This window comes from Selenomonadales bacterium (assembly GCA_018335585.1).
Classification (GTDB): domain Bacteria; phylum Bacillota; class UBA994; order UBA994; family UBA994; genus UBA994.
In genome coordinates this window covers 57672-115342 of record JAGXRZ010000053.1, presented here as the reverse complement: position 1 = coordinate 115342, position 57671 = coordinate 57672, and the positions used below count along the sequence as shown (strand labels likewise).

Sequence of the window (57671 nt, the reverse complement as noted above, 5' to 3'; positions counted from 1 at the left end):
TGATAAGTGCGACGTTGCCGGAGGTGGAGCGCATTGCTCGCAGCAAACGTGCCCTAAGCGTGGGAGAATAATCTACGCGTGAACGCGCTACCACCGACCACTGAAGCCTGCCCGCTTCGACCGAAAAATTGGCTAACACCGCATCAACTCCATCAGCCGCAGTGCCACTCATTAGACTGAGTACGTGAAGTGGGAGCCATTCCATTTAAGAGCCCTCCTAGTCGCCGCATGCTAGTCTTTGACTCTATCATAACAAAATTAAGAAGGAGCGTGTCTATTGTGAAAATGAGGCTGCTGGCCACCACTCTCATCCTCGCCTTGGTAGCGACGATGACGGCTGTCGACTTCACTGCACAGGCAACAACCCCCTGGCGCGTGCTCATCAACAATGCGCCACTGCAATTCGATGTCCCCCCCGTTATTGAGCAAGGCCGCGCACTTGTGCCGATGCGGGCCATCTTCGAGGCGCTAGGGGCGACGGTACACTGGGACGAGGCTACCCGCACAGTTACCGCCTATCGCCGCGAGTCAGCGATTGTGCTAGTCATCGGCAGCCGTACGGCTTGGGTCAACGGGCCCTCGCGCACACTAGATGTCGCCCCGGGAATCGTGAACGGGCGCACCTTAGTACCACTGCGGTTTGTCGCAGAAGCGCTCGGGGCCGAAGTTACTTGGGACGGCCGGGTTACGATTGGCATAAACCACACTCCCTACATCACACCACCGCTAGGCGGTACGATTACTTTTGGTGCTACAGCCGACCCAATCATCCTAAACCCCATTATGTCGACCGACACAGGCTCAGCCTTTATCCACGGCCGCACTAACTGGGGCCTCGTGCGCATGAACGTCGAGAGCTTGCCGATGAACGCCATTGCCGACCGTTGGCAATGGGACCAGGCGACCCTTACGTGGCGCTTTTGGCTTAACCCGCGTGCTAGGTGGCAGGATGACGTGCCTGTCACCGCTCGTGATGTCAAGTTCACTTTTGACACCATCGCCCATGCCGATTACGACGGCCCACGCCGCGCCGTGGTGCAGCATGTGCAGGAAATCGTGGTGGTGAACGACCACACCGTCGATTTCCGCATGCGGCAAGTTGACGCGAGCTTCCTCTTCCGCATTGGCTTGGGGCTATTGCCTCACCATCTGCTAGGCAACGTTCCGGTACGCGAACTGCGCGGCCATGCCTTTAGCCGCAGTCCCATCGGCAACGGCCCGTACCGTTTTGTGCGTTGGGTTACCGGCCAGTTCGTGGAGTTAGTTCGCAATCCGCAGTTTTTCCAGAACCCGCGCCCCTACATTGAACGAGTGGTGGTTCGCACTTTCCAGGATGACGCCGTGCGCCAAGCCGCCTGGGAAGTCGGTGACATCGACTTTTTGGCTTCGATTTCGCCGGACGCCATCGAGCTCGTCAAGCGCAACCACTCTCACCGCGCGCAGTTCAGAGAGATAATGGTACATGGTTTTGACTCGATTACCGTCAATCTCGAACACCCGATCCTAAGAGACCGTGCGGTACGTCAGGCGCTAGTTACGGCCATCGACCGGCAGGCTATGGTCAATACAGTGCTAAACGGGTTCGGGCGCGTTCTGCACAGCGCACAAGTTTCTACTTCATGGGCACATGGCGCTACAGGGCTAGACCCATACACGCACAGCGTAGTAAGAGCGCGGCAAATGCTTGATGCCGCCGGCTGGCGAGTCCCAGCGGGAAGTCGGGACGGCGTCCGCATGAAAGATGGCCAGCGCCTGAGCTTTGGCATACTGGTGCAGTCTGGTCACGTTTCGCGCATGGATGTGATGACCATGCTCATCAGCTACTGGAGGCTGGTTGGTGTCGAGGCCATCGGGGAGACGATTGAATGGGCGGTACTAGGCGAACGTTCGCGACGCACGCAGTTCGACATGATGATCACCGGCTGGGCTCCCGGGCCGGACCCAGACGTCTTCCGCTTCTTCCACTCTTCCCAAGCTGAGCGTAATGCGGCCGGCCATGTGCCGGGCTTTAACCGCGGCTTGTTCCGCAATGCCGAAGTAGACAGGCTGTCCGAAGCCGCTTTGGCCACGGTCGACGTAGCGGAACGCCGGCGCATCTACCATGAGCTCGATGTGATTCTCAATCGAGAAGTGCCCTGGATTTGGCTGTTCCAGCGCAGTGCCGTTTCCGCCGTGTCGAACAGGATAGGCGGAGTGGTGTGGTCGCCCATTGGCGCCGAGGAGCTCGATGCTTGGTTTATTCGCCCCTAGTGGTCTCCACTGTCGTCCATGTACAAGGCAGCTCCGCTAGTAACGAAGACACTTATCTGCTAGTAGAGCAGCAAGGGCTTTACGCTGTAGTAGATGGCGCCACCTCACTTGTCCCTTACTGCGGACCTAATGGCGAAAGCGGCGGCTTAGCTGCCGCTCGCCTAGTCACCGAAGTCCTAGGACACTATGCTGGGCAGGGGGCTAATGACCCCCTGCCTCTTGTAGCCGTGCTGAAGCTCGCGAACGACGAGTTGCGAACCGCTATGACCGCGGCTGGCATAGATGTATCGCGTCCTGAGGAGCGGTGGGGAGCCTGTGTCGCGGCGGTGCGATTGCATGCGGACTACCTAGAGGTGGCACAGATTGGCGACGCAGTGTTAGCACTGGTGCAGGCCGATGGCAGCGTGACCCTCGCGACCCCAAACCAGCTGGTAGGCGTCAGCCGCATCACGCGGGAGCGATGCCGCGAAGCTAACGAGCGCGTGTTTTCATGTGCTAATGAACGCCATGCCTTCATTCGCGAGGGGCTCTTAGCAAACAGGCAGCTAGCAAACACCCAAGGTGGCTACGGCGTACTGAACGGGCAACCGGAAGCAGAGAGTTTCATTTGCTCTCGGCGCATACGCAGGGAAAGTGTTCAGGCCCTGCTCTTAATGACTGACGGCCTAGCTTTCCCGGGAACCGAACATGAGGATGGGCTAGGGATACCTGAGGTAATTGCTCATGTGCAGCTCATGGGGCTAGCCAGCTACGCACAATGGCTACTAGAGCAAGAGCAAGAAGACCGTGCATGTCTGCGCTTCCCGCGAGCTAAAGTCAGCGACGACAAGACAGGCATCTGGCTGTCGTTTGTGGCCCCTAATGTGTGCCGCTAGGCTAGCCACCCGCTGCCCCCCGAAATCTGGGTCTTGGACAAGGCAGTAGTTGTCATTGTCATGTGTTGATGCCCATGCTACAATATACAAGATAATCCCAACACGCCAAGGAGGGGAACATCATGAGGCAGGTTATTGTATACCCGGGGGAAGATGGCTGGTGGGTGGTGGAGTGCCCCAGCCTGCCCGGCTGCGTCAGTCAGGGGGAGACAAAGGAAAAGGCCATTCTTAATATTAGAGAGGCCATCCAGGGATACGTTACGGCTTTAGAGGAGGACGGATTGCCTGTCCCAGAAGAGCGTTTTGAGGCCATCGTGGTGGCCGTATGAGCAAGTTGAGTTTGTAGAGTTGCTCTAGGCCTACCTGCCATGCTCGCACGTAGATTCACCCATACTCCTGGGACCGTATCGGTTTACGGGCACCATTGCCTTAGCGGGCGACGCCGGTGAAATCGCAGCAAACCCGGCTGTGCAGAGCGCTTACCTGGGAGGGCACTGACGGCACCGTCCTTATCGCAAAAAAACAGCCGCTCGTAGCGGCTGTTTTGCTTTGACCGTATGCGCGGCACATGTCTACTGCAGAGCGGATACCTCATAGCGACCGTTAATTTTGGCGACCCATTTGGAGTGACAGCAGTCGCAGCACAACGTCACTTCCCTCCCGCTGCCGCCTTCCGTGACAAACACCACCTGAAACAGCAGTGAGCGACCATTGCCTAGAACCAAGCGCGGTTTGTCGGGCCGCAGAAACTTTAGCTCGCGCTCGGCCGCAGCAGAGGCCAGCACTTCTTTGCAGACGCACATAGATATCCGTAACTCCTTTTAGCCGGTCAGTCCGAGGCAACCGGCAACTAAAAAGAGTCTATCACGCGCCGCATCTAAAGAAAAACCCAGCCCATTCCCGCTTAAGCTCGCCACACGCTGTTTATGGCCTATATTTCGCATGGATATCGTCCATGCTCAGCGCTGCCAAGCCGCGCCTTAGTTTGCTCAGCACGACAGCGCCGATAATGCAATAATTAGCAGATTAATCATGTAAATTTACTCATTCGTGCCTGTTTGCGTGCCTACTACGTGCCTACTTAGTTGAATGCCCCGCCTTCAGCTCTATCAGCAGGTCGCGCAGCATAGCCGCATGCTCGAAGTTAAGCTCCTTAGCCGCCTGCTTCATTTCGCGCTGGATTCTACCGATGACGTCAACGCGCTCTTTGTGCGTCATCGCGCCGAGATTTCCGGCCGAGAGCTTAGCCGAGATGGCCGGGGCTGCACCAATGGTAGCCTCTATAATATCGTGCACTCGCTTCTTGACCGTATGCGGTGTGATGCCGTGGGCCTCGTTATAGGCCTGTTGCTTCACGCGCCTGCGGTTAGTTTCGTCTATGGCCCGCTGCATAGAGTCGGTCACTTTGTCGGCATACATCAACACCTTGCCGCGCTCATTGCGCGCTGCCCTGCCTATAGTCTGGATAAGCGAAGACGTGGAGCGGAGAAAACCTTCTTTATCAGCGTCTAGAATGGCCACCAGCGACACCTCGGGCAAGTCAAGGCCCTCGCGCAGGAGGTTTATGCCGACTAACACGTCAAACTCGCCTAGACGCAAGTCGCGGATGATGGCCATGCGCTCGAGCGTCTCCACATCCGAGTGCAAATACCTCACCCTTATGCCCATTTCCTTGAAGTAATCCGTGAGATCCTCTGCCATGCGCTTAGTTAGCGTGGTGACAAGCACTCGGTCGCTAGCCGCTACGCGCTCTCTAATCTCACCGTATAAGTCATCGATCTGACCGTGCGTCCGCCGCACCAAAATCTGTGGGTCAAGCAGCCCTGTGGGGCGAATTACCTGCTCGACTACCTGCGAGCTCTGCGACACCTCGTAATCGGCAGGCGTAGCCGAAACATAGAGCAACTGCGGCACGCGTTTTTTAAACTCGGCAAACGTCAAGGGACGATTGTCCATAGCCGAAGGCAAACGGAAACCGTGTTCGACTAGTGTCTCCTTGCGCGAACGGTCGCCCGCGTACATGCCGCGCACTTGCGGGATGGTGACGTGGGACTCGTCGACCACCAGTAGAAAGTCCGCGGGGAAGTAATCCAGTAGCGTAAAGGGAGGCGTACCCGCTGCCCTACCTTCAAGGTGCCGCGAGTAGTTCTCTATGCCGGAGCAAAAACCAACCTCTCGCATCATCTCAAGGTCATAGCGGCAACGCTGTTCTAGGCGCTGCGCCTCCAACAGCTTGTCCCGCGCGCGAAGTTCGGTTAACCGCTCTGTTAACTCAGCCTCTATGCGCTCGATGGCCGCATACAGCTTGTCCCGGCTGGTAACAAAGTGGGACGCCGGGAAAATAGCTGCGTGATGCCGCCTGCCCTTCACTTCGCCTGTCAGCGTGTCAATTTCGGTGATGCGCTCGATTTCGTCTCCAAAAAACTCTATTCTGAGCGCTCTGTCCATTTCGGATACCGGAATAATCTCTAGGCTATCCCCACGCACGCGAAAGGTACCGCGTTCAAAGGCTATGTCGTTGCGCGCGTACTGCATCTGCACGAGGCGGCGCAGGATATCGTCTCGCTCTCGCCGCATGCCCACCCGCAGGGAAAGCGAGTTTTCCGCGTATTCCGCCGGGTTGCCGAGGCCGTAGATGCACGATACGCTGGCGACGATGATGACGTCCCGCCGTTCGAGCAGGGCGGTAGTCGCGGAGTGGCGCAGTTTGTCTATCTCCTCGTTGATTTGGGCATCCTTTTCAATGTATGTGTCGGTGCGCGGGATGTACGCTTCCGGCTGGTAGTAGTCGTAGTAGCTTACAAAGTACTCTACGGCGTTTTCAGGGAAGAACTGCCGAAACTCCCCACACAGCTGGGCCGCTAGGGTTTTGTTGTGCGCAAGCACGAGCGTTGGCTTCTTCACCTCGGCGATGACGTTGGCCACGGTAAATGTCTTGCCGGAGCCGGTTACACCTAGTAGCGTCTGTTCCCTGTCTCCTGCCGTAATGCCGGCACTCAAAGCGGCAATGGCCTCCGGCTGATCGCCGGTGGGGCGAAAATCAGAATGTAGCTTAAACATCGCTACCTACCCCACAGCCGCGCCAAGTAGTCTAACGGACTCGCAAAACGCGTCTCCAAGTACGCCTCTGTTTCCACCGTAGGCACAGGAATAAGACCGCTCTCCTTAAAGCCAATCCCGGCTGGCAAGTAGCGCGCTCCGCGTGTAGTCTCAATGCGCAACACGCGGTCGCTCGATTTCTGCAACAGGTCGAGCTGCCCAGGCGTGGCTATAGGCGTGCCGTCAGCCGTGAGGATAACGTCGCCCTGACTAAAACCGGCTCGCGCGGCAGGCGAACTCGGCAGCACGTCAAGGATCTGCAGGCCGGCGGCTGTGCCGCCGTACAGTGGCTTCCCCCGCATCTCTCGCCGATTTGTCGTCCACACTAACAGCTCGTGCCCGAGCGGCGCAAAAATAGCGCCTACATAAAGGAATAACGCCATGCGCGTTGACAGCCACGCCAGGAGAAAGAGAATCAAGCTAAAGAGAGCCAGCTTCCCTGCCGATTGTCGAGCGCGCTGTTTAGGTGAAGTAGTAATCGCGAGTTCTCCGTAGCCAAGGCCGGCTACCACCGGAATCATCCACAAGCCAAATTCGGCCCCGATGCCAGCAGGCATAATGAGCGGCCACCAGTCAGGCATAGGAATCGTTTCTACCCCCGGCGGCACGGCACCGGGAATCACGGCGAGGGCAAGTAAAGGCACCGGCCAGAACTTCTGCAGGCTGAAGCCGCCCACAATCTCCCCCAGCGAGTTCTTAACGCTGACAGGTACTGCGCCAATGTGACCGCTTAGAACCATTAGCACGCTCTCCACGGCGTGTAGCAGCGCAACTAAGGCCAGTAGCGCGGGGATGTCAAGCTCCGGCCAACCGAGGAGCAGCGAACTTAGAGCCACAATCCCTCCGGCGTAGGCAAAGCACATTAGCCTCTGCGAGACAAAGGCCAAGGCTAACGCTACCATCCAGACATAGAGCATCCAGCCTCCCGACAGTGCTACACCGACTCCTAAAAGCAGTAGGCTGCCGAGCAAACCACCTACCACACCGTAGACCAAAGACAGCAGAAGCAACTTCCATACCGGCAGTCGCGGGCGTCCCCAGAGCTTGCGCTCAAGCTGTGCGGAGCGCATGTACTGGGAGACTATCAGCGCGAGAACGACGTAGAAGAGCGGTGTAACTAGAAACTGCGGCAAGGCACGCAAGTAAGCTAACCCTAAGGCGTCGAGCGGCAACAAAAATGAGACACCTCCCGTCTAGCCTATTATACCACTAGTGCGGAATAGACCGCATGTGTATAGGAAGGCTTTTACATGAGGTGCCGCCAAGAAGAGTTTCCAGGAAGAACCGTCCCTTTTGTTCTAGGGACGTACGTGGTCGCTTGGGTTTAGGCGCGTACCGGCTTGGTTGCGCACCTCAAAGTGCAGGTGCGGTCCGGTGCTGTGCCCGGTGCTGCCTACACGCGCTATTACTTGGCCCTTGGTCACCTTGTCCCCTTCCTCCACCAACAAGGTGCTGGCATGGGCATAGAGGGTGGAAAAGTTGCCGTGACTGATGATAACCGTCCTGCCGTAACCGCCAAGCCAATCCGCCCACAGCACCGTGCCCCCGTCAGAAGCCACGATGTTGCGTCCGCTAGGAGCCCCGATGTCAATGCCGCTGTGAAACTCCCGCGTGCGGAAGATAGGGTGTACTCGCCAGCCAAAGGGTGAGGTAATGCGGGTATTGCCCGGGACAGGCCAAGTAAAGGTGCCTGTGCCTACGCCGCGGTTACGCGCCTCTAACTCTCGGATGACGCGGTCTAGTTCTTCCGCTAGACGGTTGAGCTCGTTGTAAGCGCGAATCGCCGCCTGCTTGTCCTGGTTTAGGCTGTTAAGAATAGCGGTGCGACTTGCGGCGCGGCTTTGCAGGCTAGTCTGTTGTACTTGTTTTTCGGAGCGCAGCGAAGCAATTTCCGCGCGCCGCTCCTCGGCCTCTTCGCGGCGCTCGGCGACGATGGTACGTTCCTCTTGCACTGCGTGGTAAATTGCGATATCCTGATTTATCACCATCCGCAACAGGCTAAAGCGGCTAATAAAGTCGGCGAAACTGCGGGCTTGGAACAGCACCTCCAGGTAGCTCACGGCGCCGCGTTCATGCAAGGCTCGCAGGCGCAGGCCAAGCTGTGCGTTACGCGTCGCTAAACGCCGCGATGCGTCGTCTAGCTCCCGCGTCAGTCGCCGCAGCTCGCTCTCGGCGGTGCGCAACCTGCTCTCAAGCGTGCGTATCTCCGCCGTAGTGCGGTCGATATTTCGCTCGATGGTCTGCAGTTCCCCGAGCACGCTCCTTGCCTGCCGGTCGGCTGCCGCGGCGCGCCGTTCGGCTTCCTGCATGCGCTGTTGCACTTGACGGCGTTCGCGCTGCCTAGCCTCGAGGTCTGTAGTTGCTTCCACGCCCAGCGGTAGAAGTAATAAGCCAACCGCTAACGCCGCCAGAATTCGCTTTAACATCTTCCCGCCTCCTACACGTCTAAATAACGTCGCACGGACATCCCGCTGCCGGCTACACCGATGAGCGCGCCAAGCCCAACCAGCGCTAACGCTAAGCGCTGCAAAAGCGGCCAGGGAGCGACAAAGGGCCAAAAGGGAATGGCGGCGGCTAACGACCGCACCGCAAAGTAATACCCCCACGCCAGCACCGAGGAAGCCAATATGGCGCCGATTATCCCAAGTGCTAACCCCTCGATAACAAAGGGCCAGCGGACGAACCAGGCTGTTGCGCCGACGTAACGCATGATGCTGATTTCCCTGCGCCGCGCAAACACGGTAATTCTGATGGTGTTAGCGATAATAAACGTGGCCGCGAGCGCTAACCCCGCCATCAGTCCTATCCCTACCAGGCGCACGGCGCGGGTAATAGAGAGAAGCTGCTCTACGATTTCGCGTCCGTAAACTACTTCCTCGACGCCGCGCACCTCTGCTACGGCCTTGGCAATATCCGCTATGCGGAAGGCAGAATCCGCGCGCACCTCAAAGGCTTCGCGCAGCGGGTTATCTTCCTCCCACCCGGCGAGAAAGTTGCGGTCTTCGCCATACCACTCCAGTAAGCGCTGCCAAGCTTCCTCCCGCGAGACGAAGGTAACCGCGGCTACGCCCGGTATGGCTTTAAGCTCGTTTTCCAGCCTAGCTCGTTCCTGACTGCTAAGGTCGGCTAGGTAAGCGGTAAGCTCGACTTGTTCTTCAACTTGCGCAGCCATGGCGCCGATGTTTACCGCGAGCAGCATAAAAACACCAAGCACCAAAAGAGCGACGGCTACAGTGCCGATGGAGGCAAGCGTCATCCAGCTGTTGCGAATCAGGCTACTGCCCGCAGACTGAAAGAAATAGCCGAAGGTGCGAGGTTTAACCATGGTAGACACCGCGCTCCTCGTCGCGCACGACGCTTCCGCCTTCTAGGGCCACAACTCGTTTGCGCAAAGAGTCGACAATTTGCTTCGCGTGCGTTACCATTAGCATAGTTGTACCAGCGGCGTTTATCTCAAGGAGCAGTTTGACAATACCCCAGGCAGTCTCGGGGTCCAAATTCCCTGTGGGTTCGTCGGCGATAACGAAGGCCGGCTGGTTTGCTATTGCGCGCGCAAGGGCTACCCGCTGTTGTTCTCCGCCCGAGAGCTTGCCGGGCAACTGCTTGGCTTTGTGTGAGAGCCCAACGAGTTCTAGAACCTTGGCGACGCGCCTGTGGATCAGCCGCGGGGAGGCTTCGACGACTAACATGGCGAAGGCGACGTTTTCTTCCACCGTCCAATTCGGCATAAGGCGAAAGTCCTGAAAAACAACCCCTATCGACCGCCGCAGATACGGGATTTCGCTCGCTCGCAGCTTGGTTATGTCGCGGCCATTTAAGATAATCTGACCCTGCGTCGGCTTTTCTTCCCGCAACAGGAGCTTTGTCAACGTCGTCTTGCCGGCACCGCTCTGTCCGACGACGAACACAAACTCACCCTGGGCAACGCTCAGAGTGACGTCGTTAAGCGCGACCGGACCGTTGGGATAGGCCTTAGTGACTTTGCGAAGTTCGAGCATTCTCTCTTTCCTTTCGTGTGAACGAGCTCTACTGTGACGCTTTCGACAAATCTCCCCTCAATTCCTGTTTTTTCGTGCTGTAATTTAACGGCAATTTCCGAGAAAGGTTGATTCAACTGTGTCTGATAAGCTACTTTTAATTCCCCTTGGAGGCATGGGCGAGATAGGCAAAAACATGTACGTCTATCAGTACGGCGACGAGATTGTGGTTATCGACGCCGGCCTCAAATTCCCCGAAGACGAAATGTTTGGTGTCGACTATGTTATCCCTAATATCACTTACCTCTTGGAGAACCAAGCTAAAGTAAAGGCTATCTTTCTCACGCACGGGCATGAGGACCACATCGGTGCCTTGCCTTATGTCTTAAAGCAGCTGCCGGTGCCTGTGTATGGCACGCGCCTTACGATTGGCTTGCTGAAAATTAAACTCGACGAGCACAACATTGACGCTGTGCTGCGCGAAGTGCATGCCGGTGAGGACGTGCGCATCGGCGGCTTCCAGATTACCTGCTTCCATGTCAACCACAGCATTCCGGACAGCCTCGGGCTCGCCATAAAAACGCCGGTAGGAACAATCCTCCATACCGGCGACTTTAAGCTTGACCAAACTCCCGTGGACGGCAAAGTTACCGACTACTTTACGCTGACGCGGCTCGGCAACGAAGGTGTGCTTGGCATGCTGTCCGATTCCACTAACGCTCATCGCCCGGGCTACACTAAGTCGGAGCGAGACGTGGGCAAAGTCTTCGAAGACATTTTCGCCAAGGCTAAAGGCAGAATCATTGTGGCTACCTTCGCTAGCAACATTCACCGCGTGCAGCAGGTATTCGATACAGCCGTGCGCTATCGGCGCAAGGTAGCCGTAGTCGGGCGCAGCATGATTAGCAACGTAGAAACAGCAACGGAGCTAGGGTATCTTAGCTACCCCGACTCCGCTTACATTGAGATTGAAGAACTCGAGAGTTTAGCTGCCGACCGCACCGTAATCGTCTCCACCGGCAGCCAAGGGGAGCCTTTGTCGGGGCTTACCCGTATGGCCAGCGGCTCGCATCCGCGCATTAACATTGTGCCGGGAGACACGGTGATATTTTCGTCTACACCGGTGCCCGGCAACGAAAAGCTGGTAAGCAAAGTAATCGACAGCTTGTCTAAGGCAGGGGCGCGCGTTATCTATCAAGGCATCGCCGACGTGCATGTCTCCGGGCATGCCAGCCGCGAAGAACTAAAAATCCTCATTAACATGACCCGTCCCAAGTTTATGGTGCCTTGCCACGGCGAATATCGGCATCAGGCTGCCTTTAGCGACTTGGCCCAGCTTATGGGTTACGACCCTTCTGCCGTCCTAAGTGTCGAAAATGGTCAAGTGGTGGAGTTTACCAAGGACTCGGCGCGGGTAGTCGGCAGCGTCCCGGCAGGGTCGGTGCTGGTAGACGGCATAGGCGTAGGCGATGTCGGCAACGTCGTGCTGCGTGACCGCCAGCAGCTAGCCGCGGACGGCGTAATGGTTGTGGCGGCGACAGTCGACCGCAGCGCGCGCAAGGTTATCGCCGGGCCGGATATTATCTCGCGCGGGTTCGTCTATGTGAAGGAGTCGGAGGGCCTGCTTAGTCAAGCCGAGCTCAACGTCAGCGTCGCCCTGCACAAAGCGCTGCAGGAGCATACAGATTGGGTCGCGCTGCGCTCGGCCATCCGCGAGCCGCTGGCGAATTTTCTGTACGAAAAAACCCGGCGTCGTCCGATGATTCTGCCGGTACTATTAGAAGCAAACAGGAATTAACGTACGCTTGCCTAGCGAGACAGTGCTCTCTCTATGCGTGCGGCGATATGCTCGGCCGTTAGTTCGTAAGCGGCAAGAAGCTCCTGCGGTTCGCCGGATTGGCCGAAGCGGTCTTTCACACCTACCATGACTAGCGGCGGGCGGGACTTGGCGGCGGCTAGCGACTCTGCGCAGGCGCTCCCTAGTCCCCCGGCTACCAGGTGTTCTTCTACCGTAACGATAAGTTCACTATTTTGGGCCACTGACGCGAGCGTAGCTGTGTCTAGTGGCTTTATGCTGCTCATATTGACGACTTGGCAATTTATGCCGCGCTGCTTAAGGAGCAGAGCCGCTTGCAGCGACGCCTCCACCATTACCCCGCAGGCAATAATGGCTACCGGGGCAGCGTCACCTAGAACGCAGGCCTTCCCCGGTGTAAAGACATAGCCTGCGGGCACAACGCGCGGCACGGGTTGGCGTCCTAAGCGCACATACACCGGCCCGGCGGTAACTTCGGCAGCTGCTAAAATCATCTGGTAGGCTTCTTCGCCATCCGCCGGCACCCATACCTGCATTCCCGGCAGGACGCGCATCAGCGCAATGTCTTCTATTGACTGGTGTGAACCGCCGTCGGGCCCTACGGTGAGTCCGGCGTGAGTGGCAGCAATGACTACCGGGAGGCTCGCGTAAGTGACGCTGTTGCGTACTTGGTCGTAGGCGCGACCGGTGGCAAATATAGCGAAGGTGCTGGCAAAGGGCTTAAGCCCAGCCAAAGCCAAACCGCAGGCCGTGCCCATGAGGTCGGCCTCGGCGATGCCTACGTTAAAAAAGCGGTCTGGGTACTTCGCCGCGAAACTAGCCGTCTTGGTAGACTTGGAGAGGTCGGCATCAAGCACCACTACATCGGGGCGGGTTTCTCCAAGGGTTATGAGGGCGCGTCCGTACGCATCCCGCGTCGCTTCCGGTTTAGCCGACATCTGTGGCACCTCCGCTTGTACGTATATACTGCTCTGCCTGCTCCATCGTCGGCGCTTTACCGTGCCAGTCGGCTACGCCTTCCATGTAGTCTACGCCTTTGCCCTTGATTGTGCGGGCAATGACGACGAGCGGGCAGTTGTCGCGCTCGGCATGGAAGCCGCGGTAAAGGTCGGTAAACGAATGGCCGTCGACGGTAACTGTCTGCCAGCCGAAGCTTTGCCACTTATCCGCAAGCGGCTCTACTCGCTTTACGGCTGAGGTATGGCCGTCGATTTGCAGCCCGTTGTAATCGACGATGGCCGTTAGATTGCTGAGTCGATAGTGCGCGGCAGTCATGGCGGCCTCCCACACTTGGCCTTCCTGTAGCTCTCCGTCGCCTAGTACAACATACACCTTGTTTGTCAGTCCCTGCAGCCGTAGCCCTAAGGCTAAGCCGTTCGCTATCGATAGGCCCTGGCCGAGCGAGCCGGTGGACATTTCTACACCGGGGAGCTTGCGCATATCGGGGTGTCCCTGCAGGCGTGAGCCTAGCTTCCGGAGCGTTAGCGTTTCTTCCTCGCTGATGTAGCCGCGGCAGGCTAAGGCCGCATAAAGTACCGGCGCGGCATGGCCTTTGCTTAAGATGATGCGGTCGCGCTCCGGCCAATGCGGGTCGGTGGGGTGGAGTTTGGCTTGGAAAAAGTATAGGTAACTCATGATTTCGGCCAAAGACAACGAGCCGCCGGGGTGGCCTGAGCCGGCGCTGGCGGTGCTCAGCATAATTAGCCTGCGCATAAGCTGCGCTTTTTCGCGCAGAAGAACCGTGTTCACGCGATCACTCCTCTAAACAAAACCTTCAGGACGAACAACGGCAGGGCAAAAATGCGCCTCAGTCGTTTGGGCTCTTTATAGACCCGATAGGCCCATTCCAGGCCGCTTCGCTGCATCCAGCGCGGCGCGCGCACCGCCCTGCCTGCGAGTATATCAAAACTGCCCCCTACCTGCATAGCCGGACAGGGGAGCTGGGCTTTGTAGTTGTAGATCCAGTGCTCGCCCCGCAGGCCTAGTGCTACGAACAGGAAGTCTGGGCGTGCGGACTTAAGCGCAGAAATGACGGCTTCGCTCTCGTTATCGGCGAAGTAGCCGTGGTGAGTGCCGGCCACCGTCAGACTAGGATAAAGTTCTTTTAGGCGTGCGGCCGCGGCCTCCGCGACGCTAGGCTCCCCGCCCAGAAGATAGACAGAGAGGGCACGCGCGGCGGCGCTTTGGCACAGGGCGTGCAAAAGGTCATAGCCGCTCACTCGTTCCGGCAGTTCTTGCCGCGTTAAGCGCGCGGCTAACACCACCCCCATGCCGTCGGCTATTACCAGCTCGGCCTGGTGGACTACCTCGCCTAGCGCTTGGTCTGTTGCGGCCGCATAAAGAATTTCGGCGTTAGCCGTCACAATCTGGCCGCGGCGGTGCGCTATCAGGTTCTCTACCTGTGTTACCGCCGCTGTCAGTGTGAGTGGCGCTATCTTAAAGCCTAGCACATCAACGCCTGAGTTCATCGCGTTCACCCCTCCAGCACGACAGTGCCAAATCTACCGCCAGCGCCGCCCTAGCGCTCATCTGCCTGAGTGCCGCGTCCGTCGCGGCAGTGGGCGCCCAGCCTAGAGCCGCAAGCGCATCGATTGCCGTTACCAGCATGTCGTCTCGGAAACTGTCCCCCCACGGCAGGACATCGTTCTCTCGCCCTAAGCCGCGAAAGAACGCTCGCACCTTTGGGTCGTAGGCTAGCCCCACGACGGGTGTGCCGACACCTGCCGCCAATATCGCGCCGTGTAGGCGCATGGCGATTACAATTCGCGCGGCCGCTAAGCTCGCGCGGAGCTCCTCTAGGGAGTTATAGCTTATTACCGTGCCTTGGCAGCGGCGGGCGAAATCTTCGGCTAGGGGGATATCGTCGGGAAGATGCATGGGGAGGAAGGCATAGCGCAGCCCATGTTGCGCGGCGACGCGATTTAAGGCTTGGGACAGCGCTTGTTCTTGTGCCGCACGCCCGCGGCTTTTGCGCAGCGCCACGACCGCTAGGTTAGGCTGTTTGGGCACTAGCAGCGGTGGCAGAGCGAGGGCTGGGTCGGCTACTAAGTGTGGGCGGGCGTAGCGGACAAGCCTTTGCGAGTCTACGTCGCGCGTAGTGACAAGGTCAGCGGCGAGCGGCACTAGCACACGCACCATGGCCTGCGATAGGGGGCTACGCAGCGGACCGATGCCTTGGGCGTGAAACACCACCGTGCAACCCTTCGCTTTGGCGGCTACAGCGCGCGCTAACCAAAAAGGGACTATGCGCGGCTCGCCGTCTTGCAGTAAGCTTCCACCGCCGAGAAGCAGCAGGTCGCCCCGTCTAAGCACTGCGGCAAACGATTTAATCCCGGCAAGTCCGGGCAGTACAGGGTAGGCTGCTACGCCGTGTACGCGCTCAGTTTCACCGGGGTTCCACGAAAACACGCCGATATCCGTAACGCCGCGCTGTCTAAGTAGATAAAGCGTCCCCGCGAGGATGGCTTCGTCTCCGGCGTTGCCCGCTCCGACAAAACCCATTATGTAAACTCTACTCACATGCCATGCACCCGCATTAAGTCTTCCATCTCCCTGACTTTTGCTTCCCAGGTATGCTGCGCTGCGACTGCCTGGCGCTTGGCCGCGAGCGTCGGTTCTTCTGTTAGGGCAGCACGCGCTCTGCGTATCAGCTCTTCTGCTGTCGAGAATGGGTAGACTAGGCCCTCCCAACGCGTCAGCTCAGGCAAAGAAGTAACCAGCACCGGCTTCCCGGCGGCAAAGTACTCGTACAGCTTGATAGGATTTACACTTTGTGTCACCGGCGTGTCTTTGAACGGGATCAGCGCCACATCAAAGTCGGCAAGGTAGCGCGGCAATTCTCTGTAAGGGGTCAAGCCGCGGTGGTGCACGTTAGGTGGAAGCTTAGGCCACGGGAGACCTAGTTCGATGGGGCCAATCAGCAAAAAGCTTAGGTCGGGCGCAAGTAATGCCGCCTCGCACACTAAAGAGACGTCAACCCAGGGTCCGAGGCCGCCGTAGAAGCCAATCACCGGGCCTGCCAATCCGCTTGCGCCGGTTTTGCCCTTCGCAGCCGTGGCAAAGTGCGCGACTGCCGCTCCGTTTCCGACATACCGCGTATCAGGCCGCACCCTCTGACAGTGCTTAACCAAAGCGTCAGCGGAAGCATATACGCAGCGCGCGCGCCGCAAGAGGTCCTGCTCCATCGCCAGCACAGTCTCACGCCGCCACAGGGGCGACAGCTCGGCAAAGGCGGCGTGGTCATCCACACAGTCGTAGGCAAGCGGCCACGGTGCGGGGAAGTCCGCCGTGCCGGGCAGGTGTGTCAACACTGCGGTAGGACGCCACCCAAGTTCACGCAGCGCTCGCCGGAGGAACCGTGCGAGATAGGCTTGGTTCAGCTTGTTCACGGCGCGGGCGGCGTACCCTCCCGGCAACGCTAGCGGCGGGGTAACTACGGCTAAGGCATCCTCGGTAAAGCGCGGCGAACTGCCAAACGGATGCTTGGCCAACTCCCGCCGCTTTAGCGGAGCAAGCAAACTCGCGCTCGGCTCTACAAAGAGGACGCGCGCCCCATTAGCGACAAAGCCGCGCGCAAGCTGCTGCGGGCGTGCAAATACGCCGTCCCAAGGCACGGCACTAAACAGCACGATGGTGCGAACTGGCAGCTTAGGCAAGGCGGCACCTCCTGTGAGCATTGAGCTATGAGCTGAAAACAAAAGGGACGGTTCTTTTTGTTTCATGTAGTTACACGACGCCCCGCGCTCCGCCGTTCTACTAAGCACGAAGCACGAAGCACGGAGCACGGGGTCTACTCTGCCAACATCCAGCAGCTAGGAGCTAGCAACCCTCATCCTGCCCGTGAAGCAAAAAGCTCCGTCCCTTTTGCTTCAGCTGCGCGTAGACGGCGGCAGTTTTTGCGGCCATGACGTGGGCGGTGGCGTGGGCGCTGAACCAGGCATGTCCTGCCTCTACGCGCAAGGCGGAGGCCTCGCTATTGAGTAGGGAGAGGACTATTGCGTCAGCGAGTTTGTCTGGGTCACGCGGTGGGACGAGAAGACCGGTGGTCTGCGGCACGATTATCTCCGGGATGCCGCCGACGGCCGTAGCGACGATGGGCACCTTGGCTGCAAGTGCTTCCAGGAGAACGATCGGCAGGCCCTCCATATCGGAAGAAAGGACGAATACATCTGCCCCGGCCATAATTGCTCTAGCATTGCGCCGATAGCCCGCAAAGACTACCGCGCGGGAGATGTTAAGCTCTGCCGCCATGTGCTTAAGTTCCGCTTCTAGTGGTCCATCGCCGACTATAACAAGCTTGCACTCCGGCACACGCGCCAGTACGCTCTGCATGGACCTGAGCAAGATATCAAAGCGTTTGACGGGCACCAATCGCCCCACGGCGCAAAGCACGGGACCGGGTGTAAGCCCGAACACATCCTGTAGTTTGAGCGGCAATACCGATACGTCAGGTATGCCATTGTGCACTACGCTGATGCGCTCTCCCGCTATCCCCTGCCTAATCAGGGTGGTGCGTAGCTCGTGCGAGACCGCAATAAAGTGGTCAGCTAAAGGCCGCGTAAGTTTGTCGACAGAGGAAAACCACAGGTTAGGCAAGAGCGCCGCGTAGTCTAGATCAATGTGGCTATGCACCGTGGTGACCACGAGCGGGATACCGGCTAGCCGCGCGGCCAAACGCCCATAGAAGTTTGCCCGGCCGCCGTGCGTGTGTACTATATCTGGTTTGAGCGTGAGGAGCAGGCGGCGGAGGCGCCTAAGCAGAGTCAACGACATCATGTGCTTAACGCCAAGGCAATGGACCGACACGCGGAGCGCGGCTGCCTCCTCTGCCAACAAACCGTCAGAGAAGACCGCAAGCTCTGCTTCGGTGCCGTGTTTACAGAGCTCCGGCAACAGAGCAAGCAGGTGGCTTTTGCCCCCACCTGTATCCCCGCCGCCGTTAATATGCAACACCTTCATCGCTTGCCCGCCCTCCACGCACCCGCAACATAGGCCTCATATCCCTTCCACAGCAGGGCTACTCCACCTAGGGCCATTAGTCCAAGTAGTGTGCCCAGCCACAACCCGTGAAAAACGCGCAACAGAGAGATGGCCAGCGGCGTGCGCAGGTGCATAAAGCTATTGACAATGGAGACTTGTGCAATTACGGAAGCCACTAGGCCTCCCTCCATAATCAGGCGAGGCAGGCGTTGGCGATAGTACAAAACCACCAGCAGCACCGGGTGCACTAGCATTTCTTTAAAGCGCGGGCGTGCCACCAAGACTTCATCTAGCCAGAAGCGCAAGTTTAGCTCAAACTGCCCTATGGCGTGCGCGTGGCCGGAGCGACGCAGGTAGATGTAGAAGACCACCCCGAGGAAGAGCACTGCGGCTAAAGACTTCCACAGGCCAAAGCGGCGAATCTCGGCCAGTATTTCCTGCGGCAGTTGACGGAGGCGCGGCAACCACAGCATAGCGGCAAAAAGCACTATCGGCAGCGAGTATTGCACCTTCACGCCGCGAAAATAATGGAACTCCTTGATAAACTCCCAGTCGCTGAGGTAGCTGGCCACCAGCAAGGCTAGAAGCGTGGTCGTTAAGTTAATCAGGAAGAAGCCTTGCCACGGGCACTTCCAATCGCGAAAGAATGCCAGTGCGGCAAAACTTGCGGCTACCGCACCGATAAGCCCAAGCCCAAGCCTTACCCAAAGCGCCCACGGCGTAAAAAGGCCAATCTGCAAAAGCGCGACACCAACAAGCCCGAGATTTGCCAAGACGCGCGGGATTTTGGCCTTTAGTGCCAACAGATAGCACAACAACCCAATTCCAAGACCTACTCCGGCCTGCAGCAAAGGATGCGGGAAAAATCTGCGGAACCCCGTGGCCGAGCCTAGCGTTAAGCCTAGGCGCTCTACGGCCGCGACCAAGTAGCGTGTGTAGTGGGTGTTGTAGGCGATGTCCGGTTCGCGGAAGAACGGCCGCATGTAGATGGCGCGGACGTTATAGTCGGTAATCGAGTTTATCCACCGCGCCGTCATGTTTTCCGGCGTGACGGCCGGGTTGTTAGTCTCGGCGCGCGAAATGCGGTAGGCACGCACAATGGGCGTGGTTGGGGTGAGAACGTCTTCTACACCCTCAAGCGGCACATAGCTCCTAAGTGTGTCGGCGCGCTGCAACCAATAGAAAGTAAGCCCACGCCGTGCTATTACTTCGCTGAGCAAGTCGCTACCCGCAAGGTTTTCGGCAATGCGGTTGCCGGTAAACATTACGCCGGCAAATTCGCCGGTATCAAGAAAAGCTGCGAACTCGGCGGCGGTGCTGCCCGAAAAAGGAGAGAACACGGGCAGGAAAGTAAGACCGGCCGCACGGACCGCAGCCATCAAGTCTTTGGGGAAGCCAAGTGAGGCGCGGCGCAGGCGCTCGTAGGGGACTTCTGTGTATATCACATGGCCAAACACAGTCGTCTCCAGCCTATCGCCTGACAAGCGCTCGACCAAGGCGATAAGGGGGGCGACCAGCTCGGGGCGCTTCACGTGGAGCAGAGTTTGGGTGGGATTAGGCCACCTAAGCCCTAACTCATCGGCAGCGGCGCGGGCTTCGGCCCCGGCCGCGTGAATGTCAATGTCGCCTAGCGGCACCATATCCCGCAGAGCCACGACGTGGCTCGCCACCCCGTAGAGGCCAGCTGCCTTGAGCTCGTGCAGGTAAGCCTGCAGGTCGAGGCCTGTCAGACGGGAGCGGAACAAGAGCTCGGTGCCGTCCATAAACAGCGCCACTTGCCGATTTTCGCTTTCGACTTGGTGTCGCTCCACAAGGATTAGCCCCGTGGCCACTATGGCAAGGAGCGCGATTAGGCTCACGACTTTCCGCAAAAAAGTACACCACCTAGTCTAGTTTGGGGGGCTGTCCAGCTACCAGACCCAAAAGGGACGGTAGGGTGTGCGAAAACCTGGCGAACCCTTGCTGATAGAAACCAGCAGGCGACAAAGGTGTTGTAGGGACGTGCGTTTCGCACGTCCGCGGACGTGCCATAGGCACGTCCCTACACAAAATCAAGGCTTTTCGCACCGTCTGACGGTTCTTCCTGTAAACCAGCCAGCAGCTAGGAGCTAGGAACCCTCCCGGCACTCACCTGTTTGTGAAGCAAAAAGCTCCGTCCCTTTTGCTTCGCCTTTTGCTTCAGTCGAGCACGCGGGCGCGGACGATAAGTCTGCCGGGTTCCATTTTAACATCTATGAGCTCAAGCGGCATAGGCGCGGCTTTAAGGTCGATGTAGAACTGAGCGTCCTGCAGCAAAGCCTGCACAAGTGCGGCGGGAAGCTCAACGCCTTGCACCTCTGCGCGTTCCGGCACAAAAGCGATTTTCTCTTTCCCTAGGGCCTGGAACTTGCCGTGCACGCGCACGTCAAGGTCGAATGCCTGTAGGGGAATCTTGCCGATAACTACCGCGTTGCCGGCGTTAATCTGCACGCGCCAGTCCTTGAGTGCGGGCATTTTCTCCCGCAGGAAGCTGCTTAATTCGCCTTCTGCCACGGTTACCTGCACGGTAAGGCGCCCTTGATTGACAAACCTGAGCTCACGCCGCGCCAAGAGCTCGCGCAGGTTTACCGTGACCTGCTCTGCCGCTAAGGTGTACTCCTCGACGGTTAAGCCGCCAAGGTTGACGCCGCGGGCTACTACGCTAAGCTCTTCGAAATGGCCAAGCAATAGCCGCAGCGAAGGATATGCGTCTAACTTAATCTCTACATCGGTGCCTAAAGTGCGCCGCAACCCTAGCTCCAACCCGCGCGCAATCAGGCGCGGTGCCGACACCTCCGCCAGCACCAACAGAATCAGCAGTACAGACAATACTATAGCGACTTTTTTCACGCGACTCCCCCCTGACTTTAGGTTCATTGCGTGAATATTCCACAGAGAGCGGGGAATCCCTTTATTATTCCTTGACGCTGCGGTTGCGCTCGGCCTGCCAACGCAGGAAGCTCGCAATAAACATGTCGAGCGCGCCGTCCATCACCGCGCCGACGTTACCGGTCTCGGTGTTAGTGCGATGGTCTTTCACCATATTATAGGGGTGAAAGACGTAGCTCCTGATTTGGTTGCCCCAGGCAATTTCGCCGGCGTCGCCGCGCAGGCGGTCGATTTCTTGCTGCTGGGCACGCAACTTCAGCTCCACAAGCTTGCTTCTTAGCATCCTCATGGCCGTAGACTTATTGTTAAGCTGCGAGCGCTCGTTCTGGCACTGCACCACAATCCCGGTCGGCACGTGGGTAATGCGCACGGCCGAATCGGTCTTGTTGACGTTTTGCCCGCCGGCGCCGCTGGCGCGGTAAGTGTCGACGCGCAGGTCTTCTAAGTCGATTTCCACCTCGGTGTCCTCCGGTATCTCCGGCAAGACCGAGACCGAGGCAAAAGAAGTGTGGCGGCGGTTGGCGGCATCAAAAGGAGATAGCCGCACTAAGCGGTGTACGCCGCGTTCGGCCTGCAGGTATCCATACGCCATGTCGCCCTTTACCAAGAGGGACACGCTCTTTAAGCCCGCTTCTTCCCCCGCAAGATAGTCGAGCACTTCCACGTTGAACCCGGCGCGCTCGCAGTAGCGTATATACATGCGCATGAGCATAGCCGCCCAATCCTGCGAGTCGACACCGCCTGCGCCGGGGTGAAGCTCTAGGATGGCGTTATGGCTGTCGTAGGGGCCCGCGAGGAGAAGGCTGAGTTCAAGCTGCGAGGCACGCTCTAAAGCTTGCGGCAGGCGCCGCGCTGCCTCGTTTAGTGCCTCCTCGTCACTTAACTCCTCGGCCAAAGCAATGAGCTCGGTTAAATCATCCGCTTCGCGCGCGAGTGCCGCGTAGTTATCGACCTCGCCGCGCAAGGACGACAGGCGCGAGAGTACGGCTTGCGCTGCGCTCTGCGACTGCCAAAAATCCGGCGCGAGCATTTGTGCTTCTAGTGCTGCTATGCGCTCCTGCTTTACTTCGAGGTCAAAGAGACCCCCGGAGTTCTTGGCATTTAACTTGGAGTCGTTCCGCTAGTTGCCGCAGTTCCACAGTATTTAACACGCGTGCTCCTCCTTGTGGCTAGGCGTCGCGGCCGCAGCACTTCTTGTATTTCTTTCCGCTCCCGCAGGGACAAGGGTCGTTGCGGCCGATAGCCCCCGACTCGGCCGCTTTACCGCTAGGCCGCTGCGCAGGCTGAACCCTTACGGCGGGTGCCGGACGCGGTTCGGACACTACCTGCACACGGAAAAGGTAACGCACTACGTCCGCTTTTATCTCTTCAATCATTTGCGTAAACATGTCGAAAGCTTCTAGCTTGTATTCGACCAAGGGGTCTTTTTGCCCGTAGGCCCGCAGGCCAATCCCCTGCCGCAACTCGTCCATGTTATCGAGGTGGGACATCCATTTAGTGTCGACCATGCGCAGGATGATCACGCGCTTTAAGTCATGCCAAATGTCGAGCCCCACATGCTCTGCTCGCGCCGCGAGCGCGCCGCGCGCAAGTTCCTTAAGCTCTTCGGCTAAGCCCTGCTTGGTAAACTGTCGCCACGTCTCTGCGTCGACGTTCGGCAAGGGCACTATCTCCAGGAGAGCGGCCTTAAGCCCAGCTACGTCCCACTCTTCGGGATACGTCTTATCCGGGATATAGCCGTCTACGGTGCGCTCCACGATTTCATCCAGCATACCCTCCGCTACGCCCGTCAACTCACCGGTGAGTGCTTCGCGGCGCTGGCGGTAGATTACTTCGCGCTGCTTGTTTAAGACGTCGTCGTATTCGAGCACGTGCTTGCGCAAATCGAAGTTGCGCCCCTCGACGCGCTTTTGCGCCCGTTCGATAGCCCCGCTAAGCATGCCGTGCTCAAGCGGCATGTCTTCTTCGACGCGCAGCTTATCCATAAGTGTGGATATCATTTCGCCGCCAAAGAGGCGCATGAGGTCGTCTCCTAGCGAGAGGTAGAACTGCGAGCTGCCGATGTCGCCTTGGCGGCCGGAGCGGCCGCGCAGCTGGTTGTCTATGCGACGCGACTCATGGCGCTCCGTGCCGATGACGTGCAAGCCACCTGCGGCCAGTACTTTGGCGTTTTCCGCCTCGGTTATTTGGCGCCACTTCGCGAGCTCCGCCCGGTAGCGCTCTTTAAGAGCTAAAGCTTCGTCGTCGTGGCGCAAGCTGAGCGCAAACAGCTCCTCAGGCTGTACTCCCTCGGTCACTAAAGCGTGGCGGGCCAAAAACTCGGCGTTGCCGCCCAGCAGAATGTCGGTACCGCGTCCGGCCATGTTCGTGGCAATGGTGACGGCGCGGTAGCGCCCAGCCTGGGCTACTATTTCGGCCTCGCGCGCGTGGTGCTTGGCGTTAAGTACCTGGTGCGGTATGCCCCGCTTCTTGAGGAGGCCGCTTAAGTGCTCGGACTTTTCGATGGACACGGTGCCGACGAGCATCGGCTGACCGGTGGCGTGGCGCTTGGCGATATCTTCGACGACGGCAGCGTATTTGGCTCGCTCCGTCTTAAAGATGACGTCGGCCAGGTCTTGGCGAACCATGGGCCGGTGAGTCGGTAGCACCACGACGTCCATTTTGTAGATATGGCGAAACTCTTCTTCCTCGGTTACGGCGGTACCGGTCATGCCGGCTAGCTTTTCGTACATGCGAAAGTAGTTCTGGAAGGTGATACTCGCGAGCGTCTGGCTCTCTTTTTCGATTTTGACGCCTTCCTTGGCCTCAATGGCCTGGTGTAGTCCCGCACTGTAACGTCGCCCGTGCATCAGGCGGCCCGTAAACTCGTCGACGATAATAATCTCGCCGTTTTGGTTGACGTAGTCGCGGTCTAGCTTCATTAAGGCCTTCGCGCGGATAGCCTGGTTTAAGTGGTGTTGCAACGTAAGATTGGTGTTGTCGTAGAGGTTCTCTACCCCTAGGGCTCGCTCGGCCTTGTGCACGCCGACTTCGGTGGCGGCGACGGTCTTTAGCTTTTCGTCGACGGTGTAGTCTACGTCCGGGCGAAAGGAGGCCACGAGTTTGGCAAAGCGGTAGTAAAGGTCGGTAGAGTCCTCGGATTGACCGGAGATAATAAGGGGCGTGCGCGCCTCGTCAATGAGAATGCTGTCTACTTCGTCCACGATGGCGTAGAAGAGCTTGCGCTGCACCATTTGGCTTGGCTCGGCGACCATGTTGTCGCGCAGGTAGTCGAAGCCAAACTCGTTGTTGGTGCCATAGGTAATATCGGCCGCATAGGCGGAGCGCCGCTCGGCAAAGGAAAGACCGTGGACAATCAGACCTACTTCCAAGCCTAAAAAGCGGTAGATTTGGCCCATCCACTCGCTGTGAAAGCGGGCGAGGTAGTCGTTTACCGTTACAACGTGTACGCCGTGCCCGGGGAGGGCGTTGAGGTAAGCGGCGAGCGTAGCCACGAGGGTTTTGCCTTCGCCTGTCTTCATTTCGGCGATGCGCCCGCTGTGGAGCACCATGCCGCCAAGGAGTTGCACGTCAAAATGGCGCTGCCCGATAGTGCGCTTGCTGGCTTCACGCACGGCAGCGAACGCATCCGGGAGCAAGTCGTTGAGTGTGCTGCCGTTAGCTAAGCGCTCGCGCAGGCGCGCCGTCGTGCCGCGCAAGGCTTCGTCGCTTAGTTTGACATACTCGGGTTCGAGAATGTTAATGCTGTCTACTATCTGTTGCAGGCGCTTAATCTCGCGCGCGTTCGAATCAAATAGGTCCTTAATAAGCTTGAGCACTAAAGGCCCCCCTTTAACAAAAGAAGCTTTCACTAGGAAAGCTCGGCTGACAGGTATTATTCTATCACTCGTTCTGCAGGCTCGCAAGTACGCTGGCTTTAGCGGCCGCTACCTCCTGCACTGCGGCTGCCACTTCGCCCCGCTCGCGCATCAGTTCCTCCATGGCCCGCACTACCTGTGGGTCAAACTGGGTGCCGCTACAGCGCCTTAGTTCCTCTAGCGCCGCATGCACCGGCCGCGCGGTAGTGTAGGTGCGCACGGAGGTAATGGCGTCAAAGCAGTCGGCTACGGCAATAATGCGCGCGCCCTCCGGAATATCCTCGCCCTGCAGGCCGTTTGGGTAACCCTTACCGTTATAGTGCTCGTGGTGATGGCGCACGTAGTTGGCGATGACGCGCAAAGGGGTGCTTCTGCCGATAATATCCGCGCCCAAACTGGCGTGGTTGTTAACGGTTAGCTTCTCGTCATCGTTGTAACGGCCAGGCTTATTTAGGAGTTGGTCTTTAATACCTATCTTGCCAATGTCGTGCAACAAGGCCATAAAAGTGAGTTGCTCGAGGCGCTCTTGCTGCCACCCTAGCTTCCTGCCTAGTTCGCGCGCGTAAAAGGAAACGCGCGCGGAGTGGCCGCCGGTGTAGGTGTCCTTTGCATCAATAGCGTCGGCTAGCGCTTGCACCGTCTCGATATAGCCGCGGCGCGTATCGCGGTAAAGCTGCAGAGACATGCGGGCTAGTAGCAGGGGCAAGAGAAAGAGCACTACCGCGATATAGCCAGCGCTAGTGTAGAGCAACGCAATTAGTGCAGCTAACGGTGCTGTGGCAAAATACGTTGGCAATGCCCAGCCAATTAACGGGCGATAAATTTCTAAGAGACTGCGACCTCTCTGAATGGCCACTGCGGTAAGCGGGAGCACAGCATTAACTACGAAATAGACAAGGAATGCTAACACCATGCTAGCAATGCTCTCGGCCGTTAGGAGTACTGCTCCCCCAGCCCAACTCCTCTGCCATACCCAACCCGCTGCAGCCCCTGCTAACCCCGCCTGTGCCGCATTAAAGGCATTACGATAGAGAGGCTTGCCGCCTCTGAGGCTATGCCAGTTGAGGCTTCCCAGAACTCCTACCCAAAGGCCAACCAATGGACCATAGGCCAAGGCGGCGGCCAAGGTTGGTACAAACCCAACTGACACCGTCACGCTAGCAAAGGGTGCCTTGATCGCTAAGGCCTCAAAGAGAATAGCCATGGCAGCATAGACAGCAATGGCCCGAACGCTGGAGAGATCTGTGGGCAGGCCTAGGGATACCAAGGCAACGAGAGCGAGCGCAATTACCGCATAGACATATAGGCGCAACTTAAGCGACATACGTGCTGTACCGCCTTTCAAAAACAGGGGGGCAGAAGCCTACCACATGAAATTAGAACCACCGCTAAGTAAACGAGCGACAATGCGCATAACCTTTTTCACAACCAAGACCTCCTTGCGTGCTGACTCTGTCCCACTCCGCTAAAATCCGGACAGGCCACCGCTCCGCTTGTAGATTGATTGTGTTTCGCCCCCCCAAAACGAAAACCTGTGAAAAACTTATGTACCGAAGTAGCGCTGGCAGCGGCGGTTGACGCCGTCGAGCGTCGCTTTGACGACTGCCTCTTTGGCGTCGCTCCGCACAAAGGCGGAGCCGACTAGCGTCTCCTCGCCGGTGCCGCTTACCACGGAAACACCTACTACCACAACCTCGCCACGCGCAAAGGGAAACTGCGTGACGTCCTCGACCACAAAGCCTACCATGTTGCCCAAAAGCTCGCGCAGCGCGCCTACGGTGGCGTTTGCGACAAGGCGCAGCTGGTTTTGCAGCGAATTGGGCCCGGAGGCCGTATGCTCAGCTTGTTTGTCCCCGAGTGTCAGGGTGACCCCTACTTCGGCCGCGCCGCGGTTAAGCTTGTAGCTTATGCCGCGCAGGCTAATGCGCTTGACCTCGGCCTCGGGGCGCTCGGCAAATTGCACGACGCTAATGCGCTTGTGATCCACGTTAATACCCATGCGCACAAGCAGTAAAGTCTCGGTGTCACGCACGATGAGGCGCGGATTACGGCTCTGGTCGCTGAGAATATGCAGTTCGGTAATCTCACCGTTTGGGTCTAGCACAGCCCGCGCTGAGTCTACCCCCTGCAGGGAACACACCAGTTCCTCAATTGCTAAACTCCGCTCTTTACTCATCGCACACCTCTTTCAAGACAGACTTCTAATTGTATTCGCCTTTGCACGCAGGACTCCTTGTGGACTTAAGAATTTTCATTACGGCAGGCTAAATGCTCGGCCACAACCCACATGCACCCGGAGACCAGGGAATGGCCGCCTAAGACGACCGGGATGCCGGCCTCTGCCGCCGCTTGGGTAAACTCCCGCAGCCAAGGGTGAGATATTTCTTCGTATCTGCCAAGGTCAGAAAGAAAGCGCACGTCCTCGCTTAACTTTAGCTTAAAGTGCGCAAAGAGCACGCGCGTGTCGATAAAGGCGACATCTGCGGTCTGGCTTAGGTCGGCAAAGAAGCGGCGCGGCCCAACCGCTGCGAGGTAGTGCCCAAGCAGACTCACGACCAGGCCTTGCGCTTCGCGGTCGAGCGCTTTCATGCCGCGCTCCTCCGAGAAAACCCGCAGGCGCAAAAACGTATGCCGGTTAAGGTGGGCCATTACCGCTGGGCTGACGCGGCCGATAAGCGCGCACTCGCAGTGTGTAGCGCGCATGCGGGTTATAGCCTGCGTGAGGCGCGCGCTGTCCCAGGTTAGTTCCTGCAGTGCCGCCTGGGTGCGTTCGCCTGTGTGTGGCGAAAGGGACAGCACCAAAGCGTCGTTTGGCGTGTCTAAGTCAAAGTGCACGCCGACGGAGTGCGGCATAAACTCGCGCGTCAGGCCACCCGTTTTAAGCAATGTGGCCAGGGCATTGTCGTTTTCCGGCGGAGAGAGTGCCAAAAGCGCATCCGCCGGGGCAAAAGCCACAATGTCGGCAGATTGCGGGTTGTTCGTAATAACCACAGGTGCACGGGCGCGCAAGCCCTCGGCTAGTTGGTCAAACTCGGCCACGGAAAGGAGCGGAGCCGCCGCGCCGCCAAGGTAAATTATGCCGTCACACTGCGCTTCGCGCACTATTTTCTGCAAGGCTCGGCCAAAGTGAAACGGAGATGAATCTGCAACCACTCTAGCCCCAAGCGCGGCCGCTTCCTCGGCAAGCTGCGGGTAGTTAGTGCAGAGAATTATCTCGTCCACGCGGGGCGCCGCCGAGAGCTTGGCGATGGTATCTAGCACCACGCCGTGGCGCACGCGCGTGAGCTCCCGCACGACGGCGTGGCGCGGCGCACCGCCCTCAAAGATTACCGCCGCAATGCGCAAGTTAATCCTCACTCCTTAACTCCCGGCGGCGGTCCTCGCGTACCGCTGCCGCGATTTTTCGCGCTAACGGCCGCGTCAGAGCGCGCAAAGTCGTGACCGCGCCGTGCAACAACGCTACGCGCGGGTCCTCGAACCGATAGCGGTACGCCCGGTGGTCTCCAGACAGGCGCTTATTCTCGCGCAGTTCTCTGGCAATAGCCGTCCCCGGCAATATTTCCACCGCGCTGTAGGCGTCCTGCAGAGCGTCGGCCGCGCCGGGTATGCTGCGCTGCACCTCTGCTAAGCGCGTGCTGCTTTCGCGGTATTCTGCCCAAGTGGTGTCCGGCGACAGCATTATGTAACCCAAGGTATAAGGTATCTGCAGTTCCCCGAGGATGCGCATGGCTTTTTCGTTGTCTTCTACCGTCGCCAGCTTATTAAAGGCGGCTAGGCGTCGCGGGGAGAGCGACTCTACACCGAGAAACACGCGCTTTAGTCCGGCTTGTTTAAGCAGGGCAAAAAGCTCGCGCTCCACGTCGTCTACGCGACAAGCCATGTAGAATGAGAGCCGAAGCTTGTGTTCTATGATGAGCTCGGCAATCCTTCGCGCGCGTTCCCGCCCTACCCGCCCCGGCCCGATAAAGTTGTCGTCGCGCCAGCCGAAGTGCCTTATGCCTTCTCTGTACAGGGCCGCAATTTCGCTTAGGACACGCTCGGGGCTATGGGCACGCCAAGGCTTCCCTCCCCCGGCACGGTAAAAGGGACTGGTGCTACAGAACGTGCACTTGCCGTAGCAGCCGCGACTCGTAAGTATAGACATAAACTGCCCGCGCTGCTTAATGTGGGGAAGATAGTCGAGCGCAGGCGGCGCTAACTCGTCAAGCTCGCATACAGCCGGCCGCACTTTAAGAACTACTCTGCCGTCAGTGCGCACGGCTAAACCGGGAATGTCGTGCCAGGGTTTATTGTGGCAGACGCGCTCGGTTAGCTCCTGCAACGTCCACTCGCCCTCGCCACACACTACAGAGTCGAGCCCAGGATTGTGCTCCAGTAGTTCGGCATAGAGAAACGTCGGGGAGTGACTCCCGACGGTGATGTGGCTGCTTACGCCGCGCTGCCTAAGCTCCGCAATAAGGCGCTCGCTCGCGGCTACTAGGCGATGCAGCCAGACGCTGAGGCCGATGATAGCCGCCGGTTTGCCGAGGATGCGGGACACGGTTTCGTCAAAGGACAGCTCTTCGAGCGAGGCGTCAATTATCTCTACTGCATAGCCTTGCCGCCGCAATGCGGCGGCAAGGTAGGCCGTGCCAAGGTCAAACTCGCGGTCCACCGAGAGCACAGCCTCGTAGTTAAGTTTAACCAGCAGAACGTCGAGCATCCGCTCTATACCTGTGGTTCGATTAGCCCAAAGTTGCCGTCGCGGCGCCGGTAGACTACGTTTACCAGCTCACTTTCGGCGTTAGTGAAGACATAGAAATCGTGCCCGAGCAGGTTCATCTGCAGAATGGCCTCGTCGACATGCATAGGTTTCATGGGGAACCGCTTGTTGCGCACGACCTTCGGCGCATCTTGCGTCTCTTCGGTCACCGGGAGCGGACTGCCCCCTGTGCGCAGACGGCGGGCAATTTTTGTGCGGTACTTGTCGACCTGTTTCTCAAGCTTTTCGACCACGAGGTCGATTGAGGCGTACATGTCCGCGCTTTGTTCTTCGCCGCGCAGTAGCAGCCCGTTAAACCCAATCGTGACTTCTACCCGGTGTTGGTCTTTTTCTAGGCTTAGTGTAGCGTAGGTTTCACCCGCCCCCTCAAAATACCTGTCCAGTTTTTTTACCTTCTTGAAGACGTAGTCGCGTAGTGCATCAGTGACCTCGACGTTCTTACCTCTGACGCTAACTTGCATACGCTGTACTCCTCCTTCTCAGCTTACGAAGTGCGCGATTCGCGTGGAACTCGTTCACACTCCCTAGCTTTGTTTAGGTGTATTCGCTACCTTGGATAAAGACTCCTGCAAAAAAGAGAAGAGAGGCCGCATTCGGCCCCTAGTTTATTTCTTGGCGACGTTAGTTGCCTGAGGACCGCGCGGTCCGTCTACGACCTCGAACTCCACATCTTGGCCGTCTTCGAGTGACTTAAAGCCCTCGCCCACGATTGCCGAGAAGTGGACGAACACGTCCTGCCCCGCGTTAGTAGTAATGAACCCAAACCCCTTCTGCTGATTAAACCACTTAACTTTCCCCTGCTGCTTCATGACTGTAACCTCCCAATATGCTTTGAATCGTTAGCAGCGTTGCTTACCCTTGGCCCGGAGCTAGGGATATTGCTACAGCTGCGATAACTACGTCCCGTGCGTTTGCCTTATAAAGGGCTTCTCTGCAGGCTAGTACCGTATTTCCGGTAGTACACACATCGTCAACTAACAGAATGCCGCGATCGGTCAAGTCTTCCTTTGCCGCAAAGGCTCCCGCTACGTTCGTGGCGCGCGCTTTGCGTCCTAATGTGTTCTGCGGCGGCGTGGCGCGCGTGCGCGCGAGCACCTGCTTAAACGGCAAGTTCTGCAGTGCGGCTAGTTCTTTGGCTAACAGCTCTGCCTGGTTGTAGCCTCTCTCTAGGTATCTCGCTCTATGCATAGGCACGGCCGTGACCAGGTCGATGCCTGTGCTAGGTAATACCGCGGCTGCCGCAAAAGCTCGTGCCAAAGAGCGCGCTATGGCCGGTTTGTTGGCGAACTTAAGCCGATGGATTGTTTTTCGCACGCGCCCCTCATACGGCAAGAGTGCGGCGATTTTGACATTGCCTGGAAAGGCGATGCGACCTGTGCTACAGAGGCGCCTAAATGCTGCGATATCGGCCGTACAGAAGGCGCAGATTTCTTCTTCACTCGGCTCGCTACAGATAGCACACCGCGCGCGCGGGGGGAACACGAGCTCAAGTAGCCACTGCATTAGAGCAGCCATCCCTGTGTGAGGAGCGTAGCCAGGCCGGTGTACCGCTGTTCTAGCTTGTTGTTCTTAACAGCAATCGCTACTGCTCTTTTGCTGCCCACTATAACTACCATTTCGCGTGCGCGTGTAATGGCGGTGTAGAGGAGGTTACGCTGTAGCATCACATAGTGCTGGGTGGTAAAGGGCAGTACTACGGCTCGGTACTCGCTGCCTTGGCTCTTGTGCACTGTCGAGGCATAGGCTAGCGTCAGCTCCGACAGCTCGGTCAGCTCATAGACGACGTTGCGCTCAGGGTAGGCTACGGTCAGCTCGCCATCTTCGCCGTCGATAGCGACAATAGTTCCTACATCTCCATTATAAACGAAACGCGTGTAGTTGTTGCGAATTTGCATAACTTTATCGCCTAAGCGAAGCACGGTGCCGGGCGTCTGTACTTCAGCCTTACTGGGAGAGGGCGGGTTAAGTGCCCGCTGCAATAGGAGATTTAGGTTGTCCACGCCGGTAGCGGTGCGGCGCATCGGCGTTAACACCTGTATGTCTTGGATGGGGTGATAGCGGTATAGCTTGGGGAGGCGCTGCTGCACTACCTCTAAGACACAAGCTACGACTCGCTCGGGGTCATCCTCCGCCAGGAACAAAAAGTCGCGCCTGTTGGTGGCCAGATAAGGAAACTCGCCGCGATTGATGCGGTGTGCGTTAGAAATAATTAGACTCTCTTTGGCTTGGCGAAAAATGACTTCGAGGCGTACGAGCGGCAAGAGGCCCGAGCTGATAATATCGCGCAGGACGTTACCTGCGCCTACGGGGGGGAGTTGATCGACGTCGCCTACGAGGACGAGGCGGCAACCTAGGGGGACGGCCCGCAACAGGTGGTACATCAGCGACAGGTCCATCATGGACGATTCGTCGAGCACTAACATGTCGCAGCGGAGGGGATTCTCCTCGTTACGGGCAAAGTGAAAGTGTTGCTGTTGCGGCGTGTATTCCAACAGGCGATGCACCGTCTTAGCTTCCTGCCCGGTGGCCTCCTGCAGGCGTTTGGCGGCCCTGCCGGTAGGCGCAGCTAAGTATACCGACCACTGCCGCGCCTCGCAAATGTGCACGAGAGCCTTAACAAGCGTCGTCTTTCCCGTACCCGGGCCGCCCGTAATGACCGTGACGCCGTGACTAAGCGCGGTGGCTATAGCTTGGCGCTGCGCTTCGACTAAGGCAATGCCGTAGCGCGCGGTAAAGGCCTGCAGCTCTGCCGCGAGGCTTTCGCTTAGAAAAGGCACCGGCAGGCGGCTTAAATCGCGCAGTTTACCGGCGACTGCGACTTCGGCGGCGTAGACGGGAACACGGTAGATGCGGGTTTCCTCTCCCTGAACGGCGCGCACGAGGTGTTTGCCCTGCACAAGGTTCTCTACTATGGGGGCGATTAGCTCCGGCGGCACCTCGAGCGCCGCTGCGGCGTCTTTTTCTAGCACGCCGAGGGGTAGGTAGCAGTGGCCGCTGTTTTCCGCCTCGCGCAAGACAAAGCGGATGCCGGCCGCTAAGCGCCGCGGCTCCTCCGGTAGGAAACCTAATTCGCGCGCTAGCTTGTCCGCCGTGCGAAAGCCGATGCCAAACACGTCGTCCGCCAAGCGATAAGGATTTTTGCGGATGGCGGCTTCGGTTTCGGCACCGTACTCGCGGTAGATACGGCTGGCGTAGGCCGGGGTAATGCCGTGCCCCTGCAGAAAGACCATTACCTTTTGCACTTCCCGCTGCCCTGCCAAACCGTTAAGCAGCTTGGCGCGTTTGGAGGCGCCTAGTCCGGGCACTTCTTGTAAGCGCTCCGGCGAGTGCTCAAGGACGCGCAGAGTATCGGCCCCAAAATGGGCGACAAGCCGCTTGGCCGTGCCCGGGCCGATGCCGGGGACAAGCCCCGAGCCCAGATACTTCTCTATGCCTACTGCCTCTAGCGGCGCACGCTCGACGTACGCGGTGGCCGAAAACTGCTTGCCGTACTGCGGGTGCGAGGTGTACTCCCCTGTTAGCTCCAGCTCCTTGCCCACAGCTGCGCCCGGGATAAGCCCTACGACCGTAACAATCTGGTTATCGCGCAGCTTAAAGCGCAGTACACTGTAGTGATTGGCTGGATTATAGAAGACCACACGCTCAATAGTTCCTTTTAGCTGCAGCACGCGCTCACCTCACCTTATCTCACCCGCTATATTTGACAAGTCAGGCGCATCTCCTGCACCGAGCGGCTTTCACTAGACCAATGACTTAAAACTCATTTTCTGCACCATGTTAACACCTGCAAAGGCTGCGACTTGCACCGCCGGAACAGCAGTATGCGCTCCAAGGTGTAAGTATAGCGGAATATACTCACACAAGCGCGCGGCAATGCGCTTACACTCCTCGTCGCGGGCCTCGAGATAGATGTTTAGATTGCAGATGCCCTCACGTTCCGCTCGCTTGGCGATAGCCCGCAGCGTATACTCCACCAGCTCAGGCGAATCCCCGAAGTCTAGACCTAATGCATGCGGCTCATCTATGCGGGTCTGTCTCGCCGCGCAAAGCGCGCAGAGGATTGTCGCCAACACGAAGACGAGTATCCAGAGCACGCGCCCCACCCCCTTGCACTATGGTATGCAGTGGAGTAGTGCTCAGTGCTCATCCTAAATCTGTCTCTTGCTTAATTGAGGCCGCCAAGTTAAAATTTTATTGTACAATTCATTTTTTTTGAGAAGGTGAGGGAGGCCGCAATATAGAAAGAGATTGAGGCGCTCAGTGAAAAATTATAAGGAGGGAAATCAGTGATCGCGAAGCAACGTAAAGAAGCAACGATTCTCCATGCTCTTATTCCTATTGTTGTGACGGTTGCCGCTCTATCCTATGCTGTGCTCGTGCACGAAGCCTACCCACACATCCCGCTTATTTTCGGAACTATCGTAGCCTCCATTGTCGCTATAACAATGCTCGGCATACCTTGGGGAGAACTAGAGGACGGCATGCGCGCTACGCTCACCGCCACGTTACAGGCTATCCTTATCCTGATGGTAGTCGGTACGCTAATCGGCCTATGGATTCTAAGCGGAACGATTCCCGCGATGATTTACTACGGCCTGCAGATTCTGTCTCCTAGTATATTCCTAGTTGCTACGTTCTTCATTTGCTGCGTCGTCTCGTTAGCGACAGGTACCTCTTGGGGTACAGCCGGCACGGTAGGTATTGCGCTTACCGGTATCGGCATCGGCCTTGATGTCCCCGCCGGTATGGTGGCAGGCGCCGTTGTGTCGGGCGCATACTTTGGCGACAAGCTTTCCCCTCTGTCTGATACGACGAACCTTTCTCCCGCTGTTTCCGGCAGCTCTCTGTTCGCTCATGTCAAGCATATGCTCTACACCACCCTCCCAGCTTTTGCTATTTCTGCGATACTTTACGGCGTACTGGGTATGAAGTTCGCTGGGCGCACACTAGACGCCGAGCGCATCAACGTTATTCTTAACGCCCTCCGCGACAACTTCGCTATTTCACCTTGGCTGTTGATACCGCCACTGGTGGTTATTGGCCTAATCGCGATGAAGATTCCCGCTCTGCCGGGGTTAATCGCCGGCTCGGTAGTCGGTGCCATCTTCGCGGCCTTGTTCCAGGGCGCTTCCATTGGCGACATCATCGGATCGGCCCACTTCGGCTTTGAGATTGAATCAGGCGTTGCCGCGGTAGACCGGCTGCTTAACCGTGGCGGACTCGACGGCATGATGTTTACGGTATCACTGATCGTCTGCGCCTTAGTTTTCGGCGGCGTGCTAGAGAAGACGGGCATGTTAGAGGCTGTCGGCAAGAAGGTCTTTGCCGCAGCTAAGAGCACCGGCTCGCTCGTGCTGAGCACCGTGCTGGCTTGCATCGGCACCAACATTCTCGCTGCCGACCAGTACCTCGCCATCGTACTGCCCGGTCGCCTGTTTAAGGAAGAATATGCAAAGCGCGACCTAGCGCCAAAGAACTTGTCGCGTGCCCTTGAGGGAGCCGGCACCGTGACTTCGGCCCTGATTCCATGGAACACGTGCGGCGCGTTTATGGCGGCGACACTAGGCGTTGCTCCTGCGGCGTACCTCCCCTTTGCCTTCTTCAACCTGCTTGTGCCAGTAATTAATGTCATCTACGGCTACACCGGGTTCTCCATGGCTAAGCTCAAGGACGAATAGTTTGGAATCTGGTTAAATGAAAAGGTGGAAAGGCTTTGGCCTCTCCACCTTTTTAGCTTTGAGCGGTGAGCGGTGAGCATTGAGCAATCATGAATCAGGAATCGTGAATCATGAACTGCCACTGCGGAGTGGCTGTCCGCTGATGGCTGTAAGCTGTACGCTGTAAGCCGTACGCTTTAACCGCTAAGCACTCCCTCTACCAGGAGCCAGGAGCCAAGAGTCCCCCGTTCTACTGAGCACTGGGCACTGGGCACTGGGCACCCACATACTGCCTTAACTCCGCCACCTTATCAAGTCGCTCCCAGGGGAGGTCAAGGTCAGGGCGCCCCATGTGGCCATAAGCCGCTACTTGGCGATAGATTGGCGCCCTCAGGCCTAGGTGCGCGATAATCGCTGCCGGACGTAAGTCAAAATGGCGGCCTACAATCTGGGCTAGCTTGTCTGAGCTTACTGCACCCGTGCCAAAGGTATCGACCATAATCGAGACGGGCTTCGCCACCCCAATGGCGTAGGCGACCTGCAACTCACAGCGCTCCGCTAACCCTGCGGCTACGATGTTTTTCGTCACATAGCGCGCCGCATACGCCGCCGAGCGATCAACTTTGGTTGGGTCTTTGCCGGAAAACGCTCCGCCGCCGTGGCGTGCTGCACCACCGTAAGTGTCGACCATGATTTTGCGCCCGGTGAGGCCGCTGTCGCCCTGCGGCCCGCCCACCACAAATCGGCCCGTTGGATTTATAAGGAACTTTGTCTTGTGGTCGAGCAAGTGCGCGGGGATGCAGTGGCGCACGACCTGCGCAATGATGTCCTCGCGAATGGTCGGGAGTGTGACCTCCGGTTTGTGTTGCGCCGAGACTACAACCGTGTCAACCCGCACGGGGCGATGTCCCTCGTATTCCACGGTGACTTGAGTTTTGCCATCGGGCCGGAGATAAGGGATAATGCGCTGTTTGCGCACGGCGCTCAGGCGGCGTGCGAGGCTATGGGCCAGACTAATGGGCAAAGGCATGTATTCCGGCGTCTCTGCACAGGCATAGCCAAACATCATGCCTTGGTCGCCGGCACCGGTGCTCGAGGCTTGGTCGGGCGCCTCGCCACCCTCCCTTTGCTCTAGTGCCTGGTTGACGCCTTGGGCGATATCGGGCGACTGCTCGTCGATGGACGTAATTACTGCACACGTCTCGGCGTCAAAGCCATACTTAGCCCGCGTGTAGCCGATTTCGCGCACGGTGTCACGCACTATACGCGGGATGTCCACATAGCAGGTAGTGGATATCTCGCCCATGACCAGGACAAGTCCGGTAGTGACCGCCGTTTCGCACGCTACGCGGGCGGTGCTGTCTTGCGTGAGAATGGCGTCTAGTACGGCGTCGGCAATTTGATCGCAGATTTTATCGGGGTGCCCTTCTGTCACTGACTCTGAGGTAAAAAAGTGTCGCATCTCTATCCTCCGTTTTCCATTGGTTGCACGTCGGCGGCGGATTGCGGTGTGGCGGCAGTACGAAGTTCATATAAGTGCATAAGCGTCATGCCAGCATAGACGCGCAGGATATAGCCTAAGGCTAGCCCAATCATCCCTGCTAGCTCCCCTTCGCCAAGCACCCTTTGCAGCAAGGAGGCCAATACCCATTGGCCGATGAAGACTAGTAGTATGGAGAAAAAATGTGCGCGGGCAAACGATGCGCCGGCGATAAGCGCGCGAAACATAGTCACTTCCCGCAGGGCAAGCACGCGTGCCCACATGCTCATCAAGACGCCCACGGCAACATATATCGCGCCGGTGAGTAAGGCAAGGGGCAGAAAATCCATAAACGCCCTGAAAACTGGCTCTTCAGGCGCAAGCATCATAGGGCCTTCCGGCCCAATGAGCTTCACGACCCGCAGCACTACGGACACAAGCAGAGGGACCGAGAGCAGCAAATAGAGCGTCCACTCGATGACCCTACCGGCAAGTAACCGCCAAGACAGCTTGCGCATGCCAAGGAAGAAGTGACTCGTGTCGACATCCTGTCCTCGCACCGCTTGCGCCTGTATGTACAGCGTCCCTGCGTCGGTGATTAGCACTAACGGCACCGCTAGTGCGATTAGGAGCAGAATGCGGGGAAATAGAGCGAGCACAACCGCAGGCGAGGCAAGGGTGGCAGGGTTAGGTTGGGTCAGAATATCGGGCACAATAGGGAGGATTAGTACCACCGCAATCAAGAGAAATACGACAAACATAGCCACGCTAAAGAGGGCTGGGAACCAAACTGCTACCGGATGTGTGCGCATCGTCCTGTGAGCACGCAAGACACAGGCAAACAGTGCTTCTATCATCGGATCACCTCTACGACACACATTGTAACATTGCTTGGCGTTTTTGTCGCTTGTGCAAGGCGATGTCGCAGGACGCCGGTCGCTTGTCGCTTGTGGGGGGCCGTGGGCGGTTAGCGGTAAGCGGTGAGCGGTAAGCGACTTCAAAAACAGAAAGCAGCAGGATAGCTTCCTGCTGCCTCGAGCTGGGAGCCGGTTGTGAAGCAAAAAGCTCCGTCCCTTTTGCTTCCCTTTTGCTTCTTACTCGACGTACTCAAAGGGGATGACGGAGGTGGCGATGGTGCCGGGGCCGCCGTGTACCACGAGCGAGGCAGTAAGGTCTGTGGTAAGTGCCAGTTTGACATTTAGAGATTTAGCCAGGAGCTCCTGAAACTGCTGTGCGAGAGCCACGTCGTCGGCGTGCATTACGGCCACGGCCACGGGTTTTGCGCCATACTTGTCCTTAAGCAAGCCGGCCATTTCCTTGCAGGCGCCGGTCATGCTGCGCGAGCGCGCCACGACCTCGACGACGCCGTCGTTAAACGTCATAATCGGCTTGACGGAGAGAAGTGACGCCAAGAGGGCTTTGGCTAAGCCGACCCGCCCGCTGCGCGAGAGATACTTCATAGTGGGCACCGATAAGAACGTCGAGGTCTCTCTTTTAGCTGCCTCTGCTTTGGCGGCGATTTCGGCTGCCGAGACGCCTTTCTCCGCGAGCAGCGCAGCCGCTATGGCCTGCCATCCGCCACCCATGGAGGCGTTGGCAGTGTCGACGACGGTGACTTTGGCCTTGGTCATGCCGGCGGCCATCACCGCCGACTGGTAGGTGCCACTCGCCTTGGCCGTGATGTGCAGAGAGACAATCTCGCCGCCGAGCCGGTCGTACACTTCGAGGAAGTCGCCCGGTGAGGGCTGGGAAGTCGAGAGTGCGTCGGAGCGGCCGATAAGCGAGATTAGTTCTGCCCGCGTTGCGTCTACTCCCTCGCGGTAGCTCTTACCGTCAATGGTGAGGCTGACAGGCACAACGCCGATGCCGAATCTGCTAAGTAGGTCGGTCGGTATGTTGAGCGCACTGTCTACGACTATTTTTGTCAAGAAAAATCACCCCTTCGTTTGTCTAGACGGAGGAGTGAGAGAAGAGTGTCGCGCTTGCCTTGTGTTACCGTCCGGAGCTTGATATACTAAATTAGGTAGCGCTGTTATATAGGGGGACGACATGCTACAAAGAAATAGCTTGCATAACATTCTATTAGTTATTGGCGAGTACATACTCATAAGCGTCGTTGGTGCGGTTATCATTCCGTTGGCCTGCATGGCATTAGTTCCTAGATTGCCTGAACTAACTAACCTTACTTTTGCCAATAATGTGACGCGAACCTTACATGGTGTGTTTGTTATCGCCTATGTCCTGCTTGTCTATAGACGCAGATCATGGGGGAGTGTCTGGCTGTGGGGCACCAACGATTCACGCAAGACACTTCCCATGGGTATTATTGTGCCGGTAGGCTTTTTGATTAGACTTTTGTTTGACGGAGGCCTGAACAAGCTCAACATGCTGTTTCTTCCAATGCAGTCCGACATGTTCACCAGCGTGGTCACAGTTCCTCTGGCCGAGGAACTGCTATTTAGAGGCTTCCTGCTCCGCAGATTGTCGGAATATATGCCGAAGAGATGGCCGGCGATATTGCTTAGTACGGTCATTTTCGGTTTGCGCCACGACAACTTTTTGCAGGCATTTGTGAGTGGACTTCTCCTTTGCTTATTGTACGCTCCACAAAATGACAAAAGCGCCCTTAGCCTCGGCACCGGAAGGTTATGGGTGTCGATAGTGACTCATGCACTCGTAAATATCAAAACTCAGTAGTTATTCTGCTACTGCGCAGAGCTAGAGTTGTGCGCAGGCCACGATCGAGGAGAGATGTGCTTGGGAAACCTGCTGTCGTTACTCAAACGCCATGGACTGATAGCCCTGACAGTAGGCGCTATGCTGATTGGGCTGCGCTGGGGCGGTGCCGGATTTACAGGCGGATGGGCCCAGCTTGCAGATGGCCCGCGCGCCATGTTGGGCGTCGTTATGCAAATGTTCCCGCCTAACTTTGGCTATTTCGGGCGCATCAGCGGCGAGCTGAGCGAGAGTCTGCTGATTGCGCTGCTCAGCACGGCGATAGCGACGGGGGCGGTTATACTTAGCGGCTGGGTGCGTGCGAGCGTCGTCCTGCCGCCTAGTGTGAGTCGCGTGATACATATGTGTCTTCGCGGGGTAGGGGCAGTTCACGCCTTGGTGTGGGCCCTCGTGCTCGTGCGTGGCTTAGGGGCCGGCCCGACAGCCGGACTTACAGCCCTCACGCTCTATTCGCTAGGCCGCTTTGCTACGGGCAATTCGGCGAATCTGCTTGACCGAAGCCTCACCTGCCTAGAGACGAACATCCGCCTAGCTACAGTGTTAGGATTAGTCGGTGCCGGCGGCATCGGCGAGCTGCTGTACGCCAACATTCAGTTTCAGCTCTGGCCAAACGTCGGGGTAATTTTGGCGGGAATTGTAGCTATGGTACTTTGTGTAGATGCCCTGTGCAGACAGTGGAAGATGCAGCTTACGGCCGGTCAGTCCTTAACTTCCCAGCAGGCCCGACAGCGCGCTTCGTAGGCCTCTACTCCGCCGACCTGGATTTGTGGGTCGCGCAGCGAGGCAGGCTCGCCGTTAACTAGACGCTGACTGATATAGGCCTTGTTACCGCACTTAATGCAGATAGCGCGCAGCTTGTCGATTTCGTCTGCTACGGCCAAAAGGTGCGGAATGGCCCCAAAGGGTCTGCCCGCGAAGTCTAGGTCTAACCCCGCGACGATGACCTTCTTCCCACGCAACATAAGTTCGTGTACGACTTTAACCGTTTCGTCTGCGGCGAAGAACTGAATCTCGTCAATTGCGACTACATCAGTGCTAGCGTCGACCAGTGCCAGTATCTCCGCCGCGTTGGCCACTGCCTGGGCCGCGTGGTTGCGGTTGTCGTGCGCGACAACCTGCGTGGCGTGGTAGCGACCGTCAAGCGTAGGCTTAAAGAGCTGCACTTGCTTGCGCGCGTACTTAGCGCGATTGACGCGGCGGATAAGTTCACTGGACTTACCGCTGTACATGCCGCCGCAGATTACTTCGAGATAACCTTTCATGCTGCATCCCCCTGTCTAATCCTTGTGCTTCCCTCTAATCACCCCGCATGGTGGCAGCTGCTTCTAGCGCGTGACGCAGCCGCGAAGCTATTAACGCCAACGCAGCGGGGTTAAGGCCTCCCTCGGGGATAATTACATCCGCATATCTCTTACTGGGTTCGACGTACTGCTCATGCATGGGCTTAACAGTAGATAGATACTGGTCGATTACTGACTCCATACTGCGGCTGCGTTCCATCATGTCGCGCGTTAATCTGCGCAACACGCGCACATCCGCGTCGGTGTCCACGAAGACCTTAAGGTCATAGAGAGAACGCAGGGCGGGATTGTGCAAGGCCAAAATCCCTTCTACCACAATTAAGTCACGCGGCTCAAGCAGCTGCTTTTTTTCGCTGCGGGTGTGGGTAGAAAAGTCATAGAGCGGGCCAAAGACCGACCTGCCCTCGCGCAGTGCGCTGAGGTGCGCCGTCAGCAGCGTATCTTCAAATGCTTCCGGGTGGTCGTAGTTCTGGACAATGCGCTCTTCCATGGAACGGTGAGATTGGTCACGGTAGTAGTTATCGTGGCGGATCAGGAGCGCCTGCCCGACAAAACCGGTTATCATGCGCTCCGCCAACGTAGATTTTCCCGAACCGGTGCCGCCCGCTATACCCACGATGTATGGCATGTTACACACCTCTTAGTTTCTAATTCGCTTTCTGCCCGGCCTATCCTGCAAAAAAACAATAGACGACGGGTGCTTGCTTTACCCGTCGTCTACCTTACATTATAGGCAGAGAATCTGCAACAAAATCTGAGACTTAAAGTGTGACTACGCGCTTCCCGGTAGCGATAAACATAACGGATTCCGCTAGGTTTGTAGCATGGTCGGCAATGCGCTCGATTTGAATGGCAATAATAAGGAGCGGCAAGGCTTTCGGCACGATTGAGCCGTCGGCGGTCATCATCCCGCGCAACTCGACAATAATGCGATCGCATAGCTCGTCGACGATATCGTCGCGTTTCCAGACATCAATGGCGAGGTTGACGTCCGAATTAATCAGGGCATTGAGTGAGTCCTGCAGCATACCCGCGGCTACGTCTACCATCTTAGGAATATCAATAAGCGGCTTAATGAGAGGCCGCGGCAAAAGGCGAGATTGCTCGACAATGTTAGTCGAGATGTCGGCGACCCGCTCCATGTCTACAGCTAAGCGCATAGCTCCAATAATGCGCCTGAGGTCCTGTCCGACAGGCTGCTGTTTGGCGATTAATTCGATAGCCACCGCATCAATCTCGGCCGCCATCTCGTCGATGACAAGCTCCATTTCCTCGACCTGGTTAGCCGCCTGCTCATTGCCCGTCCGCAGGGCCTCGAGGGCAAGATGCAGCATTTGCTCGATGCGCCCACCCATGGCTAATAGCCGCGCATGGAGGTCGTCTAGCTCCTTTTGAAAACTTTGACGTAGCATGGCAGAACCTCCCTATCCCATTTTCCCACTGATGTAATCGTCGGTGCGCCTATCTTGTGGTGTAGTAAAAATCTTCCTGGTGGCATCATATTCTACGAGTTCCCCGCCTAGGAGAAACGCCGTGCGATCCGATACTCTTGCCGCCTGCTGCATGTTGTGCGTAACTACGATGACTGTGAGCGTTCGCTTAAGCGTAAGCATAAGCTCCTCAATCTTGGCGGTAGCTGCAGGGTCAAGCGCGGAAGCCGGTTCATCCATAAGGAGAATTTCGGGCCCTACGGCAAGCGACCTGGCAATACACAGGCGCTGTTGCTGGCCGCCGGAGAGGTCAAAGCCGGAGACATGCAGCCTGTCTTTGACTTCTTCCCAGAGTGCAGCTTGGCGCAAAGAGTTTTCAACTATAATATCGAGATCGGCCTTACTGCGCAAGCCCTGCAGCTTAGGTCCGTAGGCCACATTCTCGTAGATGCTCTTAGGAAAGGGATTCGGACGCTGAAACACCATGCCTACTTTGCGGCGCAGCGCCACGACGTCTACCCCGTTAGCATAAATATTCTGGCCGTCAATTATGGCTTCGCCCGTGATGCGCATGCCGCTGATGTGGTCATTCATGCGATTAAGCGAGCGCAAAAGTGTGGATTTGCCGGAGCCGGAAGGCCCAATAATTGCTGTGATTTCCTTCTCGGGAAAATCGGCTGACACGTGCTTTACGACATGCAGCTTGCCGTAGAAAATCGATACGTCCTTAAGACTAACTTTATGCATGTTCTCTACCACTTCTTAAGTCTCCTTTCCCTCTCCCGCCACAGGGTCGCACTAACCTGCATAATCAGCACTATGGATAACAATACCCCGGCCGTGGCCCAGATGCGCTCGGGCGGCATACCGGGAAGCTGGGTCGCCGAAATGTACAGGTGATAGGGCAACGCCATAAATCGGCTCGTGAACGAAGTAGGGAGCCGTGGCAAAAAGAACGCCGCGCCGGTAATCAATATAGTGGCGGTATCGCCCGCAGCGCGCGACAAAGCCAGCAATGTTCCCGTAAGGATACCGCTTCGGGCGCAAGGTAGGGTCACAGTCGACACAGCCTGCCAGCGGGTGGCTCCTAACGCTAGGGACGCTTCGCGAAACGACCCCGGCACGCCGTGCAGCGCTTCACGCGTTGCGGTTACGACCAAGGGAAGCGTAAGCGCAGATAAGGTAAGGGAGGCCGACAAGAGCGACGAGCCGAAGCCTAGGATAAGCACAAAGAGCGCATAGCCAAACAAGCCAAACACGACCGAAGGCACGCCCGCGAGGTTGATGAGGGCCATTTCCAGCAGGTTCGTGAGGCGGTTGCGTGGCGCAAACTCCGCAAGGTAAACGCCAGCCCCTACGCCGACGGGTAACACGATGAGCGTCGTCCCAAAGAGCAGCCACAATGTCCCAACTATCGCCGGCAGTATGCCCCCGGTAATGCCGCGCTGTGCAGGCATAGCAAAGATAAACTCCAGCGAAATGCCGCCGGCAGCGCGGATGAAGATGTAGAGCACTGCCGCTAGGGGTGGCAAGAGCGCTAAGCCTAGGGCGCCAAGTAGGAACAGCTCTGGCAGGGTGTATGCTTGCCGCATCTTAAGCCGCTCCCTTCCTGCCGACGATTACTGCGGCGGCAATGGCGTTAACCGCAAGGGTGATGGCAAACAGCACGAGCCCGGCGGCAAAGAGGGCGTGGTACTGCTCGCTGTGGCGCGCCGCATTAGTGACCTCGGCGGCAATAAGGGCTGTTATCGGGCGCATCGGCTCGAAGATGCTGCCCGGCGTCGTGAGCCTTCCCCCGGCGACCATCAGGACGGTCATCGTTTCACCGATGGCTCGCCCCATGGCCAGTAACACGGCCGCGATAATGCCGCTCCGCGCAGCGGGGACAATAACGCGCCAAATGGTCTGCCAACGCGTTGCGCCCAAAGCGTAGGACGCTTCGGCATACTCGCGGGGCACGGCCCGCAGCGCCTCGTCCGCAAGGCTAACCAAGGTGGGCAAGACCATTATGCTCAAGACCAGTCCGGCCGAAAACCCGGTTAGCCCCGTGTTCAAGTTAAAGACACGTGCCACGAACGGCGCAATCACTGTCAGCCCTAAAAATCCCCATACTACCGAAGGGATGCCGGCCGTCATTTCGAACACGGAGCGCAAGAGCACGCTAACGTGGCGCGGCAGTAGCTCGGCTAGACTTACGGCCGAGAGAATGCCAATCGGGCAACCGACTACGATGGCCATGGACGTAATCATCAGCGAGCTGACAAGAAAGCCGCGAATCTGAAAAGAAGGCGGAGTGGAGACCGGTAACCACCGGTCTCCAGTAAAGAAACTGAGATCAACCTGTTCCCGAAAGAACGGCCACGCCTGTGCCGCAACGAACAGAAATATCGCGGCGGTCAAGAGCAGGACAGTGTATCCCGCCAAGGTGACTAGCTTCTGTTGGTACGGCACAGCCGACCCTCCTAGATATTGCTTTAGTTAACCGGCACGAAGCCTAAGTCGCGCACGATTTTTTGCCCGTCAGCGCCGACTACAAAGTCGATGAACTTTTTGAGGTCGCCGGTGATATCGCCGATGACGTAGAAGAACAGGGGGCGAGCTAAGGTGTACGAGCGATCCAGCACGGCTTCAATCGAAGCTACTACTGCCGGGGAGGCCTCGTCCGCCTTAATGCCAAGAATTGAGACGGTTGGGCGAACATAGCCAAGCCCAATGTAGCCGATAGCGTTTTGGTTTTGCGCTAATTCCTGCACGATGGCCTCGGTAGAAGGCATCATCATCGTGGCGGGAGCAAACTCGGCCTTATCAAGCACAAATTCCTTAAAGAAGACGTGTGTACCGGACGTAGTATCACGTGATAACAGGACGATGGCTGCATCGTTGCCGCCAACCTGCTTCCAGTTGGTGATTTCGCCTTTATAAATTGCTGCCAACTGGCCCATGGTTAGCTCTTTGACCGGGTTAGAGGGGTGTACGGCAATCGCCAAACCGTCCCAGGCTACGATAATCTCGTGCAGTGTGCCGCGCGCTTGCGCCTTGGTACGTTCGCTCTCCCTAATATCGCGCGAAGACTGCGCAATGTCGGCTTTGCCGTCGATTAGGGCTGCAATACCGGTACCGGAACCACCGCCGGAGACTACAACTTCGACGTTGCGGTTAGCCTTCATAAACTCTTCGGCTAGCGCTGCCCCCATATTTACCATGGTGTCGGAGCCGTTAACGTCGATTACGGTCTTTTCGCGCTGACAGCCTATGGCAACCAAAGCAACAGCGAACGCCAAAACTACTAATAGAAGCTTCTTCACGGTAATCCTCCTCGTGCCTATTTGTTAATGCGCACAGGGGGAAGCATACTGCGCGCACACTAAGATAAGGACAAGATAGTGTTAAAACAATGTTAAAAAGGCAAGACAAAAACAAACGTCGCTCCCCCGACGGTCTTGCTCTCTACCGCCACTGTCCCACCGTGGGCTTCTATGATGTGTTTGACGATGGCTAAGCCAAGCCCGGTGCCCCCGCCCCGCGCCGCGGACCCCTTAAAGAAGCGCTCGTAGACGCGCGGCAGATGCTCCACGGGAATGCCCGGACCTTCGTCCTTAACCGCCACTTTCACGCCGGAGGCCAGCTCTTCTACCTCTACCGTAATTGCGCTTCCGGCGGGAGAAAACTTTATGGCGTTGTCCAGCAGATTAATAAACACCTGCTTAAGCTTTGCCCGGTCGGCGTGGACTACGGTTGGCCGCGCGACATGCTTTATGCGCTGCTCTTTGCCTGCAAAGAGCCCGCGCAGGTCTTCAATAACTTCTGCGATTAACTCGCTTACCTGAAACTCGCTCTTAATTAACTGCTCGCGTTCGTTCTCAAGGCGCGAAAGCAATAAGAGCTCAACTACCATTTTCGTGAGCCGGTCTATTTCCCCTGCCATACGCCGCAAAAAATCCACTGCTACTTCCCGCTCGTCGATTGCCCCGCGCAGGAGATTTTCGACCATAATCGCTAGGGCCGTAAGCGGCGTGCGCAACTCGTGCGAGACATTAGCCACAAAATCGCGCCGCACGTCTACCGCGCGGTACACCTCGGTCAAATCCTGCAGCGTGATGAGAATACGCCCGGATACGAGCGGCACTACTGCGGCGCGCACTACGCCGGCACCCGTGCCGCTAAGCGACACGCGCCGGTTTACGGCGATGCGATCCCGGCGCGCCTGCCTGAGGAGCGAGGCGAGGTCTGGGTACCGCTCGAGCAGAGAGTCGCGCGTCCCCACGGCAGCGGCTGCCTTAAACCCGAGCATAGCCTCGGCGGCGGCGTTAAGTAGCTCGATGTTCTCTTGCTTGTCGATAAGCACTACGCCGTCACGCGTTGAGCCGAGCACCACGCCTAAGCGCTCGGCAGACATCTGCACATGTTGCAGTTCTAGCTGCAGGCTGTCGGCCATGGCATTAAGCGAGCGTGCCAGGTCGCTTGTCTCCTCCGGCCCTTCCGCTGACGCGCGCTCCGAGGTCTGTCCGCGGGCAATGCGTCCGGCGACTGCTGTCATGCCGCGCAAGAGCTCGCCGATGTTTCCGACATAGGCCATAGATACTACAGTGACGAGCAAGATGACCAAGATGCCCCACGCCGTCACTTGCAGGCGCACGCGTGCCAATGCGGCATCTACCTCGTGTAGGCCGAGCGACAGGCGAACTATCTTTTTGGGGGTGCCGTCCGCGAAGCGCGATAAAACTGCCACGTGTAGCTCGTCGGCACGCGTATCAACGCCGACGCCGTCCTTGAGAGCTTGGGCTACCTCCGGTCTGTCTAGCTGGTTTCCAAGCGTATGCGGCGCCCGCCTAGTGTCGGCTAGTACAAGCCCCGTGGGTGAGATGAGTGCCACTTCCGCTGCCGTGGCGGCGCGCACCTGCATGGCCAGGACTTGTGCCTCGGTTGCGGCGGCACCCGCTCGCACTATCTGCTCGGCCAGATAGGCCTGTCGTGTTAAATCCTCGGTTACACGGCCAATAACAAGCTGGCGATACTGTGCTAACTGCCAACTGCCCATAAAGGCAAGCGAAACAGTGAGGATTACCAGCGTAAGCAATACCCACTGCCCGGCCAAGGTCTTAGGCATGGAGCTCAGCTAACTTGTAGCCCACGCCGCGCACAGTTAGGAGGTAGCGCGGCTCGCTGGGGTCCTGCTCTAGCTTTTTGCGCAACCAAGTGATGTGCACATCGACCGTACGGGTCTCCCCGGCATAATCGATGCCCCAGACTCGCTCCAAGAGAAAATCGCGCGTAAATACGCGACCCGGGCTCTTAGCCAGCAAGAGAAACAGCTCGAACAGCTTAGGGGTTAGTTCTAGGTCCACCCCCTCGCACAGCGCGACATACTTTTCGGGATACAAGGTGAATGGCCCGTAGCTGATGCCAACCTCAGTTGCAGACTCGCGAGACGTCTTTGCCTCTACGCGGCGCAACACCGCTCTGATGCGCGCCAGCAGAATGTTGAGCGAGAAGGGCTTGGTTATGTAGTCGTCGGCGCCTACTTCGAGACCGACTACCGTGTCGAGCTCGCTGTCGCGCGCCGTAACCATGATGATGGGCACGCTGCTTTGCGCTCTAATCTGACGGCATACTTCTACACCGTCTAGCCCCGGTAGCATGCGGTCAAGCAGAATTACGTCCGGAGCAACCGAAAGCGCAAGCCTTACGGCTTCCGAACCGTTGTCGGCCGCAAAAACCTCGAAGCCTTCACGCTTGAGGGCATAACTGAGGCCGGAACGAATGTTCTCCTCATCGTCGACAATTAAGATTCTGCGGATGACGACTCCTCCTTTGCCAGGGCAAACATCAGCTGTCCGCTGACGGCCAACTCCTCGCCGACGTAGGCTTTTGCGTCCCCCTTGCCGATACCCATTTTCATAGATGAGATGCTCACTTCTAAGCGCAAACGGTCGCCGGGGAAGACTTGGCGACGAAAGCGCACGCCGTCGATGCCGGCAAAAAACGCTAGGCGTCCCTTATTCTCGGGCAAAGACAGCAGAGCTACAGCCCCGACTTGGGCTAAGGCCTCGACTATTAGTACTCCAGGCATGACCGGGTAGTTTGGGAAGTGCCCCGCGAAGTAGGGCTCGTTAGCGGTAACGTTCTTGTAGCCCACGGCCCGCTCGCCCGGCACTACGTATTCGATACTGTCAACTAAGAGGAAAGGATAGCGATGCGGTATTATCTCCATTATCTCGCGCGCACCCAGTGGTTTGTCCATGATTATTACCTCCGCAAGTCGCGGTGAGAAGCGCTGACGGCACCGCGCAGAACATCGAGGTTCTCTAAGGCTTTGCCTGTGCCATGCGCTACGCAAGAGACCGGGTCATCGGCGACGTTGCAGGGCACCTGCGTAACTTCGGCGATAAGTCTGTCTAGGCCGTCTAGGAGCGAGCCGCCACCTGTCATAATAATCCCCTTGTCCACAATGTCGGCGGCAAGTTCAGGCGGGCAACGCTCGAGCACTGTGCGCACTAAGGCCACAATGTTGTTGGTAGGCTCGGCAAAGGCCTCTAAGCACTCCAGTGAAGTCAGGGTTACAGAAGCAGGTAGCCCCGAAACAAGGTCGCGCCCCCGCACTTCCATGCTGGCGTTGCGGCCCGTAGGGAAGACCGTGCCGACGTTAATCTTAATCTCTTCGGCGGTACGCTCGCCAATTAAGAGGTTGTAGCGCTTCTTGACATAGCGCACCATGGCCTCGTCGAACTTATCGCCGCCTATGCGCACGGAGTCGCTGATGACCACGCCGCCTAGAGACATAACTGCCACATCAGTCGTGCCGCCGCCGATATCTAGCACCATGCTCCCGTGCGGCTTCCATATGTCTATGCCGGCTCCTAGCGCTGCCGCCACCGGCTCTTCGATTAAGTAGCACTCCTTAGCGCCGGCGTTAGTAGCCGCGTCCTCGACTGCCCTCTTTTCTACGCTAGTGATACTGGAAGGAACGCACACGACTACGCGTGGCTTAAACAGGGGGTTCGCCCCGCACACCTTGAGGATAAAGTGTTTTAGCATTTTCTCTGTGATGTCAAAGTCAGCAATCACACCTTCGCGCAGCGGCCGCACCGCCGTGATATGCCCAGGCGTGCGCCCAATCATCTTGCGCGCTTCTTCGCCAATGGCCAAAACTCTGTTGGTCGTGCGCTCAATCGCGACGACAGCGGGCTCATTAAGTACTATGCCCTTCCCACGCACATAAACCAGTACCGTTGCTGTCCCTAGGTCAATGCCGATGTCTTTGCCCCTAAACCACACACGAAAACCCCCTTGCCATCTGTCAAAGGGGTTAGTTCTACTAAGCAGGGGGATTCTCCTGCGCGTTTATGCGTTGCCGCGCTCGTATTTGCGGCGAGTTGCGTCGCCACCGCGCAGATGCCGGGTGGCCTTATTAAACTTTAATACTTCCGCCACTTCTTCATACAAGCCGGTGTTAATGGCTTTTAGCCTGTCTGTCAGGTCCTTATGTACGGTCGACTTAGAAACATCAAAATGGTCGGCCGCAGCCCGCACGGTAGCCTTAGTGGCTGCCACGTACCGTGCAATTTCCACTACCCGCTCGTAGATGTGGTCATTCACGCTCCCGCCCCCCGTAGCTCACTACTTCACTTAACATATATGAGCTGGAAGCAGGTATATGTGAAGCAAAAGGGACGGAGCTTTTTGCTTCGCTTAATTTTTCATTTGCCGGCAGGTAGAGGGGGTCAGATGTAGAATATTTTGGAGGGCATGACGACGCGCACTCAGAAGACGTCTGTAAATTAAGGGGGTAGCACATGCAGGGGAAACCTCGGGCGGCAGCAAGTAAGGAACCAAGGCGAGGGCAGCAAGCACTATGGGGGTACGTCAGGCAGCATAGAATCACAGCGCTTGGGGCGTTGCTGGTTATCGCTCTGCAAGTGGCGCTGGGGGTGCTCTTAGCTCGGCAGCTTGGGGCAATTATTGATGTAGGCATCCTTGCCGACAGAGAGGCGTTTGGGCAGACGTTTTTGCTGTTAGTTTTGGTTTGGGTTGGCGGAGACATTGCTTTGCTACTGCGGCAACTGCTTACCGGAGAACTCGCGGAGAGCGTTATGCACGGCCTGCGCGCGCAAGTGGCCATGCACCTTGGCCGGGCTCGCATCCCTGCGCTCGAACAAACGCACAGCGGGGAGTATGTTTCTCGCCTTAGCAATGACGCACAAGTCGTGCGGTCGGCCTTCGCGCGCCACCTGCCAAACCTCGCACAAGGCAGCTTAGGCTTTGTCGCCTCGCTGGTGGTAATGCTGCTCGTGTCATGGAAAGTTACATTGCTGACGGTGGCGATGGCGCCGCTCATGATGTTTGTCGCATCTTGGCTAGGCGGGCGCATGGGTGCGGTCCTCAAGTTATGGCAAAGCGATATAGCTAAGGTGAATGTTCTCGCGCAAGATACGGTGGCCGGAATAGTCATTGCCAAGGTCTACAATATGCGCGACTACCTTGTTGCACGGATGAGTGCCCTGCAGGAAAGCGCCGTAGGCAATGCGGCTAAGCTCGCCTTGCTGCGGGGCCAGATGCACGCAGCCATGACAGTGTTCTCGGTCGTGCCTTTTCTCGTGCTGTTTGGCGTAGGCGGGCTTGACGTTATCGCAGGCAGACTGAGCTTAGGGCAGCTCTTTGTACTGCTAAACCTGCTTAATGCCTTGACCTGGCCGCTCTCGGGAGTGGCGCAGAGCTTGGCAAACATTAAAGCGGCCAGTGAAGCGGCGGAACGAGTACTGGAAGTCCTGGAGCTGCCTGTGGAGCCATTACCGCCTAAGGTCTGCCCGCCTCCGCCTGCCGCTCTGGAGTACGCAGTGGAATTCGATAGGGTATCGTTTGGGTTTACGGGTGCGACTGACGTGTTGCGCGAGCTCAGCCTCAAGGTGCGAACCGGAGAGGCGTTAGCCATCGTGGGGGCGAGCGGCGCGGGCAAAAGCACCTTACTGGAGCTCCTGCTTGGCTTTAGGCAACCGAGTGCCGGAGTCGTCTCTTGCTTCGGTCAAGCCTTAGACGCCGAGTCAATCGCCTGCGTGCGCCGGCATATGGCGTATGTCCCGCAGGATGACTTCTTCTTGCCGACCTCAATCGCAGAGAACATCCGGTTAGGCAATCTTGACGCCACGCAGACAGATATTCGGGCGGCGGCCGCACAGGCCGGAGCGGACGAGTTTATTAAGGCACTGCCGCAGGGCTACGACACGATTATAGGCGAGGGCGGGGGTACCCTATCGGGCGGGCAGCGACAGCGGATAGCGTTGGCGCGAGCCATTTTGCGCGGAGCCGCGGTTTTGCTCTTAGACGAAGCGACGGCCGCGCTCGATATGAAAACGGAGCGGTTGGTGACAGACTGCATATTGCGCCTTCCGTCGACCAAGATTATTGTCACGCATCGCCTGCATCTCTTAAGTCGCGTGGATCGCATCGCCGTTATACATGGAGGGCGCGTGGTCGAGGCAGGGCCGCACGCCGAGCTCTTGGCACGACAGGGACATTACGCCAGCCTATTTGAGCATGGAAAAGTGCTCTGCCAAAGTGATGTGGCGGAGGTGTGCGCATGAAGGGACTTTGGTTTGGTTTCCTCGCCGGAGGGCTACTGAGCATTTTTTCGGAAATGGGTGTGAAGCAAAAGGGACGGAGCTTTTTGCTTCGTTGATAAACTCAGTTAACGCAACAATGTGGTTCAAGTTGGCCTGTTGTTGCGTTATTTCGCGCTGTTGTTGCGTTAATTTGGACTGTTGTTGCGTAAAATAACGTTTGCTGTTGTATTTTTGCCGCATTGTTGTCATAATAGTGGTAGGAGGTGGGAAGATGCAGGTTGAGGAGCTAGTCGATTTGGTGCATCAAATCCAAGCGCAGAAGACCGAATCACAGGGCATCGAGGTGAAGTCTGCCCGTGATGGCTGCCCTACTCGCCTGTTCGGCACATTGTCCGCATTCTCTAACCAAGATGACGGTGGGGTGATTGTGTTTGGTCTTGATGAGCGCGCGGGCTTTAGTGCTGTTGGCGTATATGATCCGCACGACTTGCAGAGGAAGGTTACCGAGCAGTGCAAACAGATGGAGCCCATCGTTCGCCCATTGTTCACCATTGCGACGATAGACGGGCACCATGTCGTCGCGGCTGAAATACCAAGTGTCGACGCCGACCAACGTCCAGTCTATTACAGAGGGGTCGGCCGGAACAAGGGATCGTACATTCGCGTCGGGGAGTCTAATGATCTGATGAGTGAATATGAGATATACAGCTTCGACGCCTTTCGAAAACGTATCCGTGACGACCTACGGCCGGTGGTTAGTGCAAGACTGTCATTTTTTGACCCCACTCGTGTGGAGCGATACTTAAGGGCAGTTAAGCTCGACCGAAGGAATATTGCCGACAACGTATCTGATGAGGGCATTTTGGAGCTTATGGGCGTGACGGTGAACGGAACCCCTACACTAGCTGGCCTCATGGCGCTGTCTCACTATCCCCAGGCAAACTTTCCGCAGCTGTGCATCACGGCAGTCGTCGTCCCCGGGACGAGCATGGGGGATACCGGTACTGCCGGCGAGCGTTTCATAGCCAATCAGCGAATCACGGGCCCTATACCCGACATGTTAGAGGCTGCTGTGGACTTCGTGCGAAGGAATGGACGACTAACAACCGTCATTGGGGATGACGGCAAGCGAGTTGACAGACCAGAGTTTCCTCCCTTGGCGGTTCGCGAGGCCATCCTAAACGCGCTCGTGCATCGAGATTACAGCATCCACTCCGAATCTGTCCCAGTGCGTATCGTCATGTATAGCGACCGCATGGAGGTGACAAACAGCGGCGGACTATATGGGAACATCTCCATCGATTCTCTTGGCAAGGTGCGTCCTGACACCCGCAACCCGACTCTTGCTAACATACTGGAACTTCTTTCCGTTACAGAGAATCGATATTCAGGCATCCCGACAATCCGCAGAGAATGTGATCAGGCCAAGTTGCCTGCACCGCTTTTTGCAGCCCAAAGGGGTGAGTTCGTCGTCACATTCAGAAACAACTTACATGCGGCGATTAGAGAAGCAAGCCACGACCAGGTGGCAGCGTTACTGACGTTTTGCAGCATTCCGAGGTCGAGGGATGAGCTGACCCGCTTTACCGGATTCTCGCAATACTACACGATGTCCAAGTTAGTGCAGCCCCTAATTGATGCCGGGAAAATTCGCCTCACGATGCCCGAAAGACCTCGCAGCCGTTACCAGCGCTTTGTCACCAAGTGAAGCAAAAGGGACGGAGCTTTTTGCTTCGTTGACAAACGCTCGCCGAGTAAGTATAATATCCCTGTGCACATTGTGTGCACAGGGATATTTCAACATGTGAAACGAAATGGGAGGTGTATCGTGCCTACAGCAGTGATCTCAGGCACCGGCGCGTATGTGCCGACACGTGTCTTGACGAACAAGGAGCTAGAAAGTGTCATAGACACCACGGCAGAGTGGATAGAGAGCAGGACCGGCATCAGGGAGCGCCGCATCGCTCTGCCGGAGCAGGCTACCTCGGACTTGTCTTACCCGGCAGCCAAGCAAGCGATTGAAGCCGCAGGCCTACAACCCGCAGACCTTGACGCGATTATTGTTTGCACAGTCACTCCAGATATGTTGTTCCCCTCTACGGCGTGTATTATTCAGGGCCAGTTAGGTGCACATAACGCAATTGCTTTTGACCTAGGCGCGGCTTGTACGGGATTTGTGTATGGGCTACAGCTTGCCAAGCAGGCTATAGAGTCTGGCAGTTGGCGGCATGTCTTAATAGTTGGCGCGGAGACGCTGTCCCGCATTGTAAACTGGCAAGACCGCAATACCTGCGTCTTGTTTGGCGACGGCGCGGGTGCGGCCGTCGTAAGCGCGGATGGAAATGGGCCTCGCATACTAGGGGTACACCTCGGGGCTGATGGCACGGCGGGCGATGTGCTGACACTACCCGCCGGGGGTTCGCGCTTGCCTGCTTCGCTGGAGACTGTAAACGGCCGCCGCCACTACGTGCACATGAACGGTCAAGAGGTGTACAAGTTCGCCGTGCGGATAGTAGAGGAGGCGTGCGGACAGCTGCTTGCCAAACTGGGGCTCGGCTTTGAGGCGGTCGACTACTACATACCTCATCAGGCGAATTTACGCATTATCGAGGGCTTCGCTAAGCGACTAAAGCTATCGCCGGAGAAAATCGCTGTAAATCTTGACAGATATGGCAATATGTCGTCTGCGTCGATTCCTGTTGCTTTGCACGAAGAGTTTGGCGCAGTGAGGCTTAGAACGGGCGACAAGGTTATGCTGGTGGGATTTGGCGGCGGGCTCACGTGGGGCTCCTGCTTATTGGAATGGCAGGTGCGCTAAGGGTATGGACAGAGTAAGAACGCTGCTCGGTACTAAGTACCCGATTATGCAAGGCGGCATGGCGTGGGTGGCAACAGCAGCTCTTGCCGCAGCCGTCTCCGATGCGGGCGGCCTTGGCATTGTGGGAGCCGGCCACGCACCGGGCGAATGGGTGCGGCAGGAAATCAGGAAAATTCGTAGGCTAACAGACATGCCTTTCGGCGTAAACGTAATGTTGTTGTCGCCGGCGGTCAAAGACGTAGTACAGGTTGTCGTCGAAGAGCGCGTGCCTGTAGTTACCACCGGTGCCGGAAGCCCAGGTCCCTACATGGAGGCTTTTAAGACTGCGGAATGCAAGGTTATTCCCGTGGTGGCCTCCGTTGCCTTGGCTAGGCGGCTGGAGCGCATGGGGGCGGACGCGATTGTCGCCGAAGGCAACGAGGCCGGGGGGCATATCGGCGAGATCTCTACCATGGCCTTGGTCCCCCAGATAGTCGACGCTGTAACTGTACCAGTAATCGCCGCCGGAGGCATCGCCGACGGACGCGGCATCGCCGCTGCGCTCATGCTAGGCGCAGAAGGCGTGCAGTTGGGCACGCGCTTTATCTGCACCACCGAATGCGAAGCCCATGCGAACTACAAAGAGGCTATCGTCGCGGCAGGCGACCGCGATGCCATAATCTGCGGTGCCTCAATTGGCCACCCCGTGCGCGCGCTAAAGAATCAACTGACGCGCGAAATCGCAGTCCTAGAGCGCCAAGGCGCCGATGAAGAGGAGCTACATAAGCTGGGCGCGGGCAGGTTGCGACTGGCATTCGAGCAGGGAGACGTCCACAAGGGCTCGTTAATGGCCGGGCAGTCGGCAGGGCTGGTTAAGAGCATTCTCTCGACACAAGAACTGATGTTGTCTCTAGTCGAACAAACGGAGAGGTTACTTGGGAGGGGCATATGGAAAAACTAGTGTTTTTGTTTCCCGGTCAAGGTAGCCAATATGTCGGCATGGGCAAGGAGATTGCCGGGCAGTTTGGTGAAGCGGCGGAGGTCTTTGCCGAGGCGGACCGGGCCCTTGGTTTTTCTCTGCGCGATGTAGTTTGGGGTGGCCCAGCGGAGCAGCTCGCGCAGACAGAGATTACACAGCCGGCGATTCTAACTACAAGCGTCGCTCTGCTGCGTGTATTAGAGAAGCATGGCATTACACCGACAGCGACAGCCGGGCTTTCGCTAGGCGAATATGCGTCTCTGGTAGCAGCCGGCGCACTTCGCTTTGAGAAGGCGGTCTGCCTGGTACGCGAGCGCGGCAGGCTCATGCAGGCGGCGGTGCCCATAGGTTACGGCGCCGCGGCGGCGGTAATGGGACTAGAGACACAACTAGTTGAGCAGACCTGCGCCAATGTGCAGGAACTAGGACTTGGCCTAGTGGCCATCGCTAACTACAATTGCCCGGGGCAAGTAGTCATAGCAGGCGAGGCGGCTGCCGTGGATGCCGCGCTAAGCAAGTGCGCCGCACTCGGTGCCAAGCGGACGGTAAAGCTCCCGGTAAGTGCACCGTTCCATACCGCCCTCCTCCAGGGCGCCGGGGAAGCTTTGCGTGCGTTTTTGGCGCAGGCCGACTTTACACCGCTTCGCTTACCGGTAGTTAGCAACGTAACTGCAGACTACCACACGGATGCAAAGCTAGCAGACTTGTTAGTCGCACAAGTCAGTAGGCCGGTGCACTTTGAAGATTCCATTCGCCGCTTACTTGCCGACGGGTACCGTACTTTCGTCGAGCTGGGCCCGGGGAATTCACTGGCTTCGTTTGTTAAGCGCATCGACAAAGAAGTCAAGGCGTTAAGCATAGAAAATAAGGCGGGACTTGATAAGCTACTGGAGGCATTAGCATGAAAGTTGCCCTCGTTACCGGCGGAACGGGAGGCATCGGTCTGGCGGTCTGCCGCGAGCTCGCTCGCCTTGGGTTTGTGGTTGTGGTGCATTACAGCAACAATCGAGCACAGGCAGAAAGCTTAGTGCAGGAGCTCTCCGGCAACGGCGGTGGTGCCCTTGCCGTAATGGCTGACGTGGCCAACGAATCCGGGGTCGAGGCCATGCTTGCCGAGATTCTCAAGCGCTATGGCCGCCTTGACGTAGTTGTCAACAATGCCGGCATTACGCGCGATGCGCTGCTGCTGCGCATGAAGTTAGCGGACTGGCAGGCTGTGATTGACGTTAACTTAACCGGGGCCTTCCTGGTAAGCCGGGCGGCCGCCAAAGTGATGCTTAGACAGCGGAGCGGCAAAATCATCAACATTTCCTCGGTAGTCGGCCTGTGTGGCAATGCCGGACAAGCTAACTACGCCGCCTCGAAGGCGGGCTTAGTCGGTCTGACTAAGAGCCTGGCCAAAGAGCTGGCCGGTCGTGGGATAACCTGTAATGCCGTTGCGCCCGGTTTTATTGAAACAGCCATGACTGACGCCCTGCCGGCCGAAGTTAAGGCTGGCCTCTTAGAAGCTATTCCCCTCCGCCGTGCGGGCTCTCCCGCGGACGTAGCGGCTGCCGTCGGGTTCCTGGCCGGACCTCAGGCAGACTACATCACCGGGCAAGTGCTCTCCATTGATGGCGGCATGAACATATGACCCTGAAAGGAGGTGTTGACATGGAACTATTTGATCGCATGCGCCCACTTATTGCTGACAAGCTGTCCGTAAAAGAGGAGGATGTTGTGCTTACTGCCGCGTTTAAGGCAGACCTCGGTGCCGACTCGCTCGACTTAGTTGAGCTGGTTATGGGCTTAGAAGAGGAGTTTGGCATTTCCATTCCTGAAGCGGATATGGGTAAGATTGTGAGCGTAGAAGACGCCGTTGCTTACGTATCTGCAAAGCTAGCCTAGGAGGAGATGCAGATGAAAAGGGTTGTGATTACCGGCCTTGGCGTTGTGTCCCCCATAGGCACAGGTCACCGCTCCTTTTGGCAGGCGCTCTTAGCTGGCACGTCAGGCGTCGACGTCATTACGCGTTTTGACACTGCGGACTTTGCCACCAAGATTGCCGCCGAGGTCAAGGACTTTGACCCGAGCCAATACATGGACAAAAAAGAGGCCAAGCGTATGGACCGCTTTGCCCAATACGGCGTCGCCGCGGCCTCCCTGGCCTTAGAGGACGCCGAGCTAAGCGTAACACCCGACAACGCCGCACAAATCGGCGTCTACGTAGGGG

The 57671-nt window shown here is 57.4% G+C and carries 57 protein-coding genes (2 of these 57 cut by a window edge); 16 read left to right on the top strand and 41 right to left on the bottom strand.

Features of this window, described 5'->3' with window-relative positions:
• A protein-coding gene (locus tag KGZ66_10680; GenBank protein ID MBS3986049.1) for an anhydro-N-acetylmuramic acid kinase crosses the window boundary here: on the bottom strand, positions 1–205 show its start. 980 nt of this gene lie to the left of the window's left edge; the window shows 205 of its 1185 coding nt (coding positions 1–205); the start codon lies at positions 203–205; its stop codon lies beyond the left edge, outside the window.
• A 74-nt stretch (positions 206–279) separates the two neighbouring features.
• Between KGZ66_10680 and KGZ66_10675 the strand changes: the two genes are divergently transcribed.
• The 4 genes from KGZ66_10675 (at position 280) to KGZ66_10660 (ending at position 3623) form a co-directional block, all read left to right on the top strand.
• Positions 280–2250, top strand: coding sequence for a hypothetical protein (locus tag KGZ66_10675; protein MBS3986048.1), 1971 nt, complete (start codon positions 280–282; stop codon positions 2248–2250).
• Positions 2232–3125 (top strand): protein phosphatase 2C domain-containing protein, encoded by an 894-nt coding sequence (locus tag KGZ66_10670; GenBank protein ID MBS3986047.1) that lies wholly within the window; start codon positions 2232–2234, stop codon positions 3123–3125. Before KGZ66_10675 ends, KGZ66_10670 begins: the two co-directional genes overlap by 19 nt.
• Positions 3126–3247: 122 nt before the next feature.
• The gene (locus KGZ66_10665; GenBank protein MBS3986046.1) at positions 3248–3454 is read left to right on the top strand and encodes a type II toxin-antitoxin system HicB family antitoxin; all 207 of its coding nucleotides are present in this window, start codon (positions 3248–3250) and stop codon (positions 3452–3454) included.
• A 34-nt stretch (positions 3455–3488) separates the two neighbouring features.
• Positions 3489–3623, top strand: coding sequence for a hypothetical protein (locus tag KGZ66_10660; protein MBS3986045.1), 135 nt, complete (start codon positions 3489–3491; stop codon positions 3621–3623).
• A gap of 74 nt (positions 3624–3697) precedes the next feature.
• Here the strand turns inward: KGZ66_10660 and KGZ66_10655 are convergent, their stop codons facing one another.
• From KGZ66_10655 to ftsE, 6 genes are all read right to left on the bottom strand, one after another.
• The gene (locus KGZ66_10655; GenBank protein ID MBS3986044.1) at positions 3698–3928 is read right to left on the bottom strand and encodes a hypothetical protein; all 231 of its coding nucleotides are present in this window, start codon (positions 3926–3928) and stop codon (positions 3698–3700) included.
• A 274-nt stretch (positions 3929–4202) separates the two neighbouring features.
• Positions 4203–6185, bottom strand: a complete 1983-nt coding sequence (uvrB, locus tag KGZ66_10650; GenBank protein ID MBS3986043.1) for an excinuclease ABC subunit UvrB — start codon at positions 6183–6185, stop codon at positions 4203–4205.
• Positions 6186–6187: 2 nt separating this feature from the next.
• Positions 6188–7399, bottom strand: a complete 1212-nt coding sequence (locus tag KGZ66_10645; protein MBS3986042.1) for a PDZ domain-containing protein — start codon at positions 7397–7399, stop codon at positions 6188–6190.
• A 123-nt stretch (positions 7400–7522) separates the two neighbouring features.
• Entirely contained in the window at positions 7523–8650 is a 1128-nt protein-coding gene (locus KGZ66_10640; GenBank protein MBS3986041.1) for a peptidoglycan DD-metalloendopeptidase family protein, read from the bottom strand.
• A gap of 11 nt (positions 8651–8661) precedes the next feature.
• The gene (gene ftsX / locus KGZ66_10635; protein MBS3986040.1) at positions 8662–9549 is read right to left on the bottom strand and encodes a permease-like cell division protein FtsX; all 888 of its coding nucleotides are present in this window, start codon (positions 9547–9549) and stop codon (positions 8662–8664) included.
• Positions 9542–10222 (bottom strand): cell division ATP-binding protein FtsE, encoded by a 681-nt coding sequence (gene ftsE / locus KGZ66_10630; GenBank protein ID MBS3986039.1) that lies wholly within the window; start codon positions 10220–10222, stop codon positions 9542–9544. The genes ftsX and ftsE overlap by 8 nt, the downstream gene beginning before the upstream one ends.
• A gap of 154 nt (positions 10223–10376) precedes the next feature.
• On the opposite strand from ftsE, the gene KGZ66_10625 reads away from it, so the two are divergent.
• The gene (locus KGZ66_10625) at positions 10377–11999 is read left to right on the top strand and encodes a ribonuclease J (protein ID MBS3986038.1); all 1623 of its coding nucleotides are present in this window, start codon (positions 10377–10379) and stop codon (positions 11997–11999) included.
• A gap of 11 nt (positions 12000–12010) precedes the next feature.
• Here KGZ66_10625 and KGZ66_10620 read toward each other — a convergent pair whose 3' ends face one another.
• The 19 genes from KGZ66_10620 to KGZ66_10530 form a co-directional block, all read right to left on the bottom strand.
• Positions 12011–12955, bottom strand: coding sequence for a transketolase family protein (locus KGZ66_10620; protein MBS3986037.1), 945 nt, complete (start codon positions 12953–12955; stop codon positions 12011–12013).
• Positions 12945–13730, bottom strand: a complete 786-nt coding sequence (locus tag KGZ66_10615) for a transketolase (GenBank protein MBS3986036.1) — start codon at positions 13728–13730, stop codon at positions 12945–12947. Before KGZ66_10615 ends, KGZ66_10620 begins: the two co-directional genes overlap by 11 nt.
• A 32-nt stretch (positions 13731–13762) precedes the next feature.
• Positions 13763–14485, bottom strand: coding sequence for a WecB/TagA/CpsF family glycosyltransferase (locus KGZ66_10610; GenBank protein MBS3986035.1), 723 nt, complete (start codon positions 14483–14485; stop codon positions 13763–13765).
• Complete coding sequence (locus KGZ66_10605) at positions 14469–15536, bottom strand: polysaccharide pyruvyl transferase family protein (GenBank protein MBS3986034.1); 1068 nt, start codon at positions 15534–15536, stop codon at positions 14469–14471. Before KGZ66_10605 ends, KGZ66_10610 begins: the two co-directional genes overlap by 17 nt.
• Positions 15533–16672, bottom strand: coding sequence for a glycosyltransferase (locus KGZ66_10600; GenBank protein MBS3986033.1), 1140 nt, complete (start codon positions 16670–16672; stop codon positions 15533–15535). Before KGZ66_10600 ends, KGZ66_10605 begins: the two co-directional genes overlap by 4 nt.
• A 163-nt stretch (positions 16673–16835) precedes the next feature.
• Positions 16836–17975, bottom strand: a complete 1140-nt coding sequence (locus KGZ66_10595) for a glycosyltransferase family 4 protein (GenBank protein ID MBS3986032.1) — start codon at positions 17973–17975, stop codon at positions 16836–16838.
• Complete coding sequence (locus tag KGZ66_10590; protein ID MBS3986031.1) at positions 17972–19867, bottom strand: hypothetical protein; 1896 nt, start codon at positions 19865–19867, stop codon at positions 17972–17974. Before KGZ66_10590 ends, KGZ66_10595 begins: the two co-directional genes overlap by 4 nt.
• Positions 19868–20174: 307 nt before the next feature.
• Complete coding sequence (locus tag KGZ66_10585; protein ID MBS3986030.1) at positions 20175–20864, bottom strand: DUF2993 domain-containing protein; 690 nt, start codon at positions 20862–20864, stop codon at positions 20175–20177.
• A 64-nt stretch (positions 20865–20928) separates the two neighbouring features.
• Positions 20929–22054, bottom strand: a protein-coding gene (prfB, locus tag KGZ66_10580) for a peptide chain release factor 2 (GenBank protein ID MBS3986029.1) whose coding sequence is annotated in 2 segments (ribosomal slippage) — positions 20929–21978 and positions 21980–22054 — 1125 coding nt in all. Because the reading frame shifts where the segments join, the coding sequence is not laid out codon by codon here.
• 18 nt (positions 22055–22072) lie between these two features.
• Positions 22073–24721 (bottom strand): preprotein translocase subunit SecA, encoded by a 2649-nt coding sequence (gene secA, locus KGZ66_10575; protein MBS3986028.1) that lies wholly within the window; start codon positions 24719–24721, stop codon positions 22073–22075.
• A gap of 64 nt (positions 24722–24785) precedes the next feature.
• Complete coding sequence (locus KGZ66_10570; GenBank protein MBS3986027.1) at positions 24786–26084, bottom strand: HD domain-containing protein; 1299 nt, start codon at positions 26082–26084, stop codon at positions 24786–24788.
• Positions 26085–26303: 219 nt separating this feature from the next.
• Complete coding sequence (locus tag KGZ66_10565) at positions 26304–26936, bottom strand: hypothetical protein (protein MBS3986026.1); 633 nt, start codon at positions 26934–26936, stop codon at positions 26304–26306.
• Positions 26937–27001: 65 nt separating this feature from the next.
• Positions 27002–28117, bottom strand: a complete 1116-nt coding sequence (locus tag KGZ66_10560) for a hypothetical protein (protein MBS3986025.1) — start codon at positions 28115–28117, stop codon at positions 27002–27004.
• Complete coding sequence (locus tag KGZ66_10555) at positions 28107–29462, bottom strand: B12-binding domain-containing radical SAM protein (GenBank protein MBS3986024.1); 1356 nt, start codon at positions 29460–29462, stop codon at positions 28107–28109. Before KGZ66_10555 ends, KGZ66_10560 begins: the two co-directional genes overlap by 11 nt.
• A 5-nt stretch (positions 29463–29467) precedes the next feature.
• On the bottom strand, positions 29468–29983 hold the full coding sequence (gene raiA / locus KGZ66_10550) for a ribosome-associated translation inhibitor RaiA (GenBank protein MBS3986023.1): 516 nt from the start codon (positions 29981–29983) through the stop codon (positions 29468–29470).
• A gap of 144 nt (positions 29984–30127) precedes the next feature.
• The gene (locus tag KGZ66_10545) at positions 30128–30331 is read right to left on the bottom strand and encodes a cold-shock protein (protein ID MBS3986022.1); all 204 of its coding nucleotides are present in this window, start codon (positions 30329–30331) and stop codon (positions 30128–30130) included.
• A gap of 43 nt (positions 30332–30374) precedes the next feature.
• Complete coding sequence (locus tag KGZ66_10540; protein ID MBS3986021.1) at positions 30375–31025, bottom strand: ComF family protein; 651 nt, start codon at positions 31023–31025, stop codon at positions 30375–30377.
• A complete protein-coding gene (locus KGZ66_10535; protein ID MBS3986020.1) occupies positions 31025–33190 on the bottom strand; it encodes an ATP-dependent RecD-like DNA helicase in 2166 nt (721 codons plus the stop codon). The genes KGZ66_10540 and KGZ66_10535 overlap by 1 nt, the downstream gene beginning before the upstream one ends.
• A gap of 72 nt (positions 33191–33262) precedes the next feature.
• Entirely contained in the window at positions 33263–33616 is a 354-nt protein-coding gene (locus tag KGZ66_10530) for a hypothetical protein (protein MBS3986019.1), read from the bottom strand.
• Positions 33617–33808: 192 nt separating this feature from the next.
• On the opposite strand from KGZ66_10530, the gene nhaC reads away from it, so the two are divergent.
• A complete protein-coding gene (nhaC, locus tag KGZ66_10525) occupies positions 33809–35200 on the top strand; it encodes a Na+/H+ antiporter NhaC (protein MBS3986018.1) in 1392 nt (463 codons plus the stop codon).
• 229 nt (positions 35201–35429) lie between these two features.
• On the opposite strand, the gene metK is transcribed toward nhaC, so the two are convergent.
• The 3 genes from metK to KGZ66_10510 form a co-directional block, all read right to left on the bottom strand.
• The gene (gene metK / locus KGZ66_10520; protein ID MBS3986017.1) at positions 35430–36641 is read right to left on the bottom strand and encodes a methionine adenosyltransferase; all 1212 of its coding nucleotides are present in this window, start codon (positions 36639–36641) and stop codon (positions 35430–35432) included.
• A 2-nt stretch (positions 36642–36643) separates the two neighbouring features.
• A complete protein-coding gene (locus tag KGZ66_10515; GenBank protein MBS3986016.1) occupies positions 36644–37516 on the bottom strand; it encodes a hypothetical protein in 873 nt (290 codons plus the stop codon).
• Positions 37517–37753: 237 nt separating this feature from the next.
• Positions 37754–38587 carry a DegV family protein gene (locus tag KGZ66_10510; protein ID MBS3986015.1) on the bottom strand — a complete coding sequence of 278 codons (834 nt, stop codon included), beginning with the start codon at positions 38585–38587 and terminating at the stop codon, positions 37754–37756.
• A gap of 121 nt (positions 38588–38708) precedes the next feature.
• On the opposite strand from KGZ66_10510, the gene KGZ66_10505 reads away from it, so the two are divergent.
• Positions 38709–39356 (top strand): CPBP family intramembrane metalloprotease, encoded by a 648-nt coding sequence (locus KGZ66_10505; GenBank protein MBS3986014.1) that lies wholly within the window; start codon positions 38709–38711, stop codon positions 39354–39356.
• 60 nt (positions 39357–39416) lie between these two features.
• Positions 39417–40136 carry a hypothetical protein gene (locus KGZ66_10500; protein ID MBS3986013.1) on the top strand — a complete coding sequence of 240 codons (720 nt, stop codon included), beginning with the start codon at positions 39417–39419 and terminating at the stop codon, positions 40134–40136.
• Here the strand turns inward: KGZ66_10500 and KGZ66_10495 are convergent.
• The 12 genes from KGZ66_10495 to spoIIID all read right to left on the bottom strand — a co-directional run bounded on the left by KGZ66_10495 (position 40094) and on the right by spoIIID (position 49722).
• Positions 40094–40657 (bottom strand): thymidine kinase, encoded by a 564-nt coding sequence (locus KGZ66_10495; protein MBS3986012.1) that lies wholly within the window; start codon positions 40655–40657, stop codon positions 40094–40096. The two genes, KGZ66_10500 and KGZ66_10495, sit on opposite strands and share 43 nt — an antisense overlap.
• A gap of 34 nt (positions 40658–40691) precedes the next feature.
• Positions 40692–41324 carry a uridine kinase gene (gene udk, locus KGZ66_10490; GenBank protein MBS3986011.1) on the bottom strand — a complete coding sequence of 211 codons (633 nt, stop codon included), beginning with the start codon at positions 41322–41324 and terminating at the stop codon, positions 40692–40694.
• Between the two features lie 133 nt (positions 41325–41457).
• Entirely contained in the window at positions 41458–42108 is a 651-nt protein-coding gene (phoU, locus tag KGZ66_10485) for a phosphate signaling complex protein PhoU (GenBank protein MBS3986010.1), read from the bottom strand.
• Between the two features lie 12 nt (positions 42109–42120).
• On the bottom strand, positions 42121–42873 hold the full coding sequence (gene pstB, locus KGZ66_10480) for a phosphate ABC transporter ATP-binding protein (GenBank protein MBS3986009.1): 753 nt from the start codon (positions 42871–42873) through the stop codon (positions 42121–42123).
• Positions 42874–42878: 5 nt separating this feature from the next.
• Positions 42879–43718, bottom strand: coding sequence for a phosphate ABC transporter permease PstA (gene pstA, locus KGZ66_10475; GenBank protein ID MBS3986008.1), 840 nt, complete (start codon positions 43716–43718; stop codon positions 42879–42881).
• 1 nt (position 43719) lies between these two features.
• Positions 43720–44577, bottom strand: a complete 858-nt coding sequence (pstC, locus tag KGZ66_10470; GenBank protein MBS3986007.1) for a phosphate ABC transporter permease subunit PstC — start codon at positions 44575–44577, stop codon at positions 43720–43722.
• Between the two features lie 23 nt (positions 44578–44600).
• Positions 44601–45431, bottom strand: coding sequence for a PstS family phosphate ABC transporter substrate-binding protein (locus KGZ66_10465; protein MBS3986006.1), 831 nt, complete (start codon positions 45429–45431; stop codon positions 44601–44603).
• A 92-nt stretch (positions 45432–45523) separates the two neighbouring features.
• Positions 45524–47233 carry a HAMP domain-containing protein gene (locus KGZ66_10460; GenBank protein ID MBS3986005.1) on the bottom strand — a complete coding sequence of 570 codons (1710 nt, stop codon included), beginning with the start codon at positions 47231–47233 and terminating at the stop codon, positions 45524–45526.
• Positions 47226–47924: a response regulator transcription factor gene (locus KGZ66_10455; protein ID MBS3986004.1), complete on the bottom strand. Its 699-nt coding sequence runs from the start codon at positions 47922–47924 to the stop codon at positions 47226–47228. The genes KGZ66_10460 and KGZ66_10455 overlap by 8 nt, the downstream gene beginning before the upstream one ends.
• A complete protein-coding gene (gene fabZ, locus KGZ66_10450) occupies positions 47909–48367 on the bottom strand; it encodes a 3-hydroxyacyl-ACP dehydratase FabZ (GenBank protein MBS3986003.1) in 459 nt (152 codons plus the stop codon). Before fabZ ends, KGZ66_10455 begins: the two co-directional genes overlap by 16 nt.
• A 5-nt stretch (positions 48368–48372) precedes the next feature.
• Positions 48373–49401, bottom strand: coding sequence for a rod shape-determining protein (locus KGZ66_10445; protein MBS3986002.1), 1029 nt, complete (start codon positions 49399–49401; stop codon positions 48373–48375).
• Between the two features lie 66 nt (positions 49402–49467).
• Positions 49468–49722, bottom strand: a complete 255-nt coding sequence (spoIIID, locus tag KGZ66_10440; GenBank protein ID MBS3986001.1) for a sporulation transcriptional regulator SpoIIID — start codon at positions 49720–49722, stop codon at positions 49468–49470.
• Positions 49723–49919: 197 nt separating this feature from the next.
• Between spoIIID and KGZ66_10435 the strand changes: the two genes are divergently transcribed.
• The 8 genes from KGZ66_10435 to fabF form a co-directional block, all read left to right on the top strand.
• Positions 49920–51704, top strand: a complete 1785-nt coding sequence (locus KGZ66_10435) for an ABC transporter ATP-binding protein (protein MBS3986000.1) — start codon at positions 49920–49922, stop codon at positions 51702–51704.
• 250 nt (positions 51705–51954) lie between these two features.
• Positions 51955–53391: a putative DNA binding domain-containing protein gene (locus KGZ66_10430; GenBank protein ID MBS3985999.1), complete on the top strand. Its 1437-nt coding sequence runs from the start codon at positions 51955–51957 to the stop codon at positions 53389–53391.
• A 120-nt stretch (positions 53392–53511) separates the two neighbouring features.
• Positions 53512–54501: a ketoacyl-ACP synthase III gene (locus KGZ66_10425; protein MBS3985998.1), complete on the top strand. Its 990-nt coding sequence runs from the start codon at positions 53512–53514 to the stop codon at positions 54499–54501.
• A 4-nt stretch (positions 54502–54505) separates the two neighbouring features.
• On the top strand, positions 54506–55441 hold the full coding sequence (gene fabK, locus KGZ66_10420) for an enoyl-[acyl-carrier-protein] reductase FabK (protein ID MBS3985997.1): 936 nt from the start codon (positions 54506–54508) through the stop codon (positions 55439–55441).
• Positions 55429–56364 carry an ACP S-malonyltransferase gene (gene fabD, locus KGZ66_10415; protein ID MBS3985996.1) on the top strand — a complete coding sequence of 312 codons (936 nt, stop codon included), beginning with the start codon at positions 55429–55431 and terminating at the stop codon, positions 56362–56364. Before fabK ends, fabD begins: the two co-directional genes overlap by 13 nt.
• Positions 56361–57092: a 3-oxoacyl-[acyl-carrier-protein] reductase gene (gene fabG / locus KGZ66_10410; GenBank protein ID MBS3985995.1), complete on the top strand. Its 732-nt coding sequence runs from the start codon at positions 56361–56363 to the stop codon at positions 57090–57092. Before fabD ends, fabG begins: the two co-directional genes overlap by 4 nt.
• Before the next feature lie 20 nt (positions 57093–57112).
• Complete coding sequence (acpP, locus tag KGZ66_10405) at positions 57113–57346, top strand: acyl carrier protein (GenBank protein ID MBS3985994.1); 234 nt, start codon at positions 57113–57115, stop codon at positions 57344–57346.
• Between the two features lie 12 nt (positions 57347–57358).
• A protein-coding gene (fabF, locus tag KGZ66_10400; GenBank protein ID MBS3985993.1) for a beta-ketoacyl-ACP synthase II crosses the window boundary here: on the top strand, positions 57359–57671 show its start. It continues 926 nt past the right edge of the window; 313 of the gene's 1239 nt are visible here — the first part of the coding sequence; the start codon lies at positions 57359–57361; its stop codon lies beyond the right edge, outside the window.

Bases quoted from the DNA above. Each gene is read 5' to 3' on its own strand.
- KGZ66_10555 (MBS3986024.1), bottom strand. From the start codon at position 29,462: ATGCTCGACGTTCTGCTGGTTAAACTTAACTACGAGGCTGTGCTCTCG.
- acpP (MBS3985994.1), top strand. From the start codon at position 57,113: ATGGAACTATTTGATCGCATGCGCCCACTTATTGCTGACAAGCTGTCC.
- KGZ66_10430 (MBS3985999.1), top strand. From the start codon at position 51,955: ATGCAGGTTGAGGAGCTAGTCGATTTGGTGCATCAAATCCAAGCGCAG.
- fabK (MBS3985997.1), top strand. From the start codon at position 54,506: ATGGACAGAGTAAGAACGCTGCTCGGTACTAAGTACCCGATTATGCAA.
- KGZ66_10515 (MBS3986016.1), bottom strand. From the start codon at position 37,516: ATGATAGAAGCACTGTTTGCCTGTGTCTTGCGTGCTCACAGGACGATG.
- ftsX (MBS3986040.1), bottom strand. From the start codon at position 9,549: ATGGTTAAACCTCGCACCTTCGGCTATTTCTTTCAGTCTGCGGGCAGT.
- pstA (MBS3986008.1), bottom strand. From the start codon at position 43,718: ATGCGGCAAGCATACACCCTGCCAGAGCTGTTCCTACTTGGCGCCCTA.
- KGZ66_10505 (MBS3986014.1), top strand. From the start codon at position 38,709: ATGCTACAAAGAAATAGCTTGCATAACATTCTATTAGTTATTGGCGAG.
- KGZ66_10615 (MBS3986036.1), bottom strand. From the start codon at position 13,730: ATGCGCAGGCTAATTATGCTGAGCACCGCCAGCGCCGGCTCAGGCCAC.
- KGZ66_10625 (MBS3986038.1), top strand. From the start codon at position 10,377: ATGGGCGAGATAGGCAAAAACATGTACGTCTATCAGTACGGCGACGAG.
- fabG (MBS3985995.1), top strand. From the start codon at position 56,361: ATGAAAGTTGCCCTCGTTACCGGCGGAACGGGAGGCATCGGTCTGGCG.
- phoU (MBS3986010.1), bottom strand. From the start codon at position 42,108: ATGCTACGTCAAAGTTTTCAAAAGGAGCTAGACGACCTCCATGCGCGG.
- metK (MBS3986017.1), bottom strand. From the start codon at position 36,641: ATGCGACACTTTTTTACCTCAGAGTCAGTGACAGAAGGGCACCCCGAT.
- KGZ66_10595 (MBS3986032.1), bottom strand. From the start codon at position 17,975: ATGAAGGTGTTGCATATTAACGGCGGCGGGGATACAGGTGGGGGCAAA.
- uvrB (MBS3986043.1), bottom strand. From the start codon at position 6,185: ATGTTTAAGCTACATTCTGATTTTCGCCCCACCGGCGATCAGCCGGAG.
- KGZ66_10640 (MBS3986041.1), bottom strand. From the start codon at position 8,650: ATGTTAAAGCGAATTCTGGCGGCGTTAGCGGTTGGCTTATTACTTCTA.
- KGZ66_10565 (MBS3986026.1), bottom strand. From the start codon at position 26,936: ATGAGTAAAGAGCGGAGTTTAGCAATTGAGGAACTGGTGTGTTCCCTG.
- KGZ66_10435 (MBS3986000.1), top strand. From the start codon at position 49,920: ATGCAGGGGAAACCTCGGGCGGCAGCAAGTAAGGAACCAAGGCGAGGG.
- KGZ66_10620 (MBS3986037.1), bottom strand. From the start codon at position 12,955: ATGTCGGCTAAACCGGAAGCGACGCGGGATGCGTACGGACGCGCCCTC.
- KGZ66_10540 (MBS3986021.1), bottom strand. From the start codon at position 31,025: ATGCAGTGGCTACTTGAGCTCGTGTTCCCCCCGCGCGCGCGGTGTGCT.
- pstB (MBS3986009.1), bottom strand. From the start codon at position 42,873: ATGCATAAAGTTAGTCTTAAGGACGTATCGATTTTCTACGGCAAGCTG.
- KGZ66_10545 (MBS3986022.1), bottom strand. From the start codon at position 30,331: ATGAAGCAGCAGGGGAAAGTTAAGTGGTTTAATCAGCAGAAGGGGTTT.
- KGZ66_10570 (MBS3986027.1), bottom strand. From the start codon at position 26,084: ATGTCGCTTAAGTTGCGCCTATATGTCTATGCGGTAATTGCGCTCGCT.
- fabD (MBS3985996.1), top strand. From the start codon at position 55,429: ATGGAAAAACTAGTGTTTTTGTTTCCCGGTCAAGGTAGCCAATATGTC.
- KGZ66_10495 (MBS3986012.1), bottom strand. From the start codon at position 40,657: ATGAAAGGTTATCTCGAAGTAATCTGCGGCGGCATGTACAGCGGTAAG.
- KGZ66_10610 (MBS3986035.1), bottom strand. From the start codon at position 14,485: ATGAACTCAGGCGTTGATGTGCTAGGCTTTAAGATAGCGCCACTCACA.
- raiA (MBS3986023.1), bottom strand. From the start codon at position 29,983: ATGCAAGTTAGCGTCAGAGGTAAGAACGTCGAGGTCACTGATGCACTA.
- fabZ (MBS3986003.1), bottom strand. From the start codon at position 48,367: ATGGACAAACCACTGGGTGCGCGCGAGATAATGGAGATAATACCGCAT.
- KGZ66_10665 (MBS3986046.1), top strand. From the start codon at position 3,248: ATGAGGCAGGTTATTGTATACCCGGGGGAAGATGGCTGGTGGGTGGTG.
- udk (MBS3986011.1), bottom strand. From the start codon at position 41,324: ATGCCATACATCGTGGGTATAGCGGGCGGCACCGGTTCGGGAAAATCT.
- KGZ66_10460 (MBS3986005.1), bottom strand. From the start codon at position 47,233: ATGCCTAAGACCTTGGCCGGGCAGTGGGTATTGCTTACGCTGGTAATC.
- KGZ66_10655 (MBS3986044.1), bottom strand. From the start codon at position 3,928: ATGTGCGTCTGCAAAGAAGTGCTGGCCTCTGCTGCGGCCGAGCGCGAG.
- ftsE (MBS3986039.1), bottom strand. From the start codon at position 10,222: ATGCTCGAACTTCGCAAAGTCACTAAGGCCTATCCCAACGGTCCGGTC.